This window comes from Microtetraspora sp. NBRC 16547 (assembly GCF_030268965.1).
GTDB lineage: Bacteria > Actinomycetota > Actinomycetes > Streptosporangiales > Streptosporangiaceae > Microtetraspora.
On the sequence record NZ_BSSE01000005.1, the window covers coordinates 281,957 to 329,204 of the forward strand.

The window sequence follows — 47,248 nt, forward strand, 5'->3', positions numbered from 1 at the left end:
GGCTCGGCGCCCCATCCGACGTTGCGGCTCGCGCCGCCCGCCTCTCCGCCGGAGAGCGTACGGCCCGAGCGGGAGAGCAAGCGGCCCGGACCGGAGAGCGTGCGGCCCCCGCGGGCGGAGCCGGTGTCGCGGAGCCCCCCGCCGCGGACGGCCCGGTGGCGGCCATGGCCGCCGCGACACGGGACAAGGACAGCCTGATGAACCGGGCGCTCGGCAACCCACCCATCCATAAGCTGCCCGGCGGCGGAAACCACCCGGTGATCCTGCGCGCGGGCTGGCCCGCTCTCGGCATGGTCACGACGGCCCGGGGCCTGGCGGACTTCTACCGCCATCTGGTCGCCGGTGACATCCTCGCGCCCGCCACGCTGAAGGACGCGATGCGCCCGCGTGTCGGCGGCCCCGACCGGGTCCTGTACCTGGACAGCGCCTTCGGCCTCGGCTACATGCGCCCGGCGATGACCTTCCTCACGCCCGCTCGCGGAGTGGAGTCGGCGTTCGGCCACACCGGCTTGGGTGGCTCCCTGGGCCTCGGGGACGTCGAGCACGGTCTCGCCATGGCGTACACGATGAACCGCATGGTCGGGTCGGTGGCCGGCAGCCGCCGGGCCTACCGTCTCGCCGAAGCCGTCTACGGCTCGCTCACCTAGAAAGACCCGGCTGATCAGGTCGGCCGCGCTCTCCGGCAGGGCGTGTCGTCGGGCCGGTCCCCGAGGGCGAGCAGTACGTCGCGCAGCACGTCGGCGAGGGCGCGCGCGGTCTCCTCGGGAACGTCCGCGAACAGGTCCTTGTGCGCCTCCGTGGTGGCGAGGGACAGTTCCTCGGCCCTTTCCACCCCCTGTGGAGTGAGCCGGACCCATGAGCTGCGACCGTCGGAGGGGTCGGGTTCGCGCTCGACCAGGCCCGCGGCCAGCAGCCGCTGCAAGATGTTGCTGGTCCCGCCGGTTGTGAGCATCAGTCGCGTGGCGAGCGTGCTGGGCTTGACTCGGTACGGACGCCCGGCCCGCCGGAGCGTCGCGAGAACGTCGAATTCCGCATAGGTCAGGCCGTATCCGGCGAGCACGGCCTGGGTGACCGTCTCGATCCGCGCCTTGAGCCGCCCAACCCGCTTGACGATCTCCAACTGCGTCGTGGCCGCCTCCGGCAGCTCGGCCCGCCAGGCCTCGATCATCGCGTCGACGCGATCCCGGCCGGTCACCCGCCCCTCGTTCATGCGCTTGAGGATATCCGCGCCTCTTGATAGCTTTCCAACAAGCTTTCTCAAAAGCTTTTCGAAATGGAGTCTTTGCCCATGAGCCTGCTCATCAGAAACGGCATCGTGATCAACACGGAGCCGGACGTACGCGTCCATCGGGGAACCGACGTCCTCATCACCGGCGGAGCGATCGCCGCGGTCGGCCCCGATCTGCCCGCCGACGGCGCGGAGGTGATCGACGCCACGGGCCAGATCGTGCTTCCCGGCTTCGTCGACACCCACCGCCACGTCTGGCAGAGCGTGCTGAGGTCCGTTTCCGCCGACGCCACCCTCGGCGACTACCTGGCGATCGTTCTCGGCCGGCTCGCCCCCGCGTTCCGGCCCGAGGACGTCTACGCCGCGAACCTCTGGGGCGCCATCGAGGCGCTCAACGCGGGGATCACCACCGTGTACGACTGGTCGCACATCCAGCTCACCCCCGCGCACACCGACGCCGCCGTCGAGGGCCTCCGCGACTCCGGCGCCCGCGTGGTCTTCGCGTACGCGCATCCGGGCACCGACGACGCGTCCAGGGACCAGGCGGAGGCACGGCGGGTCTTCGCCCGGCACTTCCCCTCAGGGGATTCCGGCCTGGTCACCCCCGCCTTCGCGGCGTGGGGACCGGTGTACGGCTCCGTCGAGGCGGCCGTGGCCGACTGGCGGCTCGCCCGCGAACTCGGGCTCCGCATCAGCCTGCACGCGACTGGGGAGGAGCCGGTGGAGCGGCTGCACGCGGTCGGGCTGCTCGGTCCCGACGTCATGTTCGTGCACGCCAACGGCTTCACCGACCGGTCGATGAAGATGGTCGCCGACAGCGGGGGGAGCGCCTCGGTCGCGCCCGCTGTGGAGTCGCAGATGGGCCACGGCTCCCCCGAAACGGGCCGGTTGCGCGGGTTCGGCATCCCGACCGGGCTCGGCGTGGACACGGTGGCCGCGGTGCCGGGAGACATGTTCGGCGTCATGCGCGCCGCGCTCGCCGCCGCCAGGCTCCGGCACTTCGAGGACGGCGTCGGCACGCGGCCGACCGCGGCCGACATCCTGCGCATGGCCACCATCGAGGGAGCCGCCGCCCTCGGTATGGACGACCGGATCGGATCGCTGTGTCCGGGCAAGCGGGCGGACCTCGTCATGCTGGACACAGACCTGCCCAATCTCGCGCCGGCGCACGACCCGATCGGGGCCGTCGTGACGGCCGCCGACGTGAGCGACGTCGACACGGTGATCGTCGGCGGCGAGGTGGTCAAGCGGGGCGGCCGCCTGGTCCGCGCGGACCTGCCGCGCGCGCTCGACCTGGCCCGGCGCTCGGGCGAGCGGCTGCTCCCCGCCGCCGTCTGATCCGGGTCAGGCGGAGCGCTCGCCGTACGTCGCGAGGAGCTGGGACTCTGCGGTGTCGAGGTAAGCCAGCAGCACGGTCGCCGCCTGCTCGTACTCCCCCTCGGCGAGCAGGGCCACGATGCGGGTGTTGTCGTCGAGGTACGGCTCGTGGAACGGCCGGGGCTCACCCATCATGTGGAACGCCAGCCGCAGCTCGGCGAGGATGCGGGCCATGGACTCGTCCACCCGGCGGCTGCCGAGCAGCGCGGCGACGGCCCGGTGGAAGCGCATGTTGGCCGTGCCGACCCCGACCCAGTCGCCCGCCTCGGCCGCCGCCCGGCCCTCCTCGACCCGGCGGCCCACCTCGCGTACGGCCTCCGCCGGGGCGGCGCCGGCGGCGCGCAGGCCGGCGGCTTCGAGCGGCCGCCGCATCCGGTAGATGTCGACCACGTCGGCGGCGGTGAGCCTGCGGACGAACATCCCCCGGTGGAACTCGTGCACGAGCAGGTTCTCGTGGGAGAGCAGCCGGAACGCCTCACGGAGCGTGTTGCGCGAGACGCCGAGCGCCTGACCGATGATCTCCTCCGACAGCCGCGTACCCGGGGGGAGCGATCCCTCGATGACGTTCTCGCGCAGGACGCCCGCGACGAGCTCGGCGGTGCTGGCGCGTTCGAGCACCGGCCTGGCCGCGCTCAACCGGCTCGCCCACTCCGCGGTCGCCGTCATCGCCGCCGCCCTTCTCTCCAAGAACGCGAACCACCCTGTAGTAGCCCGGAGACGCAACCGAGCTTAGGGCGAGGCGTGGTGTCCGCATAACTCAGTCTCGTCCCTCCGTAGAATTTACGCACAAGGGGATTGCCGGATTGTTCAACAACCCTTACCTTCCTCAAGGACAGTCACCGGGACGACACCCCTGCGCGAACGCACGGACATGAGGAGACCCCTCCATGCACGACCACGCCGCCGCACCCGCCGAAACGGCGCCCGAGACGCCCGCATCCGGCAAGGGGCGGCGCGCCGCCCTGTTCGGAGCCATGTTCCTCATGGCCACGAGCGCCGTCGGCCCCGGATTCATCACGCAGACCACGGTGTTCACCGCCCAGCTCGGGGCGGCGTTCGCCTTCGCGATCCTCATCTCGATCCTGGTCGACATCGCCGTCCAGCTGAACGTCTGGCGGGTCATCGGGGTCTCGGGGCTGCGCGCCCAGGACCTCGGCAACAAGGTGCTGCCGGGCGTCGGCTACGTGCTGGCCGCCCTCGTCGCCCTCGGCGGCCTGGTGTTCAACGTCGGCAACATCGGCGGCACCGCGCTGGGCCTCGACGCGCTCGCGGGGATCGACGTCAAGATCGGCGGCGCGCTGTCCGCGCTGATCGCCGTCGGCGTCTTCCTGAGCCGCCGCGCGGGGGCCGCGGTCGACCGCATCGTGGTCGTCCTCGGTGTGGTGATGATCCTGCTGATGCTGTACGTGGCGTTCGTGTCGAAGCCGCCCGTGGGTGAGGCGCTGCGCCAGTCGGTCCTGCCCGACACGGTGGACTTCCTCACGATCACCACCCTGATCGGCGGCACGGTCGGCGGCTACATCACGTACTCGGGTGCGCACCGGCTCATCGACGCCGGCCTGACCGGCCAGGAGAACGTCTCGAAGATCAGCAGGGGGTCGGTCACCGGCATCCTGGTCACCGGCGTCATGCGGGTGATCCTCTTCCTCGCCGTGCTGGGCGTGGTGGCCGGAGGCGTCGCGCTCACCGGCGCCAACCCCGCCGCCGAGGCCTTCCAGGCGGCGGCCGGCACGGTGGGCCTGCGGCTGTTCGGCGTCGTCCTGTGGGCAGCGGCGATCACGTCGGTCATCGGCGCCTCCTACACGTCCGTCTCCTTCCTCGCCACGCTCTCGCCCTGGCTCGGCCGCCACCGTTCCGGGGTGACGGTGGCGTTCATCCTGGTCTCGACGGTCGTCTACCTGACGCTCGGAAAGGCCCCCGCGACCCTGCTCGTCCTGGCCGGGGCGCTGAACGGCCTCATCCTCCCCGTGGGTCTCGGGATCCTGCTCTGGGTCGTGCTCGTACGGCGTGATCTTCTGGGCGGATATCGTTACCCGCGCTCGCTCACCTGCCTCGGCCTGCTGGCCTGGGGGCTGACCGTCTACCTCGGGTGGAACTCCCTCAGCGGGATCGCCGCCCTCTGGAACTGACCGTTGGAGCTCACCGTGTCCGATTCGATGTCCGATCCGATCACGCGTATCGACCTCAACTCCGACCTCGGCGAGGGCTTCGGCCCGTGGCCGCTCGGCGACGACGACGCCCTGCTGTCGATCGTCACCAGCGCCAACGTGGCCTGCGGGTTCCACGCCGGAGACCCCACGATCATGCGGCGTACGTGCGAGACGGCGGTCGAGCGCGGCGTGGCGATCGGCGCCCAGGTCGGATACCGCGACCTGGTCGGCTTCGGGCGGCGCTTCATCGAGGTGCCACCCAGGGAACTCGCCGACGACGTGCTGTACCAGATCGGCGCCCTGGAGGCCTTCGCGCGTGCGGCCGGCGGCCGCGTGGGCTACGTCAAGCCGCACGGCGCGCTCTACAACGCGATCGTGCGGCACGAGGAGCAGGCCGAGGCGGTCGTGGCCGCCGTCCGGGCCTACGACCCCGGGCTGCCGGTGCTCGGCCTGCCCGGCTCCGCGTGGCTGCGCCGGGCCGAGCGGGCCGGGCTCACCGTCGTCACGGAGTGCTTCGCCGACCGCGCGTATACGCCGGACGGGACGCTCGTGCCGCGCGACCGGCCGGGCGCGCTCGTGCACGACCCGGTCGCGGTGGCCGAGCGTTGCGTGCGCATGGCGCGCGGCGAGCCCATCGCGGACATCGGCGGCGATCCTCTGACCGTGCGCGGGGAGTCGATCTGCGTGCACGGCGACAGCCCGAACGCGGTGGCGGTGGCCCGCGCGGTGCGCGGCGCGCTGCTCGCCGCGGGCGTCGGTCTCACGCCCTTCACCCCGGTCCAGAGCTGACGAGGAGATCCGATGCACGTGCGCCGCTGCGGCGACAGCGCTCTGCTGGCCGAGGTGGACGGCCTCGACGAGGTCGTCGCGCTCTATGACGCGCTGGCCGCGCACCCCCCGGAGGGGGTCGTCGACGTCGTCCCGGCGGCGCGCACGCTACTGGTCCGGTTCGAGCCGCCCGCGACCCCGGCGGCGGTCGAGGCGGCGATACGCGCGGCACGGCCGGCCTCTAGCGGGCGGACCGGCGCGGGCGAGGTGCGGATCCCCGTCGTCTACGACGGTGCGGACCTGGCTGACGTCGCGGCACTGACGGGCCTGACGGAGCGCGACGTGGTGGCCGCGCACATCGGCACCACCTGGACTGTGGCGTTCTGCGGCTTCGCTCCCGGTTTCGGCTACCTGACCGGTGGCGACCCCCGGCTGGCCGTCCCCCGGCGGACCGAATCGCGGGTGCGCGTGCCCGCCGGTTCGGTGGCGCTCGCGGGCGAATTCAGCGCCGTCTACCCGCGCGAGTCCCCCGGCGGCTGGCAGCTCATCGGCCGTACGGACGCGGCGGTGTGGGACCTGACCGCGGAGCCGCCGGCCCTGCTGAGCCCGGGCACCCGGGTCCGGTTCACGGAGGCGACGGGATGAGGGTGCGATGAGCAGGTACGGCATGCTGGAGGTCCTGGCGACCGGCCCCATGACCACGGTGCAGGACCTGGGCCGGCCCGGACGCGGCAACCTGGGCGTCGGGCGCTCCGGCGCGGCCGACCGGGGCGCGCTGCGGCTGGCCAACCGGCTCGTGGGCAACCCGGAGGGGGCCGCCGCCCTCGAGGTCACGTTCGGTGGGCTGTGCGTGCGAGCGCGCGGGGACCTGGTGATCGCGCTCGCGGGCGCCGCCTGCCCGGCGACCGTCACCGGCCCCCTCGGCACCCGGCGGCAGATCGGGCACCACTCGGTCGAGCACCTGCCCTGCGGGGCCACGCTCCGGCTCGGGACCCCGGCCCGCGGCCTGCGGACCTACCTCGCCCTGAGGGGCGGCGTGGACGTCCCCCGGGTGCTGGGGTCCCGCTCCACGGACATCCTCGCCGGTCTGGGGCCCGGTCTTCCGGCTCCGGGGGCGCTGCTCCCGGTCGGGCCGCCGCCTGACGCCTTCCCCGCCGTCGATCTCGCCCCGGTGCCCGAGCCCGCCGACGGCGAGCTCGTCCTGGAGGCCCTTCCCGGCCCGCGTGACGACTGGTTCAGGCCGGAGGCGCTGCGCGTGCTCGGCGCGGAGCCGTACGAGGTGACAGCCGACAGCAACCGGGTCGGCATCCGGCTGCGCGGGCCGGTCCTCGAACGTGCCCGCGAGGGAGAGCTGCCAAGCGAGGGCATGGTGCCCGGTGCGCTTCAGGTGCCGCCGTCGGGGCAGCCCACGCTCTTCCTCGCCGATCACCCGCTGACGGGCGGCTATCCGGTGATCGCGGTGGTGCGGGCCCGCGACGTCGACCGCGCCGCCCAGGCCCGCCCGGGCCAGCGCCTCCGATTCCGATTCCGTACGACGTGACGCTTCCTCGGCCGCCTGAACCCGCGGGGTGAGGCCTCAGGCCGCGGTGATGCGGTCGCGGCCGCCGTTCGCGGTCGGGCACGCCCCCGACTCCTACGTCACATGGCCGTCACCGACGCGCGGGACAGCCTCTACCACTACATCCCCGAGGTGACAATTCTCCACCGGTGACAACCGTCCCTTCCGGTGAGAAGTTCGAAAGGATGAATGCCTGGACGGTTCCGGGATACCGGGAGGTGCGCGAGCTCGGCGCGGGCGGCGCCGGGCGCGTGGTGCTGGCGACCTACGAGGCGACCGGCGCCTTCGTCGCGATCAAGTACCTCCGCCCCGAGCTCCGGGGCGATCCCCGATTCCTCGCGGGTTTCCGCCGCGAGGCCCGCGTCATGGTCGAGATCAACGACCCGAACATCGTCCGGCTCTACGAGTACGTCGAGACCGCGGCCGGAGCGGCCATCGTCATGGAGCTCGTCGACGGGGTCTCGCTCCGCAGGATCCTCACCGAGCACGGCACGACCAGCCCGGAGGCGGCGCTCGTCGTCCTGAAGGGCTCGCTGACCGGCCTGTCGGCGGCGCACTCCTCCGGCATCGTGCACCGGGACTACAAACCCGAGAACGTCCTGGTCCAGGCGGACGGCACCAGCAAACTGTCGGACTTCGGCATTGCGGCGCCGAGCGGCGATCCCGGCCTGCCCGCCGGGACGCCTCCGTACATGGCCCCGGAGCAGTGGGTCGGCGCCCCGGCCGGTCCCGCGACCGACGTCTATGCCGCGACCTGCGTGTTCTTCGAGTGCCTGACCGGGCGCAAGCCGTACCGCGCGGACCACGCCGCGGGGCTGCGGCACCAGCACCAGAGCGCGCCCATCCCCGTCTCCGACGTGCCCAGCTCGGTGCGCGGGCTGGTGGGACGGGGCCTGGCCAAGAACCCGGCGGACCGGCCGCCCACGGCCCGGGCGTTCATCGGCGATCTGGAGGCCGCCGCGACCTCGGCGTACGGACCGGACTGGGAGCAGCGCGGCCGGCGTCACCTCGCGGAGCTGGCGACCCTGCTCGCCCTGACGTTCCCGCTGGCGCAGCCCGCTCAGCCGGCCGAGGCGGGCACGTCGCTGGCGCGGACCGTGCTGTCCGACCGGTTCGCGCGTTTCGCCCCGCGGTTCGCGATCGGCGCGGCCCTGCTGTCCGCGGTCATGGTCGCCGTGGTGGTCGCGGCCAACCGGCAGGCGCCGGTCGCGGGCGAGGGCGCCCTTCCGTCCCGCCCGTCCACACAGGTCTCGCCGGAGCGGCCGTTCCCTTCCGCCGGCGCGGAGAGTCCCTCGTCCGCGGCTCCCGGCACGACCACGCCGGACGCCGGCCCGCACGGCACGCCGCACGACACTCCGGACAACACGCCGGACAACACGCCAGGCGTATCACCCGGGAAACCGCCTGTGGACCCCGCGGGGAAGCCTCCCGGCGCGACCCCCACGCCCGGCTCGGGCGGGACGCCGAGACCGGCGCCGCCCTCGGTCGCGGGCCTCGGCATCTCCGGGTGGGACGGCCAGTCCGCGACCATCAGGGTACGGACGACGAACGGCGGAGCGGTGACCCTGGGCGTCAGGTTCTCCGAGGGGGCGTCGCCGGACAGCGTGCGCCCGATCACGGCGCAGACCATCCCGCTGGAGGGCGCGACCTCCTACTCCCCCGGCGTCCAGCACGCCTTCGCCACTCCGGCCTGCGGGACGACCGTCTACCGCCGGATCGAGGCGGCGACCGTGCCGAGGGCTCCCGGAGGCACCGCGGCCGCGACCACCAGGGTGAGGGGCGCGCCGTGCCCTCCGCCCGCCGTACGGAGCGTCGCGATCACCAGGTGGGACGGCGACGCGGCGGCCGTCGAGGTCGGCACCGGCGGCACCGGCCCGGTGAAAGTGCTCGCCGAGTTCACCCGGGACGGCACGACCGTGGGTCGCGCCGCGCGGACCCTCTCGGGCAGGACGTCGTACGCCCTCGACCTCGCGACCGATCCCGTCGCGGTGGAGTGCGGCACGACCGCCGTGTTCGGCGTGAAGGTGTGGACCGAGCCCGCCGCCGCCAACGGCACGCAGGTGAGGGAGACCCGTGTCAGCGGGCCCGCGTGCGCCCCGCCGTCCATCTCGATCGCGTCTTGGGACGGCACGACGCTGAGCCTGAACGTCACCTCCGGTTCCACGGGGCCGGTGACGCTCGTCGCGGCGTTCACGCAGCGGCTGCGCGATCGGGAGGGGACGGTGGCCTCCGAGCAGAGCCGGCGGGAGATCCTCGGAGGGAAGAAGGCCTACACCGCCTCGTTCACCGTGTCGTTCAGGCAGGCGGGCTGCGGCGTCGAGGACACCAGGAGCGTGACCGTCACCCTGTCGCCCGGCGGAGCGAGCGCCACGAGATCGGTGACGCTGCACGGGCCTCCGTGCGCCGATCCCGAAGAATCTCCGAACCCGGACTCGCCGGAGAGCTCCGGCCATCCGGATCTTGTCCGCTAACCAAGCGTTCGCTAGGTTAGCGGAGGACGGCGGCCGGTCCGACGTTCGAAGGAGACCGCGGCCACGCGGCGGCGGGCGCTACACGGGAGGAAGCCATGGGCATGCTCGACGGCAAGGTCGCGCTGATCACCGGCGGGGCTCGCGGGATGGGCGCGTCGCACGTCCGGCTCTTCCTCGAGGAGGGCGCCCGGGTGGTGTTCGGCGACGTGATCGACGAGGAGGGCAAGGCGCTCGCCGAGGAGACCGGCGCGCTCTACCTCCACCACGACGTCACCCAGCCGGCCGACTGGGATCGGGCGGTGGGCACGGCCGTCGAGACGTACGGCCGGCTCGACGTGCTGGTCAACAACGCGGGCATCCTGATGTTCCGCCGGATCGCCGACATGACGGTCGAGGAGTACCAGCGGGTGCTCGACGTGAACCTCACGGGCACGTTCCTCGGCGTCAAGTCCGTGATCGAGCCGATGAAGGCCGCCGGGCGCGGCTCTATCGTGAACATCTCCTCCATCGAGGGCTTCATCGGAGCCGCCGGCCTGTCGGCCTACTCCGCCTCGAAGTTCGGCGTACGGGGCCTCACCAAGGCGGCGGCGCGCGAGCTGGCCCCCTTCAAGATCCGGGTGAACTCGGTACACCCCGGCGCGATCAACACGTCCATGACGGCCAACCCCGAGCTCATGGCCGAGGTGGACGGCGAGCAGTTCGTCAAGTCGATGGTGATCAAGCGCTTCGCCGAGCCGATCGAGGTCTCACACGTCGTGGCGTTCCTCGCGTCGGACCGGGCGAGCTACTGCACCGGCAGCGAGTTCACGATCGACGGCGGCCTTCTGACCGGCGCGGGATACTAAGCGGCGCCCGAGCGGTAGACCATGGCGACCAGCGCGGCCACGGCAACCGACGCGGCCACGGCGATCGGCGCGGCCACGGCGATCGGCGCGGCCGCGGTCACTCCGCCGCCTCCGGCAGCGCGCCCACCCACCACGCCGGCGTGATGAACAGGCCGGTCGCCTCGACCAGCGGCGTGCCGTCGAGGAGGGTGATCGTCCCGTCCACCCATGTCTTGCGCCCCTCTGCCCGGGTGGTGGCGGCCGTACCCACGACCCGCTGACCGTACGGCACCGGCTGGCGGTAACGGATGGTCAGAGTGCCGGTCATGCCCGCCCGGCCGGAGGCGGCCACGGCGTCGCCCAGCAGGTGGTCGAGGATCATCGCGCTCACGCCGCCGTGCACGCTGTCGGGCGGGCCCTCGTGCGTCGGACGGAACTCCAGGTCGGCCCGGGACTCCCCCTCGGGCGTGCGCTCGATCACGAGCGGCAGCGCGTGCGGGTTGCAGGAGCCCGTCACCGCGTTGCCGAGGTGGCGGAAGGTGCCGTCCGGCGCGATCTCGGGCGTGTGCGGCCGTTCGCGGCGGGCGGCGTTGAGCCGCTCGGTCAGGGCGACGATCTCGGCGGTGACGGCGGTCATCTCGTCCTCGCCGACGTCGGTCACCACGACCGCGTCCATCAGCTCTCTGACCTGCTGGGCCAGCACGGCCTGCGCGGCGAGCCGGGTCTCCTCGTCATGTCCGGGGGCGAGATCCATCGTCATGGCCACGATTCTAGAACCTGTTCCATCTGCCTCACACTTTGGGGCGATTTGGCCATGTCTGGGTAAAGAAATTTGGGTTTGTGGATATATGTCCTTGAACATCCCTTTTGAGATGGCTAGCCTCCCAGGTCACCACGACCCCCGAAAAGCAGAGGCCCCGTATTCGCATGAGCCCCGAGATGACGAAGTTGCTCGAACTGCTGCGATCCCAGGTCGGTTACAGCGCGCAGGGCAATGGATACACAAAGTATGGCAACTGGTACAACAACGTTGAGCAGGACGCGGACTACTCGACTGAGCCCTGGTGCGACATGTTCCTGTCATGGGGCGCCCGCCAGCTGGGCTACGACGACTGGTTCGGCCAGTTCGCGTGGACCGTCGGCCATGCCAAGTGGTTCAAGGAGCAGGGCGCCTGGGGCGGCAAGCCCGTCCCCGGCGCCCTGGTGTTCTACGACTGGAGCGGCTCCCGGGCGATCAGCGACATCGACCACGTGGGCATCGTGACCAAGGTCGTCGGCAACAAGATCCAGACGATCGAGGGCAACATCGACGGTGGCCAGGTCAAGATCAAGCTTCGGGACCAGAACGCCGTCGTCGGCTACGGATACCCCGAGAAGATCAAGGAAAGGATGCAGGGCACGTCGCACGCGATCTCCGCCACGAAGGCGTCGGCTCAGCAGCCCACCCCGGCCGCCCCGGCCGCCCCGTACGACCTGGGCCCGCAGGCGATCATCGCGTCCGTCCTGATCACCACGCTCGCCCTCACCGTCATGCGGACCCGCCGCCGGGTCTGCGCCCGCCTCAAGGACGCGCCGTTCCGCGAGACGTGCTGACCCGCCGTCAGCGGCGACCGGCCTCAGTGGGCTCCCGCGTCCGTGCGGCGTCCGCCGGCTCGTCCTCATGTCCCTCGATGGAGATGTTCGGAAGGATCCGGTCCAGCCAGCGCGGGATCCACCAGTTGAGCCGCCCGAGCAGGACCATCGTGGCGGGCACCAGGAAGCCGCGGATGATCGTGGCGTCCACGGCGATCGCCACCGCGAGCCCGACGCCGAACACCTTCACCAGCGGATCGGGGTAGGCCACGAACGCGGTGAACACCGCCACCATGATCAGTGCGGCGGAAGTGATCACCCGGCCGGTCGATCCCAGCCCCTCCGCGACGGCCGCCCGGTTGTCCCCGGTCCGCGTGTACGCCTGGCGTACCGCCGTGAGCAGGAACACCTCGTAGTCCATCGACAGCCCGAACAGCACCGCGAACAGCATCAGCGGGACATAGGTGTCGATCGGCACGGAGAAGAACATCGTCTGCACGAAGGACCCCTCCGGCGAGTACGGCGGATCCATGCCGACGAGCCGGCTGCCCACGCCGAAGGAGAACACGACAGCCAGCGCCCCGAACGCGGCGCCGAGGGAGACGAGGTTCATCAGAGCGGCCTTGATCGCCACCAGCGGGGCACGGAACGCGAGCAGCAGGAGCAGCGCGCTGAGCAGCACCACGACCGCGACCACCAGCGGGGTCCTGCTCATGATGCGGTCCCCCGCGTCCGCCAGCCCGGCGACCTCGCCCCCCACGTGGACGCGCGCGCCCGGCACCTCCAACGCCCGCACCCGGGACACCACGTCGAGCGCGCGCGGATCGCTCGGCGCGTACTCGGGGATCACCTGCAGAAGCACCGAGCGGCCGTTCTCGTTGACCTTGTGCGGTGACACGTGCGCGACCCCGTCGGTGCGCTGGAGCCGCCGGGTCAGGTCCTGGACGACGGGATCGGCCGGGGTGGTGTCGGCGATCTTCCGGTCCAGCTCGGCGACGACGATGAGCGGGCCGTTCGCGCCGGGCCCGAACCCGACCGACACCAGCTCGTACGCCCGGCGCTCCGAGCTGCCCCGGTCCGAGTAGCCCTGGTCCAGCGCGCCGAGCTTCAGCGCCGCCGCCGGGGCCGCCAGCGCGGCGAGCGCGACCACGGTGGCCGTGAGGACCCGCCACGGGCGGCGGGCGACCCAGTTCCCGAGCGCGGCCCAGCCGCCGGCGGACCCGTGCCGCCCCGCGACGCGTCCCACCAGCGGCAGCCGCAGCGCGTTGACGCGGTGCCCGAGCAGGCCGAGCAGCGCGGGCACCAGCGTGATCGACGTGAGCACGGCGCACACGACGGAGATGCCGGTGATCCAGCCGAGCGTGCGCAGCATCGGGAACCCGGCCAGCATCAGCGCGCTCAGCGCGATGACCACCGTGCCGCCCGCGAAGAGGACCGCGCCGCCGGAGCTCGCCACCGTGCGCCGGACCGACTCCTGGACCGGCACGCCGTCGGCGAGCAGCCGGCGGTGCCGCGACAGCAGGAACAGCGCGTAGTCGATGCCGACGCCGAGCCCGATCATCGTGGCCATGATCGAGGCGGACTTGGGCACGTCCACGACGTGGCCGAGCAGGCCGATCACGCCGAGCCCGACGCCGATGCTGATCAACGCGGTGAAGATCGGGATCAGCGCGGCAACCAGCGTGCCGAAGGCGAACAACAGGACCAGCAGCGCCACGGCCACGCCGATGATCTCGCTGACACCGGTCTTGATCTCCTTGTCGGCCGGCGAGCCGGAGGTCGCGGCCACCACCTCGATGCCCGCCTCCGCCGCGGGCGCCGCCGCCGTGACGAGCTCGTGCGCGGTCTCGCCCTGCTTGGCGCTGTTCTGGCCCTCCAGCTTCACCGTGATCATGCCGATCCGCTGGTTGGACGCCATGCCGCCCAGCCGGTACGGCGGCTGCACGTCGACAACGTGCGGCACCTGGCGTATCCGGGCCACCGCGTCGCCGACGGCCTTCTCGCGATCCTTCGACAGGAGGGTGCCCTCCTCGGTGTACAGGACGAGCTGGACGGTGCCACCGGCGTCGTACCCCGGGCCGAAGCCCTCGCGCATCAGCTCGTGCGCCCGCTGCGCGTCCGTGCCGGGGATGGCGACGTCGTTGCTGACCGGGCTGCCGAAGACCATGGTGACGGCGGTGAGCAGGCCCGCCGCGAGCACCCAGAGCGCGAGCACGAGCCGCCCGTGCCGGGCGCACCAGCCGCCGAGACGTCCTAGCACCGAACTCATGGGAACCCGCCCGTCATATCCCTGAAACGCTCGTCCTGTACGGTCGTACAGGACGAGCGTAAGACGCGAATCACACTGAATGCTGCACCTCTTCCGGAAATGAGACGATGGCCACATTTGACCCGGGAAATGACACCCGATCCCGCATCCTGGCCGCCGCCCGTGAGCTGTTCGCCGAGCGGGGATACGCCGCCACGTCCCTGGCCGACATCGCCGCGGCGGTGGGCCTGACCAAGACCGCCGTGGCGTACCACTTCCATCCGAAGGACCGCCTGGCCGCCGAGCTGATCACGCCGGCGGCGGAGGACATGCTGCGGCTGCTCGGCACGGACTTCGAGGGCGACCGCCCGGCCTACATCCGCGCCTTGGTCTCCTTCGCCATACGGCACCGCACCGTCATCCGGCTGCTGATGGAGGACATCGGCGGAGCCGACGACGCCCCTCCCGGCTCTCCCGGCGAGGCGATCCGGACCTTCCGCGACGAGCTGTACGCGCGACTGGCCGGGGCCGACCCGGACGACGCGAGCCGCGTCCGCGCCTGGGCGGTGCTCGGCTGCGTGCAGGCCGCCGCGGTCAAGACCGTCGAGGTGCCCGGTGAGCTGGTCGAGAAGACCGTCGTCCGCGCCGCCCTCGCGATCTACGAATCCTGATCTGGCCGGAACCGTGCCCGGCTGGTTACGATCATGACGCCCCCCCTGGAAGGAGCCACCGTGGCACCCGAGGAACGGCCGGCCCCGACCGGCGTGGACACCACCATTCCCAATGGCGCACGCATCTACGACTACATGCTGGGCGGCAAGGACAACTACGCCGTCGACCGCGAGGCCGCGGAGCGGATGCTCGCGGCGAACCCGCTGGCCCCTCTCACCGCGCGAGCCAACCGGGACTTCCTCGGCCGGGCCGTACGCTTCCTGGCCGAGGAGCGCGGCATCCGCCAGTTCCTCGACATCGGCACCGGCCTGCCGACCCGGCAGAACGTCCACGAGGTCGCCCATGAGTGCGCCCCGGGCAGTCGCGTGGTCTACGTCGACTACGACCCGCTGGTGGTGGCCCACGGACAGGCGCTTCTGGGCGGCGCTCCCGAGGTCGCGGTCATTCAGGGCGACCTGCGTGACCCCGAGGCGATCCTCGCCGACGCCGCGAAGCTGATCGACTTCGACGAACCGGTGGCCGTCCTGCTCGTGGCCGTCCTGCACTTCATCTCGGACGACGAGGGGCCGGGGGCGATCGTCGAGCGACTGCGCGACGCGATGGTGCCCGGCGGCCACCTGGTCGTCTCCCACACCGCCCTGGAGTCGACGACGGAGGTCATGGCGACCGCCCAGCAGGGGTTCCGGATGGCGGGCGCACCGCTCACTCCGCGTACCCGCGCGGCCATCGGCGGCTTCTTCTCCGGTCTGGAGCTGGTCGAACCCGGGCTGGCGAACGTGCGGGAGTGGCGTGCCGCGGAACCCTCCGCCGGGACCGCCGCGAGCACGCCCTGGACGATCGTCGGCGGCGTCGGCCGGAAGCCGTAACCGGTCAGGGTCCGCGCGCGAGGGTGCCGCTGTACGCGATCTCCCCGTTCCCGCTCTTGATCACATCGACCGTGGCCGACCGGTCGTCCTTGGGCCTGAACACGACGCTCCCGGGATAGCAGCTCTTCCCGGTCACCCGATCCAGCCGCAGGATGAGGTCGCCCTCCTTCTCCCGCTCCCTGGTGAGGCGTCCCTCGCAGTGCAGGTCGGCGCCCCACCGCATGCGCGAGGACCCGGACAGATAGATCTCCAGCGGGAACGTCCGGGCGGCCTCGGGGTATCGCGCCACCCCGGTCCACATGCCGTCGAGGTCCCGCTTCGCGACCTCGTCACTCTCGCGGGCGACGGCACCACCACCACCGCCGCCACCGCCACCGCCCACGGCGGCGTCGTCGCGGGTCGTCAGGAAGACCGCTCCCCCGGCGACGGTGGCGAGCGCGGCGGCCGCTGCCACCACCGCCACCGCGACCGGCCACCGGCGTCGGCGCCCGGTCCCCTTCGCCTCCCGGATCGCGCGCTCTCCCGTCTCATCAGAGGCGGCCACAGGCGCCGTCGTCGCGGCCGCCGCCGGCCCGCCGTCGAGCAGCCTGCTCAGCACCTCCTCGGCACCGGGGCGGTCGCGCGGCTCGCTCGCCAGGCACGCGATCACGATCTCCCGGAGCGAGCCGGCGAGGGGCCCGAGATCAGGCGTGCCGTACAGGATCCTGCCCATGGTCGCGGCGTACGTGTCGGCGGCGAAGGCGTGCCGCCCGCTCGCCGCGTACGCCACGGTGAGCGCCCAACTGAACATGTCGCCGGCGGGCCCGGCGGGCTCGCCTCTGAGCTGCTCGGGTGTGAGGTAGGCGGGCGTGCCGACCGGTCCGCCGGTCGTCGTCGTGGCGTCGAGCAGGCGCGAGATGCCGAAGTCGATGACGCGCGGCCCGTCCGCGCCGATGAGGACGTTGCCCGGCTTGAAATCACGGTGGACCACGCCCGCCCGGTGGATGGCGGCGAGCGCGGTGGCGGTCCCGACCGCGATGCGGTCCAGGGCGCCGTCCGACCTCGGCCCGTTGGCGGTGACGTTCTCCTGGAGCGAGACGCCGTCGACGTACTCGCTGACGATGTAGGGCCGGTCACCGTCGAGGTCCGCGTCCAGGACCTGCGCGGTGCAGAAGGGGGCGACCCGCCGTACGGCCTCGATCTCCCCGATGAACCTGCGCCGTTCGGATCCGCCGCCGATCAGGCGGGCGTGGAGCAGCTTCACCGCCACCGGTGAGCCACCGGGGCCGGTGGCGAGGAAGACCACTCCCTGGCCGCCCGCTCCGAGCCGCCCGTCGAGGAGGTAGTCACCGAGCCGCCGTGGATCCTCCGGGCGTAGGGGGGAGAGCCGCGACATTCGCCATACGTATCACGCCCGCCACAATCGGGCGCAATCGGGACAACTGGCTCGCTATCCGGACACCTCGATCGGGCAGCGCGCCGACCCCGCCTTCGCGATCCTCGCGTCACTGGTCACCAGAGGGCAGTCCAGGGCCTCCGCGAGCGCGACATACAGAGCGTCGTACGCACTGTGATCGTCCCGAAGCCCCCACCCCCGATCGAGATGTGGCGGTAGCGGAGCAATATCCGGGAGCGCGAGGCGCGGGCGGGCAGCCGATAGCCTTACGGGGTGCTGGAACAGATCACGGCGACGCGCTATGTGACGCCCCTCAGGGAGGGCGGCTCGCTTCCCGGCGTCGTGGAAGCCGATGATCTCGGCACTTATGTCGTGAAATTCCGGGGCGCCGGGCAAGGGCGTCGCGTTCTCGTCGCCGAGATCATCTGCGCCGAGCTGGCCAGGAGCCTCGGCTTCGCCACTCCCGAGCTGAAGGTCATCGACCTCGACCCGCAGCTCGGCGCGCGGGAACCCGACGAGGAGATCCAGGACCTGCTGACCGCGAGCGCGGGCCACAACCTGGCGATCGACTTCCTCCCGGGAGCCCTCGGCTTCGACACGCTCGGCTGGGAGCCCGATCCGGGGTTCGCCTCCCGCCTGCTCTGGTTCGACGCCCTGATCCACAACGTCGACCGGAGCTGGCGCAACCCGAACCTCCTCGTCTGGCACGGCGACGTGTGGCTGATCGACCACGGCGCCGCGCTCTGGTTCCACCACAACTGGCCGTCCGCGAACCCCCGGCGGGCGTTCGACGGGCGCGACCATGTCCTCGCGCCGTACGCCACCGAGCTCGACGCGGCCGACGCCGAGCTGACCCCCCGCGTCACCCGTGATCTGCTCGACAAGGTGACCGCGCTGGTCCCCGACGAGTGGCTGGAGGCCGAGCCGGGCTTCGACGACCCCCAGGCCGTACGGAACGGATACGTCGAGCACCTCCTCGCCCGCGCGCGGGGCCCGCGCGACTGGCTCCCCGACCCGGCGACCGCGCCGCCCGCCACCCGCGAGCGGCAGGGCTCCATCGGCCGATTCTGGCGTGCCACGCGAGTGGAGGGCCGATGAGCCGCGCCGTCTACGAGTACGCCGTGATCCGCGTGATCCCCAGCGTCGAGCGGGGCGAGCTGATCAACGCGGGGGTCATCCTCTACTGCCAGCCGCACGGCTATCTCTGCGCCCGTGTCGAGCTGGACGAGGACCGGCTGCGCGCGCTCAGCTCCTCCGTCGATCTCCCCGGCGTACGGCACGCGCTCGCGGCCTACGAGATGGCCTGCGGCGACGACGCCGGCCCCCTCGACGACGAGTCGCCCGGCAGCAGGTTCCGGTGGCTGACCGCCCCCCGGAGCACGATCGTCCAGACGGGCCCGGTCCATGCGGGCCTGACCCTCGACCCGGCGGCCGAGCTCGACCACCTGATGGACCGGCTGGTCAGAAGAGCACGGACATGAAGGTGTCGACCTCGCGGAAACCGACCCGGCGATAGGCCGCCCGCGCGGGCAGGTTGTAGTCGTTGACGTAGAGGCTGACCAGCGGCGCGAAGTATTTCAGCGCCTGCTCGACCACGGCGGCCATTCCGGCCGACGCGTGGCCGCGCCCCCGCAGCTCCGGATCCACCCAGACGCCCTGGATCTGGCAGGCCCGCGGGGTGACCGCGCCGATCTCGGCCTTGAAGACGACCCTGCCGTCGTCGATGCGGGCGAGGGACCTGCCGATGCGGATCAGCTCGGCGACCCGGGAGCGGTAGAGCGCGCCACCGTCCCCGTTGTCCGGGGAGACGCCCACCTCCTCGGTGAACATCGCCACGCAGGCGGGCAGCAGGATGCCGAACTCCTCGGGCTTGACCCGGCGTACGAGCGGGTCGGGCTCGACGGCGGGCGCGGAGCTGATGGCCATCACCGGCTGGGCCCAGCGGATCGCCCTGGCCGGCCCCCAGTGCGGCTCCAGCCGCTCCCAGAGCTGCTCGACGGCACCCGCGGGGCCCACGATCGAGGAGCAGCGTCTGCCCTGCTTGCGGGCGCGGTCGGCGAACGCGTGCACGGCCTCCCGGCCGGCGTTCACCGGGACGAGGTTGGCCCCGGCGTAACAGAGCGAGACCAGCCCGCCGCGCGGGCCGAACCCCCACATCTGCCCCCCGAGCCGGGTCGGGCTCAGGCCGACGGACCTGACCCGGGAGGCGACGAAGACGTTGGCGACCGGATCGGAGTCGAGGAGCGCCAGCACCTCTTCGCGATCGTTGTCGTCGAGCACGCGCGACGCCGAAGTACGCAGCATCACGGGGCCAAGCCTACGCGACTGCCTCGATTTTGGAAGTTAGGTCGTGTCTGACAAATCATGCCCTGCCGCGCGCGGCGGGCAGCGTTTGTCAGACGCTCCCTAACGGACGCGTCCCATGAGCAGCCGGGTCAGGAGCGGATGCCCGCTCGCGCCCCCCGACGCCAGCGGAGTGACGGGACGGGGCTCGACCGCCCCTTGGCAGGCGGCGTCGGGCCCCTGGCCGATCCGTCTCGGCGGCGTGGTCGCATCCCGCAGGTAGGCGGCGAGATTCCGGTCGACGCAGGCGTTCCCGGCCAGCGCGACGCCGTGGTCGCCGCCCGGCACGGTCACCAGCCGCGCGGTCGGGAACAGCCCGCGGACGCGGAGCGCCCCCTGGTACGGCGTGGCCGCGTCGTGCCGGGCCTGGATCAGCAGCACCGGAGGCAGTTTCGCGCTCCCCACCGCGGGGGGAGTCCCGCCGCGCTCCGCCCAGAACGCGCACGGCGCGTTGTAGACGGCGTTCGGCCAGGCGATGAACGGCGCCTTCGCGGCGACCCGGACGGTGTCCGCGTGCAAGCGGGACCAGTCGCGGGGCCACGCGGCGTCGCGGCACTGGACGCCGAGGTAGACGGCGTAGCTGTTCTCCTCCGCGGCGTCGCTCGCGGCCAGGTCGCGGTAGGCGGCGACGAGCCCGGCGGTGTCGCCCTTCTTGACGTAGTCGGCGAACGCTTGGGCGAGCCGGGGCCACACGGCGCTCGAATAGGCGCCGACGGTGTAGGTGTCGTCCAGCTCGCTCGGCCCGACGATGCCACCCGCGGGGCGGCTCCTGAGCCGGGAACGCATGGAGTACCACGCGAAGGAGAGCCCGGACCTGGTCCGCCCGAGGCCGTACACGTCGTCGTGCCGCGCGATCCAGTCGAGGAAGTCCTGGTGGCGCTGGTCGAACGCGTAGTCCTGCGCGATGTTCGCGTCGTACCACACACCCGCGGGGTCGACCACGCTGTCCAGGACCAGCCGCCGGACCCGCTGGGGGAAGAGCGTCGCGTAGACGGCCCCCAAGTAGGTGCCGTACGAGTAGCCGAGGTAGCTGATCTTCTCCTCGTCGAGGGCGGCGCGGATCGCGTCCATGTCGCGCGCCGAGTTCTCGGTGGTGAGATAGGGCAGGAACCAGGCCCACCGGTTGCCGCATCCGTCGGCGTACTCGCGGGCGCGGGCGACCAGCGCCCGCTCCTCCGCGGCGTCGCGCGGCACGTTGTCCACGCGGGGCGGCGCGAAGTAGCGCGCGGAGTCCACGCAGCTCAGCGCGGGCTCGCTCGCCCCCACCCCGCGTGGGTCGAAGCCGATCACGTCGTAGCGGGCGGCGACGTCCGCCGGGAGCGAGGCCGCGACGAACCTGGCCAGCCCGCGTCCCGAGGCGCCTGGCCCGCCCGGGTTGACCAGCATCACGCCGAGGTGGTTGCCGTCGAGGGGGGCCGTCCCCTTGATCCGGTTGAGCGCCAGCGAGATCTGCTGCCCCTCGGGCACGGAGTAGTCGAGCGGCACACGGAGGGTGCCGCACTCCACCTGGCCGACGGGCGCCTGCCGCCGCCCGGCCACCGGGCGGGTGACGTGCTCGCCCGCGTCGCCGATCCTCCCCAGTGCTTCACCGAGCGCGCCGGTCTGCGGCCTCGCCTCCTCGCACGGCCCCCAATTGATCGCCTCCGGCGCCGTCCACGGCCGGGCACTCGCCACCCCGGCTCCGCCAGCTGCGGTGACGAGCACCGTCACGCCCGCGACCACTCCGATGAATCGCTTCACCCGCACGCTCCCTCTGCTCACACGGCAGAGGAAAGCTTCGCGTGCGTCAGCGTACGGCTACGCTCCGCATTCGCGGATGCCTGTCAGTCTGTAGCCGAGGCCTTGCGATGTGTAACGGTCAGCTGACGATGACCTGAGGGCCGGAGGCGTCGTCGTCGAGGTCGACATCCACGCCCATCTCCTCGGCCAGGCGCAGCGCCTCCTCGATGAGGGTCTCGACGATCTGCGACTCGGGGACGGTCTTGATGACCTGGCCCTTCACGAAGATCTGGCCCTTGCCGTTGCCGGAGGCGACGCCGAGGTCAGCCTCCCTCGCCTCGCCGGGGCCGTTGACGACGCAGCCCATCACGGCCACCCGCAGCGGGACCTTGAGTCCGTCGAGACCGGCGTGGACCTGCTCGGCCAGGGTGTAGACGTCCACCTGGGCCCGGCCGCAGGACGGGCAGGAGACGATCTCCAGGCCGCGCTCGCGCAGACCCAGCGACTCCAGGATCTGGCACCCCACCTTGATCTCTTCGACCGGCGGCGCCGAGAGGGAGACGCGGATCGTGTCGCCGATGCCCTCGGCGAGCAGCGCGCCGAACGCCACCGCCGACTTGATGGTGCCCTGGAACGCCGGGCCGGCCTCGGTGACGCCGAGGTGGAGGGGGTAGTCGCACTTCTGCGCGAGCAGGCGGTAGGCCTGGATCATCACGACCGGGTCGTTGTGCTTCACCGAGATCTTGATGTCGCGGAAGCCGTGCTCCTCGAACAGGGAGCACTCCCACAGGGCCGACTCGACCAACGCCTCAGGGGTGGCCTTGCCGTACTTCCTGAGGAGGCGGGGGTCGAGGGAGCCGGCGTTGACGCCGATGCGGATCGGCACGCCGTGGTCGGACGCCGCCCTGGCGATCTCGCCGACCTTGTCGTCGAACTTCTTGATGTTGCCGGGGTTGACCCGGACCGCCGCGCAGCCCGCCTCGATGGCGGCGAAGACGTACTTGGGCTGGAAGTGGATGTCGGCGATCACCGGGATCTGCGACTTCTTCGCGATCATCGGCAGCGCGTCGGCGTCGTCCTGCGACGGCACGGCCACGCGCACGATCTGGCAGCCCGCCGCGGTGAGCTCCGCGATCTGCTGGAGCGTGGCGTTGACGTCGGCGGTGAGCGTGGTGGTCATCGACTGCACCGAGACCGGAGCGTCCCCTCCGACCGGAACCGAGCCGACCATGATCTGCCGCGACACCCGCCGCGCGGCGATCGGCTGGGTCCTGATGGTGGGAATCCCGAGATCAACAGACATTTCAGCACCTTGGGTCTTGGGCGATGGCCCCGTACGGGCCCTCCCAGTCTAGGGAGTCCCGCCTAGATCTCTGGCCGGGTGGCCCATATGTCCCTCCTGTACCGCGGTCGCGATCGACACGTCGTACGGGTCAGGGACGGGCGCGACGCCCGTCCCGGGCTTCCCTCAGGCCGTCAGCTCGGCGGCCCGGGACCGAGCCCACTCGTCGGCCGCCAGCACTTCCTCGACCGTGGACGCCTGGCTGGTCACGTGCTCGGACACCACCTGGGCGACGGTGTCCACGATGCCGGGGAACGGCAGGGCGCCCTTCATGAACGCCTCCACGCACACCTCGTTGGCCGCGTTGTAGACGGCAGGGGCCGTACCGCCCTGGGTGCCGACGTGCCGGGCCAGCGAGACGGAGGGGAATGCCTCGTCGTCGAGCGGCTCGAAGGTCCAGGTGTGCGCCTGGGTCCAGTCGACGGGGGACGCGGCGCCGGGGACGCGCTCGGGGTATCCGAGGGCCAGGGAGATCGGCAGCCGCATGTCGGGCGGGCTGGCCTGCGCGACCGTCGAGCCGTCCACGAACTCCACCATCGAGTGGATGACCGACTGCGGGTGCACCACGACCTCGATCCGGTCGAACCCGATGTCGAAGAGCAGGTGCGCCTCGATCACCTCCAGGCCCTTGTTGACCAGGGTCGCCGAGTTGATCGTGATCACCGGCCCCATGTTCCAGGTCGGGTGGGCGAGCGCCATCTCGGGGGTGACGTCCCACAGGTCCGCGCGCTTCCTGCCCCGGAACGGCCCGCCGCTGGCCGTGACGACGAGACGCCGCACGGCCCGCGCGTCAGGTCCCGAGGGGCCCGCCGCCCACAGGCACTGCGCGAGCGCCGAATGCTCCGAATCCACCGGAAGGATCTGGCCCGGCTTGGCCAGCCGCTTGACGAGCGGCCCACCGATGATCAGCGACTCCTTGTTGGCCAGGGCGAGATCCCGGCCGGCCTCCAGCGCGGCCAGCGTCGAGGTGAGGCCCAACGCACCGGTGATCCCGTTCAGCACGATCGGCCCGCCTCCCGCGTCCAGGCCGCCGCCGGACGGCCACGCCGCGACCTCGGCGACTCCCTCGGCGCCCGCGAGGACCGCGGGCGCGGCACCGTGCGCGGCCAGCGCCTCCTTCAGCGCCGGTACGGCCGACGCGTCCGCGACGGCCACCGCCTCGGCCCGGAACTCGGCGGCCTGGCGGGCGAGCAGGCCGACCCGGCCGCCTCCCGCGGCGAGCGCGGTGATCCGGAGCCGCTCGGGATTTCGGGCGACGACGTCGAGCGCCTGAGTGCCGATGGATCCGGTGGAGCCGAGAAGGACGACGGAGCGCGGGCTGGATTCAGGAGTCACCGTCCCATTGTCCCGCTAGCGCCGCCGGACGGGGCGGCAGGGGAACCGGGTCGGCCCGGCGTCGGCCCGACACGGCGGGATTCACCAAAAGTAGCGGCGAGAATACTCTGCGTAGTGCAAAATCGCATTCCATGACCCCCAGCCTGACCCCCGGCTTCCTTGTTTTCACCGCTTCCGCCCTGGTCGCCGAACTCCTTGGAGCGCCCGCGCAGGGGACTCATCCCGCCGACGTCGTCGAGTACACGGCGGCCGAAGCCCCCGGCGGGTACTGGACACCCGAGCGGATGACCCGGGCGCTTCCGCTGGACGTGGTCGCCACCACCGTCACGCGCGTGGGCGCCCTCGCCGAGAGGCTGATCGCGCCGGCCGCCGTGCCCGTCAGAGCGCTGCGCCCGCTGGGGGTGGACCAGCGGACGATCGCACGGCGGCCCGCGGCGACCCGCAGGACGGTGAACAGATCCGTGGACACGGTGACGAGCGGCTCGCAGTGGAGCGGCGGAGGCGCCGTCGGGACCACTGTCGGCCGGATCTTCCTCACCCTGAAGGGCGTCGACTTCGTCTGTTCGGGGACCGCCGTGCGCAGCGCCAACAGGGACGTCGTGGCGACCGCCGGGCACTGCGTCAAGGACGGCACCGGCGCCTGGGCGGAGAACTGGACGTTCGTCCCCGGCTACGACTCGGGGCGGCAGCCGTACGGCTCCTACCTGGCACGGCGGATGTTCGTCGCCGGGCCGTGGGCGCGGGACGCGGACGACGGTTTCGACGTGGGCATGGTCGCGGTGAACGACCGCGGCGGTCAGCACCTCGCCGACGCCGTGGGGGCGCAGGCCATCGGCTTCAACGGGGCGCGCGGGCAGCAGACGTACGCCTTCGGATTCCCGGCGGACCCGCCGTACGACGGCGAGCACCTGCTCTACTGCGCGGGCCTGCCGCACGACGATCCGTACAAGAAGACCCAGGACCAGGGGCTTCGGTGCGACCTCACCGCCGGGGCGAGCGGCGGCCCGTGGTTCGGCGGCTTCGACGCCGCCACCGGTCAGGGCCTTCTGACCTCGGTGAGCAGCTTCAAGTACAGCAACGACGATGGCAGCATGTACGGCCCGTATTTCGGAAACGAGGTCAAGCAGGTCTTCGACACCGCTCAGCAGTCGTAACTCGCGGCTCGCCCGCGAGCACGGGCTGACCGCGCCGCGCCTGGAGACCGGGCAGATCTTCGCGGAGGCCATCGGCCTCTACTCCCCCAGCGGCTACGCGAGCGTCCCCCGTTTCGGGGCGTACGCGAACAACGCGGAGAGCGTCTGCTTCGAGAAGATTCGCTAGGTTTCCAGGCGCGTCACGGACGAGCGACCGAGGATCAGAGGGTCACGCCGGTGAGGACCATGACCTTCTCGTGGGTGAGGTCGTTCATCGTCGACAGCACGCCCTCGCGGCCGACGCCCGACTGCTTCACCCCGCCGTACGGCATCTGGTCGGCGCGGAACGACGGGACGTCGCCGATGATCACGCCGCCGACCTCCAGCTCCCGGTTGGCCCGGAACGCGATGTCGAGGTTGCGGGTGAAGACGCCCGCCTGCAGGCCGTACTTGGAGTCGTTGACCGCGGCGAACGCCTCGTCGACCGAGGCGACCGGCTGGATGATCATGACGGGCCCGAAGACCTCCTCGCAGGACAGCTTGGCGTCCGCGGGGACGTCGCCGAGCACGGTGGGGGCGACCGCCGCGCCGTCCCTGGTGCCGCCGGCGAGGACGCGGGCGCCGCCCTCGACGGCCTCCTTGATCCACTGCTCGACACGCTCGGCGGCCGCGACCGAAACCAGCGGCCCGACCTGGGTCTTCTCGTCGGACGGGTCACCGGTGACGAGGGCGTCGACGGCGGCGAGGAGCTTCTCGGTGAACCGCTCCCGCACCGCTTCTTCGACGATCACGCGCTGCACGGAGATGCAACTCTGACCGGCCTGGTAGTTGGAGAACAGGGCCACCCGCGCGGCCGCCCAGTCCAGGTCGGCGTCGGCCAGCACGACCGCCGCGCCGTTGCCGCCCAGCTCCAGGGTGACGTGCTTGCGCGGGACCTGGTCCATGAGGGCGTAGCCGACGGGGCCCGAGCCGGTGAAGGAGACCACCGGCAGGCGGGGGTCCTCGACGAGCGCGCCGGCCCGGTCGTTCGGCACGGGCAGCACGGAGAACATGCCCTCGGGCAGGTTGGTCTCGGCCAGGATCTCGCCGAGCACCAGCGCGGACAGCGGCGTGGCCGGGGCGGGCTTGACGATGACCGGGGCGCCGACGGCGATGGCCGGGGCCACCTTGTGGGCGACCAGGTTCAGCGGGAAGTTGAACGGCGTGATCGCGAGCACCGGGCCGTGCGGCACGCGGGAGACGTAGGCGATGCGGCCCTGGGCGGCGGGCTCGGTGTCGAGCCGCTGGACGGCGCCGCTGAACCGGCGGGCCTCCTCGGCGGCGAACCGGAACGTGGAGATCGCCCGGTTGACCTCGCCGCGCGCCCAGAAGATGGGCTTGCCGTTCTCACCGCTGATCAGCTGCGCGATCTCCTCCGCGCGCTCGGCGAGGCGGCGCGCGACGTGGGAGAGCGCGTCGGCGCGGACATGGATGGGCAGCGCCGCCGCCTGCTTGCGCACGGCGTCCGCGGCGGCCACGGCCTGCTCGACCTGCTCAACCGTCGGCACGGAGTAGACGCCCACGACACGACCGTCGTGGGAGTTGGTCACCTCCAGCTCGGCGTCTCCCGTCGCGGGACGACCGGCCAGCCAGAAGGGGATCGGTGAGGTGGCGTTTGCGCTGCTGTCCATGTCTCCGACGCTATGCCAACCGGCCACGCACGGCGCTACTCCGGGCCGCACAATCCACGGACCATGCCTGGCCAATGTGGACAACTCCGTGTTGCCACGCTATGTCACAGATATGGCGCAATTTCGCGATGAATTCAGTTTCGGAGCGGTTTGAAAGTCCAACGGCGTGGTTAAGTCTCAACCGGGTCCGTCGCGGGCCCCATCGATGGAAGGGCTCGTCGCTCATGGGTACGCCGGCGCCTTTGGGTCTTCAGGGCGCCTACGCGCTCGGGCAGCGTAGTAGCAACGACGAACTCCGCAACCGGCTCCTGGACGTCGCGAGCCGACTGCTCTCCACCACGGGCCCGGAGAGCCTCACCGTACGCAGGATCTCCGCGGAGGCCGTCTGCTCGACGACCGTGATCTACACGATGTTCGGCAGCAAGGAGGGCCTCGCCGAGGCCCTCTATCTCGAAGGGTTCGAGCGGGTCCGCCGCCGCCTGGCCGCCGTTCCCCCGCGCAGCGACCCGTTCGAGTTCCTCACCGCGCTCGGGCCCGCGTACCGGGAGGCCGTGCTCGCCGACCCGGGCTACTACAGCCTGATGTTCGAGCAGGCCATCCCCGGGTTCATGCCGAGCGAACGGGCCAGGACGCTGGCCCGCGCCGCGTTGAACATCCTCGACCGGGTGATCGCGGACTGCATCGCGGCCGGTTATCTCGTGCCCACCCAGCCCAGGAAGATCGCCGACGCGGTGTGGGCCGCGGCCCAGGGAGCGCTCAGCCTGGAACGTGCCGGGCACCTCCAGGACGCCAAGACGTACGAGACCGTGACCACCGCCACGATCTGCTGCTTCCTGGCCGATCGGAGCTGAGCCCGGCCGCCGGCGCGGTCCACACCTCAGTGCGATCCGCAGCTCAGCGCCGTCGCCAACTCAGCGCGGACCGCAGCTCAGCGCGATCCACAGCTCGGCGCGGGCGGCGGGGTCGTCGAGGTCCCGTCCGAGCAGCTCGCTCACCCGCCTCATCCGGTAGCGCAGCGTGTGCCGGTGCACGCCGAGCCGCTGGGCCGCGGCGTCCCAGTGGCCGTTGCAGGCGAGATACGCCCTGAGCGACTCGATCAGGTCGGCGCGTGAGCCGTACTCGCGCAGCGGCGCCAGCAACGCGGAAGAGAACGCCGCGGCGGTGGCCGGGTCGAGGAGGGAGAGCAGCCCCTGTCCGGCCAGCTCGGGGAACCTGGCCACGGGAGCCGCGGACGCCAGCGCGCGTTCCGCCTGGTCGATCCCCTGCGCCAGCTCGGCGTAACCGACCGGCCCGCTGGCGCCGACCTTCCCCCGCCGTGACGCCAGCGCGATGGCCTCCTCGGCCTCCTCCGCGTGCGTCAGCATCACGGTCAGGTCCCGATGTGGGAAGCCCTGGGCATGGGACTCGTCGGTGTCGCAGGCGAGGACGACGAACGGCTCGGCGGGCAGTTCGCCGCCGATCGCGGCGAGGGTCTCGCCCGCCGCCGCCCGCTCCCCGGCGAGCAGCAGGCGGAGCACGGCGGCGCGCACCCGCCGCTCCGCCGTCCGCTGCTCGCGCCCCTGCTCCAGGCCGAGGGTGAGCAGCGACCCGGCGGCGTTGACGATGGTGTGGCCGATGGGCGTGAACGGCCGCGCCGAGCCCACGGCGAAGAAGCCGCGCCGGCCGAGCGGCTGCACGATCACATGGTCGCCTGGCGTGGACACGGCGATACTCGACGGCGCTCCGGGGGTGCGCAGCCGCGCCAGCTCCGGCTCCAGGGCGCGAGCCCTCGCGTCCGGTCGCCCCGCCCGCGCCGCGTGCCGTACGGCTCCGGCCGCGTCGAGGAGCAGCGCCCAGCCGTCGATCTCGCGGGCGAGCCGCTCGATGACGGAGTTCATGCCCTCCGCCTGGAGCGCGGCCCTGGTCAGTCGGCCCTGCGCGGCGAAGGCGCGGCTGATCTCCTCGTACTGCTCGGCCGCGAGCAGCTCGCTGACCGCCTTGCCGATCGCGATGAACGGCGTGTCCCTCGGCACCTCGATGAGGGGCAGCCCGGCCTCCGCCGCGGCCGTGACCAGCTCGGGCGGCACGTCCTCGTGGCTCAGGCCGACGCCGAAGCCGAGCCCGGCGACCCCGCGGGCGACGAGCCTCGACACGTACGGCAGGGCGGTGTCGGGGCCGAGCCGCATGCCGGTGGTGAGGAGCAGCTCGCCACCCTCCAGGAAGGGTGTGGGATCCTCGAGCTCGCTCACCGCCACCCAGCGGACCTGCCGGTCAAGCACTCCGGAACCGGCCAGAACCTCCAGGTGAAGGGGGGCCATCGCCGTCACCCTGCGCAGCGTCGGCGCCATCGCTTCCTCGACTTGTCCAACCGGTACAAACAGACCCAATCATTGTGCCACGGCGACACATCGGCAGGCCGGGGCGCTGGCCGTACCGTCGATGCCATGAGCACTGCCACGCACGGCGGCCCCGGACTTCCCCAGGAGCGCCGCCTCGTCACCGAGATCCCCGGCCCCAAGTCGCGCGAGCTGTTCTCGCGCAAGCAGTCCGCCGTCCCCTCCGGCGTCGGCACGACTCTGCCCGTCTTCATCACCCAGGCCGGCGGCGGCGTGGTCGTGGACGTGGACGGCAACTCCCTGATCGACTTCGGTTCGGGCATCGCCGTGACGAGCGTCGGCAACGCCGCGCCGCGCGTCGTCGAGCGCGTGCAGAAGCAGGTCGCCGACTTCACCCACACCTGCTTCATGGTCACGCCGTACGAGTCGTACGTCGCGGTGTGCGAGAAGCTCAACGAGCTCACTCCCGGCGACCACGAGAAGCGCACGTTCCTGGTGAACAGCGGCGCCGAGGCCGTCGAGAACGCCGTCAAGGTCGCCAGGAGCGCGACCGGCCGCCAGGCGGTCGTCGTGTTCGACCACGGCTACCACGGCCGGACGCTGCTCACGATGACGCTGACCGCCAAGAACATGCCGTACAAGCAGGGGTTCGGTCCGTTCGCTCCCGAGGTGTACCGCGCGCCGCTGGCCTACCCGTTCCGCTGGCCGACCGGGCCGGAGAACTGCGCCGATGAGGCCGCCGCGCAGGCGATCGACATGATCAACAAGCAGATCGGCGCGGAGAACGTCGCGGCCGTCGTCATCGAGCCGATCGCCGGCGAGGGCGGCTTCATCGAGCCGGCCCCCGGCTTCCTCCCGAAGATCGTCGAGTTCTGCAAGGCCAACGGCATCGTCTTCATCGCCGACGAGGTCCAGACCGGCTTCGCCCGCACCGGCAACCTGTTCGCCTGCGAGCACGAGGGCATCGTCCCCGACATCATCGTCACGGCCAAGGGCATCGCGGGCGGGCTCCCGCTGGCGGCCGTGACCGGCCGGGCCGAGCTCCTCGACGCCGTCCACGGTGGCGGCCTCGGCGGCACGTACGGCGGCAACCCCCTCGCCTGCGAGGCGGCGCTCGGCGTGCTGGAGACGATCGAGGAGGAGAAGCTCGTCGAGCGCGCCGCGCACATCGGCGAGGTGATGCTCTCCCGGCTCAACGCGTTCAAGGAGCGCTTCGAGATCGTCGGCGACGTCCGCGGCCGGGGCGCGATGATCGCGATCGAGCTGGTCCAGCCCGGCGGCAAGGAGCCGAACCCGGCCGCCACTGCCGAGATCGCGCGCCGCTGCCACGCCGAGGGCCTGCTCGCGCTGACCGCCGGCACGTACGGCAACGTCCTGCGTTTCCTTCCGCCGCTCGTCATCTCCGACGAACTGCTGGAGGAGGGCCTGTCCATTCTGGAGAAGGCCATCGCCGCCGTCGCATAGGACACAAGGTTTAAAAAGGGGCACCCGGCTTCACGCTGGGTGCCCCTTTTGTTGTTATACGGTCCGCCACATGCCTGCGATTTAACCCTTGCTTGACATCGCCCTAATCGATCACAAAGCGTAACCGCGTTATAACGGTTCCGATATGCGAAGGGGGAACGCGATGGGGTGGGATCCGAAAGGGGCCGGAAGGCTCGTGCCGACGTTCGACCCCGCGGGCCTGACCGCGACCCAGATCGAAGGGGACGCCTGCGTGGTGTGCCACAAGAAGTGGCCCCGCCCGCGGGTGCGGGTGGGCCGGCTGCCGGACGACGCTCCCGTTCACGCCTGCGACGACTGCGCCGAGGCGCTGCTCCCCGTTCCCGAGGGAGCGGTCCCGCTGCAACGCCGCAGCCGCGCGTTCTCCTGAGCGGCCTGCTGAGGGACATGCTGAGCGGCACGGCCTCCGCAGGGGGCGCCGCTCAGCCCACGAGCCGCTTCCAGCGCTCGACCCACTGGCCGTAGCCCGCGCACTCCCGCTTTCCCCCTCCGCAGTCCTTGGACGGGCGTGAGGCGAAGTAGACGTCGTCGAACGACTCGTAGTCGGCGCAGATCCGCTTGGTCCGTCCGGTGCACGCGACCTGGTTGGCGGGGGCCAGCCCCGTCCACTCGGCCGCCTCCTTCTGCACGGTCGTGGAACTGGTCCAGTCGAGCCACTCGTACGCGCACGACGGGTGCGCGGCGGACGAGGACACCATCCACGCGTCCGCCCAGCCGGTCACCGGACCGCCCGCCGCCTCCACGGGCCTGCCTCCGAGGGCCAGCACGTCCCGGTGGTACGGCGTGGCCTGCGCGAGCCGTACCGAACCGGAGGCGAACCCCTGGATGACCTCGATGGGGTCGCGCCAGTAGACGCGGTCCGGCGACGCGCCGCGGGAGAGCAGCCTGATCGCGTCGTCGAGCTGGGACGGCGTGAGCTGGAAGGGGTCCTCGATGTCGGCGCCCCTCCGCTTCAGCACGAGGGCGGCGTCGGCGATGGTGAGCGGGGAGTCCTTGAGCATGACCTTGCCGGTGCCGCCGTAAAGAGCCGCCGCCGTCTTCGGCCCCTCCTTCGTGGTGTCGTAGAGGACCTCGTTGATCCCCCACAGGTACGGCACGCCGTACACGTCGCCCTTGCGCCTCTCCAGCCGGCGCAGCTGCTTCGGGATGTCGTGGTAGGCCGTGATCAGAGAGGTGTTGAGCGGGGCGACCGTGCCCTCGTCGATCAGCTTGCCCGCCAACTCCGGCGGGGCGGCGATCACGTCGAACGAGCCGGGATCGAGCGGCCGGGTCCCCGCGGCCGTCGCGGCGGCGTCGTAGCCGCGCAGGTTGACCTTGCAGCCGGTGCTGGCCTGGAACGGCGTCACCCAGTTGACCTTGGGGTCGGTGCCGCCCCATTCCGCGTATCCCGGAAGGGCGAGGACGTCGACCGTGCCCTCCCCCGGACCGGCCGAGGCGACCGGTGTGGGGGTCTTCACGGGCTTGGACGGCGTCGCGGAGGCGGTGCCCGGCCCGCCCGTTTCCCGCGCGGCCGCCGGTCTGGGACCGGGTAGCGCGCTTGGCGCGGTGTGCGGCTGGGAAGCCCGGGCGGTCGCCGGCTCCGGGGTGGCGGCGGTCGTCGCGGCGGCCATGCCCCCCGCGATTCCCCCCGCGATGCCCACTGTGGTCGCCTCGGTGGTGCCGCAGGCCGCGGCGAGCAGTCCGATCAGGGCGGCGGGCACGGCGACGGCCAGGCGGCGGGTAGGACGAAGCGCCACGCGGACCCCCTAACGAGACGGACGCCACGAGCCTACTGGGGACGGGGCGGGGAGACGCCGTCCGCCACCGCCCCGTAGGCTCGCGCTTTCCCGTCCGCCGGCCAGCCCACGCTCAGCCGATCAGTCCACGCTCAGCCGGTCGGCAGCGTCTCGCGGGCCGGGTCGTCGTCGACCCTGGCCGTGATGCGGTGCCGTACGGCGAGGCCGAAGAGGGCGACGAGCAGGCCGAAGACGCCGGCGACCACGAACGGGCCCGCGGGACGCCACGCGTCGTGGAGAGCCCCGCCGAGGGCCGAGATGATCATGACGCCGAGTGCGCCGCAGAGGGTGTGCACCCCGAACGCCGAGCCGCGCACGGCGGCGGGAACCTGCTGCGCCAGCATGGGCCCGGCGGTCGTGATGCCGGCGATCTCGCCGATGCCGATGAGCACGGCGACGATCATCATGCTGGGGCCGAGCGGGTCGGAGACGAGCAGCGTCGACAGATAGGCGCCCGCACCGATGAGCTGGGCCAGGATCAGCAGGTCCTGGCGGCGCATGCGGTCGCCCAGCCAGCCGAACACCGGCGCGAACAGCAGCGCGACGGTCTGCGAGATGCCGACGACCGCGCCCGCCTTCGCCAGTGCCTCGGCGCTGGACAGCCCACCCTCGGCGGTGGCGTACTTGACGATCCAGAGCGACAGGAAGCTCACGACGATGGCGAGGTCGGCACGCGCGACGAACGACGCGGCGTAGGACAGCGCGACACCGGGATCGCGCCCGAGCACGAGCCCTTCACGGACCAGGCGGGTCAGCGGCGTGCGCTCGGTGGTGGCCACGGCGGGAACCCGGGAGAGCGTCGCCCAGAGCAGGCCGGCGACGAGCAGGATGCCCGCCGCGATCAGCAGGAACGACACCCGGGTCGCCGCCACCGGAGCCAGGCCGCGCTTCTCCATGGTCTGCGGCAGTTTGGCCACGACCAGTACCGCGATCATCGCGCCGAGCCCGCCGAAGACGCCGATGAGCCCGTACGACTTGCCGCGCGACCGTTCACGCACGTAGTCGATGGCAATCGTCGAGAGCATGGCGTTGATGGCCGCGACGCCCAGCCCGAAGATCACCCTCAGGGCGATGAGGACTGCGGTGTTGCCGGCGAAGGGGAACAGCAGGGCACCGATCGCGCACAGCGCCAGACCACCGACCACGATGAGGCGGCGACCGAACCGGTCGGCGAGCGCGCCGTACCAGGCCAGGCTGAGGATCATCGCGAGCTCGGCGGACGAGGTCAGCACGCCGACGAGCGTGCCCTGCTCCGACTCGGGCACGCCGAGGATGGTGGTGAGGATGTGCGGCTGGGTCGACGGCAGGAAGGAGACCACCGCGGTGCCTGCGGTCGCCAGGAACAGCAGCGCCCGCATGTTTCCCTTGGTGATGCCGTCGGCGAGCTGCGCGCCCAGCACACGAGTCGGGGAAGTCACCCGAAGATCATGGCACCACTAATCCCGATAAGCTAGCTTTTCCTCAGATATCCAGATATCTCGTCATTTGCAATGAAATCGCCGGTACGGCGGCGAGCGAGGGACCGCGATGAATCGGGGCGTGATGAGCGTCGAGTTTGACCCGAATACTCCCAATGCAGCACGAATGTACGACTATTACCTGGGCGGCAAGGACAACTTCCCCGCCGACCGTGCCGCGGCCGATCAGGTCCTGCGATACGTGCCGGAGATCCCGATCGGGATCAGGGAGAACCGCGCCTTCCTCCAGCGCGCCGTGCGCTACCTCGCCGAGCAGGGCGTCCGCCAGTTCCTCGACATCGGCGCCGGTCTGCCGACGCAGCGGAACGTGCACCAGGTGGTCGCCGAGATCGACCCCGAGGCCCGCACGGTCTACGTCGACAACGACCCGCAGGTGCTCGTCCACGCCCGCGCCCTGCTGCAGGACAGCCCGCAGGTGCTCGTCGTCGAGGGCGACCTCAGGCAGCCCGCCGAGATCATGCACCACCCCGAGATCCGCGCTCACCTGAACTTCGACGAGCCGATCGCGGTGCTGCTGCTGGCGATCGTCCACTTCATCCCGGACTCCGACGACCCGGCCGGCATCATCACCGAGATCCGGGGCGAGCTGCCGCCCGGCAGCCACCTGGTCCTCTCCCACGTCGCCGTCGACGAGCGCCCGGAGGCCGCGCCCCAGGTGGAGGGCATCTATCGCAGCGCGTCCGCCCAGTTCGTCGCCCGGATGTCCAGCGAGATCGAACCGTTCTTCGAGGGCCTCGAGGTCGCCCCGCCGGGGATCGTCAACCTGCACGAATGGCGGCCCGACAGCCCGGTCCTCGCGCCGCCGCTGGAGAAGGTGAAGTCCTACTTCCTCTGCGGCGTCGGCCGGATCCAATGAGAAACGCGCGTGGAGGGGGCGTTTTCGCCCCCTCCACGCGCGTCCTGAGGTCGCTAGCGGTTCGTCACCCGTTCGTCGGGAAGCCGAGGTTCACGCCGCCGTGCGAGGGGTCGAGCCAGCGTGACGTGACGACCTTGCCCCGGGTGTAGAAGTGCACGCCCTCGGTGCCGTGGACGTGGGTGTCGCCGAAGAGCGACGCCTTCCAGCCACCGAAGCTGTAGAACGCCATCGGCACGGGGATCGGCACGTTGATGCCGACCATGCCGACCTCGACCTCGTTCTGGAAGCGCCGGGCGGCGCCGCCGTCGTTGGTGAAGATCGCGGTGCCGTTGCCGTACTCGCCGGTGTTGATCAGCTCGAGGCCCTCCTCGTACGACTTGACGCGCACGATGGACAGGACCGGGCCGAAGATCTCCTCCCGGTGGACCCGGGAGTTGGCCGGCACGTGGTCGAGCACGGTGGGGCCGAGCCAGAAGCCCGGGGTCTCCGCCGCGGTGCTGCCGCCGTGAACGGGCGTCTCGCGGCCGTCGACCACGACCTTGGCGCCCTCCTCCTGGCCGAGGTCGATGTAGGACGCCACCTTGTCGCGGTGCACCTTGGTGACCAGCGGGCCCATTTCGGACTTCGGGTCGTCGCCGGGGCCGATCGTCAGCTTCTGAACCCGCTCGACGATCTTGTCGACCAGCTCGTCGCCGATCGGGTCCACCGCGAGCAGGACGGAGATCGCCATGCACCGCTCGCCGGCCGAGCCGAAGCCCGCCGACACGGCCGAGTCGGCGACCAGGTCCAGGTCCGCGTCGGGCAGCACGAGCATGTGGTTCTTGGCGCCGCCCAGCGCCTGGACCCGCTTGCCGTGCGCGGTCCCCGTCTCGTACACGTACCGGGCGATCGGGGTCGAGCCGACGAAGGAGACGGCCGCGACGGAGGGGTGCTCAAGCAGCCGGTCGACGGCGACCTTGTCACCCTGGACGACGTTGAACACGCCGTCGGGCAGGCCCGCCTGCTTCCACAGCTCGGCGATCAGCAGCGACGCGGAGGGGTCGCGCTCCGACGGCTTGAGGATGAACGTGTTCCCGCAGGCGATCGCCACGGGGAACATCCACATCGGCACCATCGCCGGGAAGTTGAACGGCGTGATCCCGGCGACGACGCCGAGCGGCTGCCGGATGGAGTACGAGTCGACGCGGGTGGAGACGTTCTCGGAGAAGCCGCCCTTGAGCAGGTGCGGGATGCCGCAGGCGAACTCCACGACCTCGATGCCGCGGGCGACCTCGCCGAGCGCGTCGGAGTGCACCTTGCCGTGCTCTGCGCTGATCAGCGCGGCCAACTCGTCACGGTGCTGGTCCATCAGCTCGCGGAAGCGGAACAGGATCGCAGCCCGCTTGACCAGCGACGCGTCACGCCAGGCGGGGAACGCCGCCTTCGCCGCCTCGACGGCGGCGTCCACGTCCTCGACGGCCGCGAGTTCCACGGTGCCGCCGACCTCGCCCGTGGCCGGGTTGAAGATCTCGGAGGTGCGGCCCCCGCCGGAGACGCGGTTCCCGTTGATCCAGTGGTTAACGTGCTTCATCGTTGACGGTCTCCAAAGCGGTGATCATGATTTCCAGACCCTCGCGGGCCTCGTCCTCGGTCAGGGTGAGCGGCGGCGCCATGCGCAGGGCGCTGCCCTGCAGGCCGCCCTTGCCGACGAGCAGGCCGAGCTTCCTGGTCTCCTCCATGAAGCGGGCGGCCAGCGCCGGAGCGGGCGCCTTGGTCACGGGGTCGGCGAGCTCGATCGCGAACATGAGACCCTTGCCGCGGATCTCCTTGACGATCGGCAGCCGGGTCGCGGCCTCGCGCAGGCCGGACATGATGATCTCGCCGGTCTTGGCGGCGTTGGCCTGCAGATCGTGGTCGAGCACGTAGTCGAGGGTGGCCGTGGCCGCCGCCATCGAGATGGGGTTGCCGCCGAAGGTGGCCACGCCGAGCGCGTGCGGCCCGTCCATCAGGTCGCCCCTGGCGACGATGCCGCCGACCGCGAAGCCGTTGCCAAGCCCCTTGGCGAAGGTCATCATGTCGGGCGTCACGCCGTGGTTCTGGATGCCGAAGAACGCGGATCCGGTACGGCCCCAGCCGGTCTGGACCTCGTCGGAGATGAAGAGGATGCCCTCCTCGTCCAGCACCTCCTTGTACGCCGCGAACAGGCCGTCGGGGGCCATGGTGAAGCCGCCGACACCCTGGATGGGCTCGGCGATGAGCGCCGCGACGTTGTTGGTCACGCCGGTGGCCAGCACGTGCCGCAGGTCTTCGACGCACGCGGCGATGTACTCGGCGTCCGACATGCCGCGGAACTGGGTGAGGTGCCGGTCGGCGCCGTGCAGGAAGTGCACGTTGAGCGGCGACAGCGAGTTGTTCTTCCAGGCCCGGTTGCTGGTCACGCTGATGGCGCCGAAGGAGCGGCCGTGGTAGCTCTGCCGCATGGCCAGGACCTGGTCCGACTTGCGGGCGTAGGTGGCGAGCAGCAGCGCCGTCTCGTTCGCCTCGGTGCCGGAGTTGGTGAAGAAGACCTTGGCGTCCTTGATCCCGGACAGCTTGGCGATCTTCTCGGCCAGCTCGATCTGACCGCGCAGCAGGTACGCGGTGGACGTGTGGACCACACCGGTGGCGAGCTGGCGCTCGACCGCCTCGCGCACCTCGGGCACGTCGTACCCGATCATGTTGGTCAGGATTCCGATGAAGAAGTCGAGGTAGCTCTTGCCTGAAGCGTCGACGACACGGTTGCCCTTGCCGCTGACGATCTCGATGGGCTCGGCATAGTTGAGAGCGAGCCAGTTGGGCATAACCGCGCGATGGCGGGCAAGAAGGTCCGACATAGTGTCGAGTATCTCGCTTCAGATGGACCGCTCCCAGCGGCAACATGTCGACTTTCTTCGGCTCAGGTTTACATCATGAAGTGACCTTCCAGACATCAGCATGTAATGACAAATGAAGATACGGCCCCCGGGGCGCGGCGGCCGTACCTCATGGATCTTCCGGATGGTCAGGCGGAGGTGCTCGCGGTGGGCGCCCCCGCGACGGGAGCCTCGGACGCCGGAACCCCCGCGGCCGACGTGCGGCGCAGCACCAGGAGGGCCACAACCGCGGCGGCCAGGGAGCAGCCCACCCCGACGTAGGAGCCGATGGACATGGCCGACACGAACGCGTCCTTCGCCGTGGCGGCGAGCGACGGGTCCTTGAGCGCCAGCGCCCCACTGATCGAGTCGCGCGCCACCGCGGGAGCGGACTCGGGCATGGCGGCGGTGTAGGACCCGGCGAGCACGCTGCCGAGCACCGCCACGGACAGCGCCATGCCCACCTGCTGGACGGTGTCGTTGAGCGCGGAGCCGACCCCCGCGTGCTCCGCCGGCACCGCCCCCATCAGGGTCGCGTACGCCGCCGGACCGGCGAGGCCGCCGCCGACGCCCATGATGATCAGGCTCGTGATGAGCACGGCGTACCCGCCGCTCAGAGTGGACAGCACGCCGAACCCGGCGGCCATGACGAACAGGCCGACCACGATCAGCGTGCGGTTGCTGACCTTCTTGCCCAGCCCGGCGCCGAGGCCGTTGAACATCAGCGCGGCGACGACGTACGGCAGCAGGGCGAGCCCGGCCTGCATCGGCTCGTAGCCGAGGACGAACTGGAGGTACTGCGTCAGCGCCAGCATCAGCGCGCCCGAGCCGAAGGACAGCAGCACGATCGAGAAGCACGCGCCGCTGAAGGACCGGTCACGGAACAGCCGCAGCGGGAGCATCGGGTGCTCGACCTGGCGCTCCCAGAGCACGAACCCGCCGAGGGCGAGCACGGCGACCGCGACGTACAGCGGGTTGAGGCCGTCCGTGGGCATGGTGATGACGATCCACACCAGCGCGGCCATTCCGACGATCGACAGGACGACGCCGACCGGGTCGATCTTCCGCACGGAGCCGCGCGACTCGGGCATCAGGACGACCGCCGCGAGGATGGCCAGCGCGGCGATCGGCACGTTGAGCAGGAACACCGAGCCCCAGTAGTAGTGCTGGAGCAGGAACCCGCCGATCGTCGGCCCCGCGATCACCCCGAGCATGGCGACCGAGCTCCAAGCGGCGATGGCCTTGCGCCGCTCCGACTCGTCGAAGACGGTGATCAGGATCGACAGCGTGGACGGCATGATGAACGAGCCGCCGACGCCCATCAGCGCCCGCGCGCCGATCAGCTCCCACGGCTCCGTCGCGAGCATCGCGAGCACCGACGCCCCGCCGAAGAAGGCGAGGCCGATGATAAGCAGGCGGCGCCGGCCATACCGGTCGGAGAGGCTGCCCGCCGTGAGCAGCAGTCCCGCGAACACCAGCACGTACGAGTCGATGATCCATTGGATGTCCGACGGGGTGGCGCCGAGATCGCGCATGAGCGCGGGGATCGCCAGGTTGAGCACGGTGTTGTCCACGACGAGGACGAGCAGGCTCAGGCAGAGGACGCCGAGGATCCACCATCGGCGTGGGTGCGACATTGATCTTCACCTCGAACAGTGTGCGATTAGACTCGGACACTGTACGATAAAACTCGTACACCGTGCGAGGAACTATTCTGTGACGATGTCAGCGAAGCCCTTCTCGTCTGTCTGGACCCGCGAACCCAAGGGGCGGCGCGAGCAAGGACTCAGCCGTGACCAGATCGTCCGCGCCGCCCTCGAACTGCTCGACGAGGAGGGGCTCGACGCGCTCAGCATGCGCAAGCTCGGTGCCCGGATCGGCGCGGGCGCGACCAGCCTCTACTGGCATGTCGCCAACAAGGACGAGCTGCTCGAACTCGCCATGGACGAGGTCTACCGCGAGGTGCCGAAACCCGTCGGGGCGAGCTGGCGCGAGACCGCGGGAGCCATCGCGTGGGGCCTGCGCGGCGCGATCCTCGCGCACCCGTGGTGCGTCAGGCTCATCGGAGTGCTGCCGGGCATCGGGCCGAACGCGCTGGTGATGTCGGACCTGCTGGTCAAGGCGTGCAAGAAGGCCGGGTTCCAGGGCATCGACATCGACTTCGCCGTCGGGGCCGTCGTCGCGTACGCCCTCGGCTCCGCCGTACCCGAGGCGGCGTGGCGCGGCATGCTGAACCGTTCGGGCGACTCCCCGTGCGAGGCCCAGACCGAGATGATGCCGACGATCGAGGGACTGGCCGCCGGGCACCCCGACCTGCTCGAACGCTACAAGGACTACATCGCCAGCGGCGTCGATCCCTTGACCGGACGGCAGATCGCCTTCGACTACGGCCTGGTCGCACTGCTCGACGGCCTCGACGCGCGCCGTGGCGGACAGGCGGGCGGGCAGAGCGGCTCGCGGGGCACCAAGGACGGCGGCGCGCCCCGTGTGTCCGAAATGCGGCCGTAGCGGCGGGGTGGACCGGATCGGAGCACCGCGTCATCCTGTCAGGCTGCCCCTCATCGACCTTACATAATGATCAGGTAGCCTCATGGGCATGCTACCGACGGTCGCCGATGTTCTCGCGCTGGACGCCGTCCGGCGTGGCAACCCACGGGTGGTCGCGGGCGCGGACCGGCTGGACACGCGCGTGCGCTGGGTCCATGTCGGCGAGATCAGCGATATCGCCACCATGCTGCGCGGCGGGGAGCTCGTGCTGACCACGGGCGTCGCCCTGCCCGACGAGCCGGACAAGCTCGCGGACTACATCGCCGACCTCGCCGCGGTCGGCGTCTCCGGCCTCGTGGTCGAGCTCGGGCGCAAGTTCGTCCGCGAGCTGCCCCGGGGAGTCGTCAAGGCCGCCGAGGAGCACGGGCTGCCCCTGATCGCGCTGGCCCGCGAGACCCCGTTCGTGCAGATCACCGAGTCGGTGCATGCCCGGATCATCGACATCCAGCTCCAGGAGCTGCGGGCGTCCGAGCAGCTGCACGAGGTGTTCACCGAGCTGTCGGTCGAAGGGGCCTCTCCGGCCGAGGTGCTCGGCCAGGTCGCCCGCTTCTCCGGCCGCCCGGTCCTGCTGGAGAACCTCGCCCACCAGGTGCTCGCCTGCGACACCGCGGGCCGCGACACCGGAACGCTGCTGGCGAGCTGGGAGACGCGCTCCCGCGCCGTCTCCCCCGACGAGCGCACCGCGTACGACGCGGCCTCCGGCTGGCTGATCACCATGGTCGGCGCCCGGGGTCAGGACTGGGGCCGGCTGATCCTGCTCTGCGACGGCGAGCCCAGCCCGCGTGACATCGTGCTCGCCGAGCGGGCCGCCACCACGCTCGCGCTCAGCCGCCTCCTCGAACGCCACCAGGAGTCCCTGGAGCGCCAGGCGCACGGCACGATCATCACCGGCATCCTGACCCACGCGTACGCCGACCCGGAGGAGGCCGCCGCACGGGCCCGCGCGGTCGGCGTGCCGCTCACCGGCAGGAAGCTGGTCAGCGCGGTCATCCGGCTCACCGGACCCACCGACACCGCGCTGGGCGAGCAGGCCCAGCTCGGGGAGCTGGCCGAGGCCGGCGCCGCCGCGTGCCGCGTCGCGAAGCTGCCCGCCCTGGTCGGCACGCTCGACCAGAACCACGTCGGTCTGCTGCTTCCCCTTCCCCCGCGTTCGACGGCCGAGGCCGCGCTGAACGCACTCGCCGACCGGCTCCGCGCCTCCTACACCGGCACCTTCGTCCTCGCGGCGGGGTCCGTGGTCGAGTCCATCAGGGACGTACGGCGCAGCTTCCTCGAAGCCGAGCAGGTGGCGGACGTGGCGGTGCGCCAGCCCGACGGGCGGGCGTTCTACCGCCTGCCCGACCTGCGGCTGCGCGGCCTGCTCCACCTGCTGCGAGACGACTCGCGGATGCAGACCTTCGCCGAGCGCGAGCTGGGCACCCTCCTGGCCCATGACGCCCAGCGCAACGGCGACCTGACCCGCATCCTGCGGATCTACCTGGACGCCGGGCGCAACAAGGCCGTCGCCGCGCAGAAGGCCCACCTGTCCCGGCCGGCGTTCTACGACCGGCTGCGACGGCTCGAACGCGTACTGGACACCGATCTGGACGATGTTGAATCATGCCTGTCACTTCATGTGGCACTGCTTGCCTTGGAATCCTTCCGGAGGGAGGCCCGTTGAGGGCTCGCGAGCACGGCATCGTCATCGGCACAGGAACGCCCGGACCGCACAACGCCATCACCGACGTCGCCGGAATGCGTGTCGGCCACACCACGCTGATCAGTGGTGAGGGCCCCCGGGTCACCGGTCGGGGCCCGATCCGCACCGGAGTGACGGTCATCCTCCCCCACGGAGGTTCGACCTTCGACGAGCCGCTGTACGCCGGCCTCCACTGGCTCAACGGCTGCGGCGAGATCACCGGCATGGCGTCCCTCGATGAGTTCGGTATGCTCACCTCCCCGATCGCCCTGACCAACACCGCCTCGGTGGGCGTGGTCAGGGACACGTTGGTGGAGATCGAGGTCATCGGCGGCAGGCAGGCGTGGTCGCTGCCGGTCGTGGGTGAGACATGGGACGGCCGACTCAACGACATCAACGGCCAGCACGTCCGGCGTGAGCACGTCCACCAGGCGTACCGCGAGGCCAGTGACGGCCCGGTCGCCGAGGGCTCGGTCGGCGGCGGAACCGGCATGATCTGCCATGGTTTCAAGGGCGGCATCGGTACGGCCTCACGGGTCGTGGACGGCTACACGGTCGGCGTCCTCGTCCAGGCCAACCACGGCAGGAGAGACCGGCTGACGGTCAACGGGGTCAACGTCGGCGCGCGGCTGCCCGCCGAGCCGGTGGCGCACGAGGGCGCCGGTTCGATCATCGGGATCGTGGCGACCGACGCACCGCTCCTCCCCCACCAGTGCAGGCGGCTCGCGCAGCGGGCCGGGCTCGGCGTCGCCAGGACCGGCGGTGCGGGCGAGAACTTCAGCGGCGACGGTTTCCTGTGCTTCTCCACCGGCAACAGGAACCTCCCCTCGGCGGCGCTGGACTCGAACACGCCGCGCACGTACCAGGTGACCGTACTCTCCGACGAGCACATCGACCCGCTGTTCTACGCGGTCATCGAGGCGACCGAGGAGGCAATCGTCAACGCGCTGGTCGCGGCTGAGACCATGACCGGGGCTGACGATCTGACCGTTACCGGCCTCGATGGGGCCACTCTGGCAAAGGTGCTGACCACATGATTTCTGACAACCTGGCCGCCGCCGGGGCCATCGCCCTCCCCGTCGCCGACGTGGAGCTGGAGCCGTACGACCTGGACCCGGGCCAGATCGTCTCCGGGAACCCGCGCGTGGCGCTGGCGCAGCTCAGCCCGGGCCGGGGCGTGTGGGAGATCACGCCGGGCGTGGTCACCGACGTCGAGGCCGACGAGATCTTCGTCGTGCTCACCGGCCGCGCCACGATCGAGGTGGAGGGCGGGGACACCGTCGAGGTCGGCCCCGGCGACGTCTGCCTGCTGGCCGAGGGCGCCAAGACGACCTGGACCGTTCACGAGACGCTCCGGAAGGTGTACCACTCCCAATCCTGACCCCGGGAGCGGTTTTCTCACCCGGGTGTAAGACCTATCGCACCGTGCACGCTGCGTACCGCGGCGTGCACGGTGCGATGTGGTTTTCTCGAAGGGTGCAGACGACCAGCGAACCTGAGATCAGTCCGGACACCGTGGTCCGCGCCCTGTCCGCCCGCTTCCCCCGATGGACGATCTGGTGGGGTAAGTCCACCTCGCACTATTGGGGACTCTCCCAGCGTCGTGGGGGTGTTCTCGTCTACGTCGAGGCCCGTTCGGCGCAGGAGTTCATGCAGCGGGCCCGTGACATGGACTTCCGCCACCCTTAGCGATTTATCCCCTTTAAGGGGGAATGTCGCAATTGCCGGAAATTGCCAGTGCGAATCTCGCCACATTTTCTCGCATTTGGCGGTTTTAGCCCACATTGCATTGTCTTTCTCGCCACGATGGTCATTTCACGACCATGAACGGGAGAGACCGCAATGAAACGCCGCCTGATCGCCGGCGCAGCCGCCCTGGTTGTGGGGATACCGATGGTTGTCGGGATGACCACGGCCACCGCCACCGCCGCTCCGGTCAACGGCCTGCCCACGACCGCATTCCCCCTGGGCCAGCCAGGCATCCCGAAATCGGCGCACAAGCCCCTCGCTGCCGGCATCGACTATTTCACCGTGAAGCACGGCACCTCCACGGACGGCTACACGGTGAGCGTCACCGTCGGGGGCAAGGATTTCATGACCGAATCCACCGCGCAGACACAGGCGCTCGCGGTCCAGGACGCCGGGATGACGCCGACGATCGTCAAGTTCACCCGGCCCGCCGTCGCGGACTTCCCCGCCCAGGACTTCTGGGCGGTCCGCGTCGGCTCCTGGGCGCTGAAGGACAAGGACGAGGCCGTCAAGGTCGTGAAGGAGCTCAAGAAGGCCGGCATCAGCTCCCTGGTCGACTTCACCGGTGACGACGGCTTCCAGACCACCGGCCCGTGGTTGATGCGGGTCGTCACCATCGACCCGCGCACGTTCCGCGGCTCCTTCCGCTCCTCCCTCGGCGTCAGCGTGGCCAAGCGGGAGACGGTCTCCTCGATGGCCAACGCCGCCGGAGCCGCGGTCGCCGTGAACGGCGGGTTCTTCGACATCCACACGCTCAAGAACCTGCGCGGCGACCCCACCGGACTCTCCGTCGTCGACGGAAAGCTGCTCAGCGAGGCCGTACCCGGCCGCATCGGCCTCGTGCTCCGAGGACGTACGGCCCGCATCACCGAGTTGTCCTCCAGCGTGGTCGCGACCGCCTCCGGCAGCGGCAACGCCGTCGTCGCGGGAGTGAACCGGGTCGCCAAGCCGGACGAGCTCGTCATGTACACCGAGGAGTTCGGAGCCAAGACCCCGAAGGACGACGGGGCCGAAGCCGTGCTCGACGCCTCGGGCAAGGTCATCGCGGTCCGGTCGCCTGGCGCCGCCGTCACCCGGGGCACCCGCGTCCTGCACGGCGTCGGCGCCGCGGCCGACTGGCTGTGGGAGAACGCCACGGAGGGCACCACCATCCAGGTGAAGACCACCGTGACGGACCTGCGGACGAAGCGGACCATCCCGCTGACCCCGGACACCAGCATCATCGCCGGCGCTATCGGGCTGGTCCGCGGCGGCCAGACCTCGATCACCGCGCAGCGGGACGGCATGGCGAATGTCAACATGATCCTGCGCCGTCACCCCCGCACGCTCGCCGGAGTGACCTCCTCCGGAAAGCTGATCCTGGCCGTGGTCGACGGCAGGGACCCCGGAAGCACGGTCGGCGCGTCCTTCATCGAGGCCGCGCAGATCATGCGCTGGCTTGGCGCCCGCGACGCGATCAACCTGGACGGCGGCGGTTCCAGCACCATGGTGATCGGCAAGAAGGTCGTCAACCACCCGTCCGACGGCGTCGAGCGCGGTGTCGGTGACGCCCTCCTCGTCATGCCCAAGTGACCGCATGACGCACTGATCCCGGCCTGGAGATTCACCACGCCAGGAGCGGCCCCTCGGCACGAATCGACGTGCCGAGGGGCCGCTTGCGTCTTCCGATCCCACCACGTGGGGCAGCCGAGAACGGCGCGCCGCCTCGCAAGCGGGCAGGAACAGTGCGCGCCGGTTACGGCGCGGGCTGGTGAGTTGGCGGGCTGGTGGGTTGGCGGGCTGGTGACGTGGCGGGCTGGTGGGTTGGCAGGCTGGTGACGTGGCGGGCTGGTGGGTTGGCAGGCTGGTGACGTGGTGGTGCGCGCTGTTACAGCGGCTGAAACGATCTCCGCGACGCTGTTCGGCTCGCCGGTTCGAGACGATCTCCGCGACGCCGCTCGGCCAGCCAGTTCAGCCGACTGAGACGATCTCCGCGATGCTGTGGAGGCCGGCCGATTCAGCCGCCTGACACCATCCGCGCGACGCTGTGGAGGCCGGCCGGTTCAGCCGGCTGACACGATTCGAGCGATGCTGTCGTCGTCGCAGGTCGCCCAGAACGATCCCACGACGTCTTCGAGCTGGTCGAAGGAGGCCGCCTCGAACAACACGTCCTGATATTTCGTGATGTCGTACTGGGTCGTTCCCATGGCCTTGAGATCCATAGGCCGGATGTCCATGCCCCGGAACTCCTCGATCTCACCGTAGGAGCTGAGAATCCCCGCGCCGTACGCCTTGAGCTCCGACCCCTCACGCATCACGCCGAACTCCAGCGTGAACCAGAAGACCTTCGAGATGAACTGGAGCGCGTCCTCGCTCTCGACCCTCCGGGCCGCCCTTCCGGCGAGCCGGTACAGCTCCGCGAAGCGGGGCGAGGCCAGCGTGTTCGCGTGCCCGATCACCTCATGGATGATGTCTGGTTCCGGGGTATAGAACGGCACCGAATGGTGCCGGATGTACTGCGTCGAGTAGAAGAGTCCGTCCGCCAGCACGCCGTAGAACTCCCGCAGTGGGACGAGACCGGCCGCCGGGAGGTAACGGAACCCCGTGATCGGCTCGAGGAGGTCACCGACCTCCTGAAGCTGCGGGATGCGATCCTTGGGCAGTCCCAGCCGATCGGCGGCGTCCAGGAACTCCCGGATCGCGTACACCTGATGCTTGACCGCGAGCTCCCTCGACACCAGGGCCCAGACCCTGTGCTCTTCCTCGGTGTACTCCGCGTGTGGGATGGGGTCTCCCAGCCGGTAGTTCAGCGCCAGGGCCGCGATGGCGTTGCGCCGCTCCCGGTAGACCGCATCGGCGAATCCCGGGTGGCTCGATGCCAGCTCCACGGTCACCGAGCCGTCCTCCCGCTTGGCGACGGGAGCGAAGTATTGGGCTTCCTCGAACATACTTCGTTATGACAGCAAATCGGATTTCTGCTGGCAAGAGCGACCAGTCTGAGTGGGCGGATCGTTCAATATCGCTATCGTTATGCGTCTTTGCCTGGTCGAATCGCACAGTCAGGGCGTAGCGTCGGTTTCATGCTCGATTCGCTGGACAGCAAGCTATTGATCACGATGCGTGACAACCCGAGGATCGGTCTCACAGAGCTGTCACGCCTGCTCGGCGTCGCCCGCGGCACCGTCCAGGCCCGCCTGGAGAAGCTCACCGCGCGCGGTGTCATCGGTGACTTCGGGCCTACGGTGATGACCGAGGAAATCGGCTATTCGATCCTGGCCTTCGCGTCACTTCAGATCGCTCAGGGCAAGCTCGCCGAGGCCGTCGAGGCCCTCGACGTGATACCCGAGATCCTGGAGGTGTACGGCACGAGTGGCCAAGCCGACCTGCTCTGCCGCGTGGTGGCCCGGAACACGCCTCATCTCCAGGAGATCATCGCCCGCATCCTCGCGTCACCCGCGGTCCAGCGCACGGACACGACGATCGCCCTCTCCACCCAGATCCCGTACCGCATCACCCCTCTCCTCGTCGCCGCAGTGTCCGACTGACACGAGCGGCGGGAGAGTGTGGCGCGGAGGCGGGGTGTAGAGCGCCGCGGTGATTCACTGTGATGTGGCTTTGGTGATCGGCTGTGAAGTGTCGTGGCGATCTGCGTGGCGATCGGTTGTGGCCTGTCGTGATGCCTGGTGTCCATAGGAACCATGAACCGGCCGGTGCCTCCTAAGTGGTCATGTCCGTAAATCCCTCGGGGGTTACGCCGCGACGTCGAGCACGTCAGGCTGTTGCTCGCAGTGATCGTGCTGCTGGGAGTCGAACTCTTTCTGTTCGTGTCGCTCGATCCGGGCCAGCA

Annotated in this window: 42 protein-coding genes (1 of these 42 only partly in view); 25 read left to right on the forward strand and 17 right to left on the reverse strand. The window is 70.9% G+C overall.

Translation table 11 applies throughout. The features are described from left to right. A protein-coding gene (locus QSK17_RS10760) for a serine hydrolase domain-containing protein (protein ID WP_285704454.1) crosses the window boundary here: on the forward strand, window positions 1-647 show its 3' portion. 601 nt of this gene lie to the left of the window's left edge; only the last 647 of its 1,248 coding nucleotides appear in the window; its start codon lies beyond the left edge, outside the window; the stop codon is at window positions 645-647. A 14-nt stretch (window positions 648-661) separates the two neighbouring features. Here the strand turns inward: QSK17_RS10760 and QSK17_RS10765 are convergent, their stop codons facing one another. Further along, the gene (locus tag QSK17_RS10765; protein ID WP_285704455.1) at window positions 662-1,210 is read right to left on the reverse strand and encodes a MarR family winged helix-turn-helix transcriptional regulator; all 549 of its coding nucleotides are present in this window, start codon (window positions 1,208-1,210) and stop codon (window positions 662-664) included. A 78-nt stretch (window positions 1,211-1,288) separates the two neighbouring features. Here QSK17_RS10765 and QSK17_RS10770 point away from each other — a divergent pair, with 78 nt between their 5' ends. Continuing rightward, window positions 1,289-2,566, forward strand: a complete 1,278-nt coding sequence (locus QSK17_RS10770) for an amidohydrolase family protein (protein WP_285704456.1) — start codon at window positions 1,289-1,291, stop codon at window positions 2,564-2,566. 6 nt (window positions 2,567-2,572) lie between these two features. On the opposite strand, the gene QSK17_RS10775 is transcribed toward QSK17_RS10770, so the two are convergent. Further along, window positions 2,573-3,271 (reverse strand): GntR family transcriptional regulator, encoded by a 699-nt coding sequence (locus QSK17_RS10775; RefSeq protein ID WP_285704457.1) that lies wholly within the window; start codon window positions 3,269-3,271, stop codon window positions 2,573-2,575. A gap of 221 nt (window positions 3,272-3,492) precedes the next feature. On the opposite strand from QSK17_RS10775, the gene QSK17_RS10780 reads away from it, so the two are divergent. The 6 genes from QSK17_RS10780 (at window position 3,493) to QSK17_RS10805 (ending at window position 10,397) form a co-directional block, all read left to right on the forward strand. After that, window positions 3,493-4,734 (forward strand): NRAMP family divalent metal transporter, encoded by a 1,242-nt coding sequence (locus QSK17_RS10780; protein WP_285704458.1) that lies wholly within the window; start codon window positions 3,493-3,495, stop codon window positions 4,732-4,734. A 27-nt stretch (window positions 4,735-4,761) separates the two neighbouring features. Then, window positions 4,762-5,544: a LamB/YcsF family protein gene (locus QSK17_RS10785; RefSeq protein ID WP_285704527.1), complete on the forward strand. Its 783-nt coding sequence runs from the start codon at window positions 4,762-4,764 to the stop codon at window positions 5,542-5,544. Between the two features lie 12 nt (window positions 5,545-5,556). Then, window positions 5,557-6,168 carry a 5-oxoprolinase subunit B family protein gene (locus tag QSK17_RS10790; RefSeq protein WP_285704459.1) on the forward strand — a complete coding sequence of 204 codons (612 nt, stop codon included), beginning with the start codon at window positions 5,557-5,559 and terminating at the stop codon, window positions 6,166-6,168. A 7-nt stretch (window positions 6,169-6,175) separates the two neighbouring features. Further along, the gene (locus QSK17_RS10795) at window positions 6,176-7,063 is read left to right on the forward strand and encodes a 5-oxoprolinase subunit C family protein (RefSeq protein WP_285704461.1); all 888 of its coding nucleotides are present in this window, start codon (window positions 6,176-6,178) and stop codon (window positions 7,061-7,063) included. A gap of 203 nt (window positions 7,064-7,266) precedes the next feature. Beyond that, window positions 7,267-9,552, forward strand: a complete 2,286-nt coding sequence (locus tag QSK17_RS10800; RefSeq protein WP_285704462.1) for a serine/threonine-protein kinase — start codon at window positions 7,267-7,269, stop codon at window positions 9,550-9,552. Between the two features lie 95 nt (window positions 9,553-9,647). After that, window positions 9,648-10,397, forward strand: a complete 750-nt coding sequence (locus QSK17_RS10805) for a glucose 1-dehydrogenase (protein ID WP_285704463.1) — start codon at window positions 9,648-9,650, stop codon at window positions 10,395-10,397. Between the two features lie 97 nt (window positions 10,398-10,494). Here the strand turns inward: QSK17_RS10805 and QSK17_RS10810 are convergent, their stop codons facing one another. Next, complete coding sequence (locus QSK17_RS10810; protein ID WP_285704464.1) at window positions 10,495-11,136, reverse strand: PaaI family thioesterase; 642 nt, start codon at window positions 11,134-11,136, stop codon at window positions 10,495-10,497. Between the two features lie 179 nt (window positions 11,137-11,315). On the opposite strand from QSK17_RS10810, the gene QSK17_RS10815 reads away from it, so the two are divergent. Next, window positions 11,316-11,969 carry a CHAP domain-containing protein gene (locus QSK17_RS10815; protein WP_285704465.1) on the forward strand — a complete coding sequence of 218 codons (654 nt, stop codon included), beginning with the start codon at window positions 11,316-11,318 and terminating at the stop codon, window positions 11,967-11,969. 7 nt (window positions 11,970-11,976) lie between these two features. On the opposite strand, the gene QSK17_RS10820 is transcribed toward QSK17_RS10815, so the two are convergent. Beyond that, window positions 11,977-14,217 (reverse strand): MMPL family transporter, encoded by a 2,241-nt coding sequence (locus tag QSK17_RS10820; protein ID WP_285704466.1) that lies wholly within the window; start codon window positions 14,215-14,217, stop codon window positions 11,977-11,979. Between the two features lie 107 nt (window positions 14,218-14,324). Here QSK17_RS10820 and QSK17_RS10825 point away from each other — a divergent pair, with 107 nt between their 5' ends. Next, window positions 14,325-14,867, forward strand: a complete 543-nt coding sequence (locus QSK17_RS10825) for a TetR/AcrR family transcriptional regulator (protein WP_285704468.1) — start codon at window positions 14,325-14,327, stop codon at window positions 14,865-14,867. A 60-nt stretch (window positions 14,868-14,927) separates the two neighbouring features. Further along, the gene (locus QSK17_RS10830; RefSeq protein ID WP_285704469.1) at window positions 14,928-15,734 is read left to right on the forward strand and encodes an SAM-dependent methyltransferase; all 807 of its coding nucleotides are present in this window, start codon (window positions 14,928-14,930) and stop codon (window positions 15,732-15,734) included. 4 nt (window positions 15,735-15,738) lie between these two features. On the opposite strand, the gene QSK17_RS10835 is transcribed toward QSK17_RS10830, so the two are convergent. After that, window positions 15,739-17,109: a serine/threonine-protein kinase gene (locus QSK17_RS10835; RefSeq protein ID WP_285704470.1), complete on the reverse strand. Its 1,371-nt coding sequence runs from the start codon at window positions 17,107-17,109 to the stop codon at window positions 15,739-15,741. A gap of 273 nt (window positions 17,110-17,382) precedes the next feature. Between QSK17_RS10835 and QSK17_RS10845 the strand changes: the two genes are divergently transcribed. After that, window positions 17,383-18,207, forward strand: a complete 825-nt coding sequence (locus tag QSK17_RS10845) for a HipA family kinase (RefSeq protein ID WP_285704471.1) — start codon at window positions 17,383-17,385, stop codon at window positions 18,205-18,207. Next, entirely contained in the window at window positions 18,204-18,590 is a 387-nt protein-coding gene (locus QSK17_RS10850) for a DUF3037 domain-containing protein (RefSeq protein WP_285704473.1), read from the forward strand. The genes QSK17_RS10845 and QSK17_RS10850 overlap by 4 nt, the downstream gene beginning before the upstream one ends. Here the strand turns inward: QSK17_RS10850 and QSK17_RS10855 are convergent. From QSK17_RS10855 to dxr, 4 genes are all read right to left on the reverse strand, one after another. Then, on the reverse strand, window positions 18,571-19,413 hold the full coding sequence (locus QSK17_RS10855) for a GNAT family N-acetyltransferase (protein ID WP_285704528.1): 843 nt from the start codon (window positions 19,411-19,413) through the stop codon (window positions 18,571-18,573). The genes QSK17_RS10850 and QSK17_RS10855 overlap by 20 nt on opposite strands. A 102-nt stretch (window positions 19,414-19,515) precedes the next feature. Continuing rightward, window positions 19,516-21,192 carry an alpha/beta hydrolase gene (locus tag QSK17_RS10860; RefSeq protein ID WP_285704475.1) on the reverse strand — a complete coding sequence of 559 codons (1,677 nt, stop codon included), beginning with the start codon at window positions 21,190-21,192 and terminating at the stop codon, window positions 19,516-19,518. 118 nt (window positions 21,193-21,310) lie between these two features. Beyond that, window positions 21,311-22,474, reverse strand: a complete 1,164-nt coding sequence (gene ispG, locus QSK17_RS10865; protein ID WP_285704476.1) for a flavodoxin-dependent (E)-4-hydroxy-3-methylbut-2-enyl-diphosphate synthase — start codon at window positions 22,472-22,474, stop codon at window positions 21,311-21,313. Between the two features lie 165 nt (window positions 22,475-22,639). Next, window positions 22,640-23,848, reverse strand: a complete 1,209-nt coding sequence (dxr, locus tag QSK17_RS10870) for a 1-deoxy-D-xylulose-5-phosphate reductoisomerase (RefSeq protein ID WP_285704478.1) — start codon at window positions 23,846-23,848, stop codon at window positions 22,640-22,642. A 131-nt stretch (window positions 23,849-23,979) separates the two neighbouring features. On the opposite strand from dxr, the gene QSK17_RS10875 reads away from it, so the two are divergent. After that, window positions 23,980-25,002, forward strand: coding sequence for a trypsin-like serine peptidase (locus QSK17_RS10875; protein ID WP_285704479.1), 1,023 nt, complete (start codon window positions 23,980-23,982; stop codon window positions 25,000-25,002). A gap of 200 nt (window positions 25,003-25,202) precedes the next feature. On the opposite strand, the gene QSK17_RS10880 is transcribed toward QSK17_RS10875, so the two are convergent. Further along, window positions 25,203-26,651 (reverse strand): aldehyde dehydrogenase family protein, encoded by a 1,449-nt coding sequence (locus QSK17_RS10880; protein ID WP_285704480.1) that lies wholly within the window; start codon window positions 26,649-26,651, stop codon window positions 25,203-25,205. 242 nt (window positions 26,652-26,893) lie between these two features. Between QSK17_RS10880 and QSK17_RS10885 the strand changes: the two genes are divergently transcribed. After that, on the forward strand, window positions 26,894-27,502 hold the full coding sequence (locus QSK17_RS10885; RefSeq protein WP_285704482.1) for a TetR/AcrR family transcriptional regulator: 609 nt from the start codon (window positions 26,894-26,896) through the stop codon (window positions 27,500-27,502). 60 nt (window positions 27,503-27,562) lie between these two features. Here the strand turns inward: QSK17_RS10885 and QSK17_RS10890 are convergent, their stop codons facing one another. Beyond that, window positions 27,563-28,948 carry a PucR family transcriptional regulator gene (locus QSK17_RS10890; protein WP_285704483.1) on the reverse strand — a complete coding sequence of 462 codons (1,386 nt, stop codon included), beginning with the start codon at window positions 28,946-28,948 and terminating at the stop codon, window positions 27,563-27,565. 126 nt (window positions 28,949-29,074) lie between these two features. Between QSK17_RS10890 and gabT the strand changes: the two genes are divergently transcribed. Continuing rightward, window positions 29,075-30,430: a 4-aminobutyrate--2-oxoglutarate transaminase gene (gene gabT / locus QSK17_RS10895; RefSeq protein WP_285704484.1), complete on the forward strand. Its 1,356-nt coding sequence runs from the start codon at window positions 29,075-29,077 to the stop codon at window positions 30,428-30,430. A gap of 196 nt (window positions 30,431-30,626) precedes the next feature. Continuing rightward, window positions 30,627-30,839 carry a hypothetical protein gene (locus tag QSK17_RS10900; RefSeq protein ID WP_502889182.1) on the forward strand — a complete coding sequence of 71 codons (213 nt, stop codon included), beginning with the start codon at window positions 30,627-30,629 and terminating at the stop codon, window positions 30,837-30,839. 52 nt (window positions 30,840-30,891) lie between these two features. On the opposite strand, the gene QSK17_RS10905 is transcribed toward QSK17_RS10900, so the two are convergent. Both QSK17_RS10905 and QSK17_RS10910 read right to left on the reverse strand, forming a co-directional pair. Continuing rightward, window positions 30,892-32,205, reverse strand: coding sequence for an extracellular solute-binding protein (locus QSK17_RS10905; protein ID WP_285704487.1), 1,314 nt, complete (start codon window positions 32,203-32,205; stop codon window positions 30,892-30,894). Window positions 32,206-32,336: 131 nt separating this feature from the next. Then, window positions 32,337-33,662: an MFS transporter gene (locus tag QSK17_RS10910; RefSeq protein ID WP_285704488.1), complete on the reverse strand. Its 1,326-nt coding sequence runs from the start codon at window positions 33,660-33,662 to the stop codon at window positions 32,337-32,339. Between the two features lie 124 nt (window positions 33,663-33,786). Between QSK17_RS10910 and QSK17_RS10915 the strand changes: the two genes are divergently transcribed. Next, on the forward strand, window positions 33,787-34,578 hold the full coding sequence (locus tag QSK17_RS10915; RefSeq protein ID WP_285704490.1) for an SAM-dependent methyltransferase: 792 nt from the start codon (window positions 33,787-33,789) through the stop codon (window positions 34,576-34,578). 64 nt (window positions 34,579-34,642) lie between these two features. Here the strand turns inward: QSK17_RS10915 and QSK17_RS10920 are convergent, their stop codons facing one another. The 3 genes from QSK17_RS10920 to QSK17_RS10930 all read right to left on the reverse strand — a co-directional run bounded on the left by QSK17_RS10920 (window position 34,643) and on the right by QSK17_RS10930 (window position 39,085). Continuing rightward, a complete protein-coding gene (locus QSK17_RS10920; RefSeq protein WP_285704492.1) occupies window positions 34,643-36,148 on the reverse strand; it encodes a CoA-acylating methylmalonate-semialdehyde dehydrogenase in 1,506 nt (501 codons plus the stop codon). After that, the gene (locus QSK17_RS10925; RefSeq protein WP_285704493.1) at window positions 36,135-37,430 is read right to left on the reverse strand and encodes an aspartate aminotransferase family protein; all 1,296 of its coding nucleotides are present in this window, start codon (window positions 37,428-37,430) and stop codon (window positions 36,135-36,137) included. The genes QSK17_RS10920 and QSK17_RS10925 overlap by 14 nt, the downstream gene beginning before the upstream one ends. A 167-nt stretch (window positions 37,431-37,597) precedes the next feature. After that, window positions 37,598-39,085 carry an MFS transporter gene (locus tag QSK17_RS10930; RefSeq protein ID WP_285704495.1) on the reverse strand — a complete coding sequence of 496 codons (1,488 nt, stop codon included), beginning with the start codon at window positions 39,083-39,085 and terminating at the stop codon, window positions 37,598-37,600. A gap of 85 nt (window positions 39,086-39,170) precedes the next feature. On the opposite strand from QSK17_RS10930, the gene QSK17_RS10935 reads away from it, so the two are divergent. The 6 genes from QSK17_RS10935 (at window position 39,171) to QSK17_RS10960 (ending at window position 44,994) form a co-directional block, all read left to right on the forward strand. Next, the gene (locus QSK17_RS10935) at window positions 39,171-39,956 is read left to right on the forward strand and encodes a TetR/AcrR family transcriptional regulator (protein WP_285704497.1); all 786 of its coding nucleotides are present in this window, start codon (window positions 39,171-39,173) and stop codon (window positions 39,954-39,956) included. An 88-nt stretch (window positions 39,957-40,044) separates the two neighbouring features. Further along, window positions 40,045-41,655, forward strand: coding sequence for a PucR family transcriptional regulator (locus QSK17_RS10940; protein ID WP_285704499.1), 1,611 nt, complete (start codon window positions 40,045-40,047; stop codon window positions 41,653-41,655). Continuing rightward, window positions 41,652-42,710 (forward strand): DmpA family aminopeptidase, encoded by a 1,059-nt coding sequence (locus QSK17_RS10945; RefSeq protein ID WP_285704501.1) that lies wholly within the window; start codon window positions 41,652-41,654, stop codon window positions 42,708-42,710. Before QSK17_RS10940 ends, QSK17_RS10945 begins: the two co-directional genes overlap by 4 nt. Beyond that, on the forward strand, window positions 42,707-43,054 hold the full coding sequence (locus QSK17_RS10950; protein ID WP_285704503.1) for a cupin domain-containing protein: 348 nt from the start codon (window positions 42,707-42,709) through the stop codon (window positions 43,052-43,054). The genes QSK17_RS10945 and QSK17_RS10950 overlap by 4 nt, the downstream gene beginning before the upstream one ends. A 95-nt stretch (window positions 43,055-43,149) precedes the next feature. Beyond that, window positions 43,150-43,362 (forward strand): hypothetical protein, encoded by a 213-nt coding sequence (locus QSK17_RS10955; protein WP_285704505.1) that lies wholly within the window; start codon window positions 43,150-43,152, stop codon window positions 43,360-43,362. Window positions 43,363-43,578: 216 nt separating this feature from the next. Continuing rightward, the gene (locus tag QSK17_RS10960; protein ID WP_285704507.1) at window positions 43,579-44,994 is read left to right on the forward strand and encodes a phosphodiester glycosidase family protein; all 1,416 of its coding nucleotides are present in this window, start codon (window positions 43,579-43,581) and stop codon (window positions 44,992-44,994) included. A 470-nt stretch (window positions 44,995-45,464) separates the two neighbouring features. Here QSK17_RS10960 and QSK17_RS10965 read toward each other — a convergent pair whose 3' ends face one another. Next, window positions 45,465-46,349 (reverse strand): phenylalanine 4-monooxygenase, encoded by an 885-nt coding sequence (locus QSK17_RS10965; RefSeq protein ID WP_285704508.1) that lies wholly within the window; start codon window positions 46,347-46,349, stop codon window positions 45,465-45,467. Window positions 46,350-46,481: 132 nt separating this feature from the next. Between QSK17_RS10965 and QSK17_RS10970 the strand changes: the two genes are divergently transcribed. Beyond that, a complete protein-coding gene (locus QSK17_RS10970) occupies window positions 46,482-46,946 on the forward strand; it encodes an Lrp/AsnC family transcriptional regulator (RefSeq protein ID WP_285704509.1) in 465 nt (154 codons plus the stop codon). Window positions 46,947-47,248: the final 302 nt, after the last annotated feature.

Coding starts and splice junctions, on each gene's coding strand:
- QSK17_RS10920 (WP_285704492.1), bottom strand. CDS start 36,148: ATGAAGCACGTTAACCACTGGATCAACGGGAACCGCGTCTCCGGCGGG.
- QSK17_RS10770 (WP_285704456.1), top strand. CDS start 1,289: ATGAGCCTGCTCATCAGAAACGGCATCGTGATCAACACGGAGCCGGAC.
- QSK17_RS10820 (WP_285704466.1), bottom strand. CDS start 14,217: ATGAGTTCGGTGCTAGGACGTCTCGGCGGCTGGTGCGCCCGGCACGGG.
- QSK17_RS10790 (WP_285704459.1), top strand. CDS start 5,557: ATGCACGTGCGCCGCTGCGGCGACAGCGCTCTGCTGGCCGAGGTGGAC.
- QSK17_RS10765 (WP_285704455.1), bottom strand. CDS start 1,210: ATGAACGAGGGGCGGGTGACCGGCCGGGATCGCGTCGACGCGATGATC.
- QSK17_RS10875 (WP_285704479.1), top strand. CDS start 23,980: ATGACCCCCAGCCTGACCCCCGGCTTCCTTGTTTTCACCGCTTCCGCC.
- gabT (WP_285704484.1), top strand. CDS start 29,075: ATGAGCACTGCCACGCACGGCGGCCCCGGACTTCCCCAGGAGCGCCGC.
- QSK17_RS10960 (WP_285704507.1), top strand. CDS start 43,579: ATGACCACGGCCACCGCCACCGCCGCTCCGGTCAACGGCCTGCCCACG.
- QSK17_RS10925 (WP_285704493.1), bottom strand. CDS start 37,430: ATGTCGGACCTTCTTGCCCGCCATCGCGCGGTTATGCCCAACTGGCTC.
- QSK17_RS10855 (WP_285704528.1), bottom strand. CDS start 19,413: ATGCTGCGTACTTCGGCGTCGCGCGTGCTCGACGACAACGATCGCGAA.
- QSK17_RS10795 (WP_285704461.1), top strand. CDS start 6,176: ATGAGCAGGTACGGCATGCTGGAGGTCCTGGCGACCGGCCCCATGACC.
- QSK17_RS10935 (WP_285704497.1), top strand. CDS start 39,171: ATGTCAGCGAAGCCCTTCTCGTCTGTCTGGACCCGCGAACCCAAGGGG.
- QSK17_RS10815 (WP_285704465.1), top strand. CDS start 11,316: ATGACGAAGTTGCTCGAACTGCTGCGATCCCAGGTCGGTTACAGCGCG.
- QSK17_RS10930 (WP_285704495.1), bottom strand. CDS start 39,085: ATGTCGCACCCACGCCGATGGTGGATCCTCGGCGTCCTCTGCCTGAGC.
- QSK17_RS10825 (WP_285704468.1), top strand. CDS start 14,325: ATGGCCACATTTGACCCGGGAAATGACACCCGATCCCGCATCCTGGCC.
- QSK17_RS10940 (WP_285704499.1), top strand. CDS start 40,045: ATGCTACCGACGGTCGCCGATGTTCTCGCGCTGGACGCCGTCCGGCGT.
- QSK17_RS10800 (WP_285704462.1), top strand. CDS start 7,267: ATGAATGCCTGGACGGTTCCGGGATACCGGGAGGTGCGCGAGCTCGGC.
- QSK17_RS10780 (WP_285704458.1), top strand. CDS start 3,493: ATGCACGACCACGCCGCCGCACCCGCCGAAACGGCGCCCGAGACGCCC.
- QSK17_RS10970 (WP_285704509.1), top strand. CDS start 46,482: ATGCTCGATTCGCTGGACAGCAAGCTATTGATCACGATGCGTGACAAC.
- QSK17_RS10890 (WP_285704483.1), bottom strand. CDS start 28,948: ATGGCCCCCCTTCACCTGGAGGTTCTGGCCGGTTCCGGAGTGCTTGAC.
- QSK17_RS10965 (WP_285704508.1), bottom strand. CDS start 46,349: ATGTTCGAGGAAGCCCAATACTTCGCTCCCGTCGCCAAGCGGGAGGAC.
- QSK17_RS10810 (WP_285704464.1), bottom strand. CDS start 11,136: ATGACGATGGATCTCGCCCCCGGACATGACGAGGAGACCCGGCTCGCC.
- ispG (WP_285704476.1), bottom strand. CDS start 22,474: ATGTCTGTTGATCTCGGGATTCCCACCATCAGGACCCAGCCGATCGCC.
- QSK17_RS10785 (WP_285704527.1), top strand. CDS start 4,762: ATGTCCGATCCGATCACGCGTATCGACCTCAACTCCGACCTCGGCGAG.
- QSK17_RS10850 (WP_285704473.1), top strand. CDS start 18,204: ATGAGCCGCGCCGTCTACGAGTACGCCGTGATCCGCGTGATCCCCAGC.
- QSK17_RS10915 (WP_285704490.1), top strand. CDS start 33,787: ATGAGCGTCGAGTTTGACCCGAATACTCCCAATGCAGCACGAATGTAC.
- QSK17_RS10805 (WP_285704463.1), top strand. CDS start 9,648: ATGGGCATGCTCGACGGCAAGGTCGCGCTGATCACCGGCGGGGCTCGC.
- QSK17_RS10950 (WP_285704503.1), top strand. CDS start 42,707: ATGATTTCTGACAACCTGGCCGCCGCCGGGGCCATCGCCCTCCCCGTC.
- QSK17_RS10775 (WP_285704457.1), bottom strand. CDS start 3,271: ATGACGGCGACCGCGGAGTGGGCGAGCCGGTTGAGCGCGGCCAGGCCG.
- QSK17_RS10835 (WP_285704470.1), bottom strand. CDS start 17,109: ATGTCGCGGCTCTCCCCCCTACGCCCGGAGGATCCACGGCGGCTCGGT.
- QSK17_RS10880 (WP_285704480.1), bottom strand. CDS start 26,651: ATGGACAGCAGCGCAAACGCCACCTCACCGATCCCCTTCTGGCTGGCC.